Genomic DNA, 57,671 nt, shown 5'->3' with positions numbered 1-57,671 from the left:
CCCGCAGCACCTCTGCGCACGCATTGATCGTGCTTCCCGTCGTATAGATGTCGTCTATTAAAAGAATTTGCAGGGGCCGAGGGGCATCTTGAGCTGTTATTGCATGTCCATCACTATCATAACGATTCATCACGCTATTACTATGGCTTGCATTAGATGATATCCCATATGTACGCATATATAACGATAAGGCAGCTGCTAACCCCTCCTGATGCAAAGCAAATACATTCTTCATCGATTCAATCCGCTCCTGACGGGATTTATAGCTCTGTTTGGCGGTGTGCTCCCTGCGGACCAAAAGCGGCATGACCGGGATGCGATGCTTGCTTCCAAGCCCTCTCGCCAGCACCTCCGCCTGATTAAATCCCCGCTCCTTCAAACGGACTTCGCTTACAGGTACATAAGTAATCACATCGGGCTTCCATAACGCCTGTCCCGATGATTCTCTTAATCTATGGAAAAAGGGTACCTCTGGCAAAACGGAGCCGACCAGTGAAATAACATTGGAAATAACCGCTGAAAAGAATCCAATAGTGGCATCCGATTGAATACGCTGATTTTGGGGATGGAATGTGTGAAATGTATGGCCTGGTGCAGCGTCTGAACTACGCGTTGAAAATAAACTTGGCCAAGATGCTGAAATTCCAGTAGACGAAATTGAGTCCCAAGAAGACGACATGAGTTTTCCTTGTGCCAGTTCAGGGTTAAGGCCGAGCAACAGGCTACTTAGTTCCTCCTGCATCTGTAGGTAAGCCCGGCTCAGCATATGGACAATCAGATCAGCGTATTTCTCATGCCCGCGATACTTGTATTGGGCCAGCCATTCCCTCATCACTTCATTATATTGGACAGCGCTCCGGTTACAGACAAAAGACCGGCGCCTCATCTCATTCCGCAAACAGTCCGGACAGCCGATGGCACGGCCGCAGCAGAGGCAGCGGGGCTTATGAATCCAGGGGATCGCCTCCGCACAGGTTCGGCAAATGCCCGGCCATTCCCGGACAAGACGGCTAACACTGCCGCAGGTCAGGCATATTTCACCGGGCGGAGACAGTAAATACTGCATCATATGTAACAAGGAACTACTGGACTTCAACTCATTATTCCTCCCATCAGCTTATCGCTTAATTGGCTGCTCCTTCAAATACCCGTGCTTGCCGGCAATCCGGTTCATCGCCTTGATCTGGCTCACAGCCAGCTTTTGGGACAATGTCCACTGGGATGAGGCAAAAATGACCCTTCCTGCCGGGTCCTCGGAAGACCGCCCGGCCCGCCCGGCCATTTGGACGAGCGACGCGTCGTCGAACAGGCTGCTGTCCGCGTCCAGAATATATACGTCGCTGCGGGGAACGGTCACCCCCCGCTCCAGAATGGTCGTCGTGACGAGCAAACGGATGTCCTTCTTACGAAAGGCCATAACTTTCTCACTCCGCTCCGCATCTTCCGAGGATGTCCCTTCCACCGAAATATCATTGAATCGGCGACGAAGAATCTCCACCAGCGGTCCGATATGACGTATCCGGGAGACGAACAAAAAGATCTGCGCCCCCCGATCGATCGACCGGCGAAGCTCCGCGGCGAGCGGTCCCAGCACCTTCGGCTGCCGCAGGCAGGTTTCCACGCTGCGCATGGCGATCCGCTTTGGCACGGGCAGCGGGTGGCCGTGGTACCGGACGGGCACCTTGGCATGCGGCAGCGTGCCCCGGGACACCTCCCGCTGCAGCGGGCGCGGCGGCGTCGCCGACAGGTATACAAATTTCCCGTCCGGCTTGCAGGCATGCTGCGCCGCATAGGCCAGCATGGGGTCGTTGTGGTAGGGAAATGCGTCGAGCTCATCGATCACCACCAGGTCAAAGGCGTGGTAGAACCGCATCAGCTGGTGGGTGGTCGCAAGCGTCAAGGCGCCGCTCTCCCAGCGCTCGGCGCTGCCGCCGTACAGGGTGACGATCCGGACACCGCTGAATGCTTTGGCCAGGCGTGGGGCGAGCTCGAGCACCACGTCCCGGCGCGGCGTGGCCACAAGCACGCGCCCGCCCACCGCTAGCACGGAGTCGAGCAGCGGAAAGATCATTTCGGTTTTGCCCGCGCCCGTCACGGCCCACAGGAGGAAGCGGGAGGGCGCGATGCTGGTGCCGCTTCTACGCCCGGCACCCCATCTCGGCCGCATCCAGCCGGTGCGGCCGCCTGCCGCGGAGCCCCTTCTGGGCGGCTCCGCTAGGAACCCCAGCGCAGCCCAGGCGGCATCGCCCTGGGCTGCGCTAAGCCCCCACCGCCCCGCGACGGCGGCGGTGGATTCCCCGGCCGTGCCCCGCACGGCCGGATCCACTGCTGTGCGAAGCAGCAGCGAGCAGGCGCGGCTGCGCCCAAGCGCGAGGCATGCCTCGCAGTAGGCGCAGGCCGCGAGGCCGCACGCGGCGCATGCCGTGCGGCCCGTGGCTTCGCTGCCGCAACGGCGGCAGCGGGGGGCTTGGCCGCGGCCGGCGCGAAGCGTGCCGCGGGGTCCCTTGCGCGGGCCGGCGGCAGCCACGCCCGCGTCCAGCGCCAGCTGGCCCTGCAGGTAGGCCAGCTGCGCCGCACTGTGCCAGGCGCCGGCAAGCCCTGGCGCCCGGTCGGTCAGCAGCGAGTCGACCTCCGCTGCTAGCAGCGACCTGCCGCGCAGCCTGTCCACCAGCTGCGCGGCCTGCTCCGCAAGTACCCTAAGCACAGCCGGATCCCTTACGTCACCTGCCCACTGCCCTTCTTCCGGTTGACGCATCAGCTCCTGCCATACGGCAGGAGATAGCGGCTCGCCAAGCTCCCAGCGCCACATTCCTGGACAACCATCCCCGACCTTTCTGTCATTGCTCTTGAGGTTGAATCCATCCTGCACAGCTCTTTCATAGCCCTTGGCTTTGAGTCCATTCCATGTCGCCCTGTCATCGCCCTTGGATTGGACCCCATCCTTCGTCTCCCAGCCATAGCCCTTGGCTTTGAATCCACCCTGCGCCGTCCCGTCATGCCCCTTGGCCTTGAAGACATCCCGCTCCGCCCGTACATAGCCTTTGGGTTTGAGCCCACCCCACGCCGCTCCGTCATTGCCCTTAGGGTCTAGGCCATCCCGCTCCATCTCCTCCCTCAACTCCGCCTCCAACCACCCCTTCCACTGCTGCAACTTCCAGTGCGCCATCTCCGGCGTGCCCACAAAATTCTTAGCCACCTTGCAAGCCCAGCCTAGAGGCATCTCTCCCGACAGCAAAACCATCGTTCCATCCTTTTCGGCATTCCTGCTTACGCACTCCCACCATACGATGTCGATACGCAGGTCCAGCGAAATTTTTATCCTCCACCGCTGACCTTGCCGGATGGTATATACAGCGACACGCATGCGTCCTCCCCCTTTCTTCCTCCCCGTTTTGGTGAACGATACATTGGAATATCCGATCCTCTATATATGGAAACAATCAGAAAACCTCAATCTCTTCCAGAATTTTTTCCGCACGAATTATTTGTAAAATCTACCTAGAATGAACTAAAGAAATGAATAGGCCGCTATCGGGCCGTTATAACAAGAAGTTCAATGCATAACTTCAGTTCAATCTATACAAGTCATTAGAAATCACTGACCCTTTTCCGCCCAACGCAAAAAAGCACACCCCCGGCTTGTCGCCTCTGGAGTGTGCTTCACTCTGTATTCTGCATTATGCCGCCTCCCGGCATGAACGCAGTTCCCTGCGTATTAGACATAAGGAATGCGCTCCGCTTCATGCGGCTTTCTTAAATCAATCATTTCCGAAATCATGCCGTCATCCAGCACCAAGGTACCTGCGATATCTCCGTTCTCCACGGAGGACTGCATCGGGACGACGGACAGTTCCATACCTGCGGTTCCGTGCATCCGGCGGACAATTTCCACCGTCTGATCTGTGGACGCTGCATCCAGCACCGTTAGACGAAGCCTCTTACCTGAAACGAACGAATACCACCCGAATGCCCGGATGTACCATTCGATCTGTCCCTCATGGTTGGACGTTACCAGCGTATAGTGAACCCAGGGTGAACTTTTGCGCTTCTGCCAAGCATGAAATAAGTGAACCGCCGCAGCCGCCAGCACGTATACCGCCGTGATCCACAAAAGCGGAATCATCATGCAGACTCACCTCCTGTATACCCACACTATATGCGGGTACAAACCGGACGGTGAATGATAAAGGCCGGATCGCCCACACCTCTGACGAAAGGGGCATGAGCAAGCGTACAGTGGAATTTTTCACAAACTTTGGCAGGGACAAGCAGCCATCCCAAAATTATGGTATTAGAGCGTAACCCAACCGTATTTAATCGAGTTGATGACTGCTTGCGTACGATCGTCGACTTCCATCTTCTGCAGGATGCTGCTGACATGGTTCTTGACCGTTTTCTCGCTAATGAATAAAAACTCTCCGATCATCTTGTTGCTCTTGCCTTCCGCCATCAGGCGCAGCACTTCGGCTTCCCGCCGGGTCAGCGGATTGTTCTCGCCGGCCACGAATTTGACGCCTGCTTCGCGGACACCGCTCTCGGTCATGGCACCCGTTTCGTTCAGGAAGGTCATGCGCCGCAGCTGCTGAATCAGCTTGCCGGTCACTTTCGGATGAATGAATGCATAGCCTTCCTGAACCGAACGGATCGCATTGATCAGCGACTCGGCTTCCATATCCTTGAGCAGATATCCGTTCGCGCCCTTGCGGAGCGTCTCGAATACGTAACTCTCATCATCATGAATGGATAGAATAATGACCTTTACATCCGGAAACAGCTCGCGGAGCTTCTCCGTGGCCTCCACACCATTTTCCACAGGCATATTAATATCCATCAGGACAATGTCGGGTTTGATATCGTTGCAAAATTCGAGCACCTGAATACCATCGCCGCATTCCCCGATGACCTCAATGTCTTCCTCCATGTTCAAAATACGCTTCAGACCCTCGCGAAACAGTTGATGATCGTCAGCCAGGAGGACCTTAATGGTTGTTTTGCCGGAATCTCTCGTTTCCATCCAACTACTCCTTTCCCTTTTCCACGTTCGTTGGGATATGGATAATGATCTTCGTGCCCTGGTTCTCGGCCGATTCAATCTCCATTCTCCCTTCGAGAAGCTCTACCCTCTCTCGCATTCCGATTAAACCGAAATGATCCTTGCTCTTCTGTTCCAGAAGCTCGACTCGGAATCCAAGTCCGTTGTCTTGAACGACAATTTTAACCATCTGCGCTTGATATGTAATTTCAATTAACACATAGGTTGGGTGGGCATGCTTCGCCGCATTGCTCAATGCTTCCTGGACCAGACGGTAGATCGCCGCCTCCATTGCAGAAGAAAGACGATGCTCTTTCCCTCTCGTTTCGAACATGGTACGGATCTTGGTCTTCTCCTCATAATCGTGCGCGTATTTACGCAGCGTCGGGATCAGTCCCAAATCATCGAGTGCCATAGGACGCAGATTAAAAATGACCTTGCGCATTTCTTCAAGGCTGGAGCGTACCTGCCCCTTCAAATCTACTATTTCGTCCTGCACCATCTTAAATTCCTGCTTCAGCAGCATTCTTTCCACAATTTCGGTTCTCAGGACCAGGTTAGCGAGCAGCTGCGCCGGGCCATCATGGATTTCACGGGCGATGCGTTTGCGCTCTTCTTCCTGCGCCAAAATAATTTTCAGACCGATCACCTGGCGGTTCTTGGCCGTCTCGATGATCCGGGTCACTTGTCCCAGCTCTCCCGACAGGTATTCCATGACAACGCCCATCTGCGATCCGATGGATTCGGCACGTTCTATCGAATTTTCGACACTTCTCACCCGCTTCTGGAGTTCATCGCGTCTGGCTTTCAAATACATTTCCTTCTCGCGATAAATCATCACATCAAGCTGCAGCTGCGTCGCTTTCTCGTAGGCCTGCCTAATATCATCCTCTTTGTACCGGACGAAGTCCCGGCTGACCTCGGTCAGCCGGATCCGGGAGCGCCGGTAGTTCAGCTCCAGCTGATCCACCTTCTGCAGCGTATCCACGGTTTCCTTCATCACTAACTGCAGTTCCTGATTCAACGTGAGCAGCTCGTCCCGGGCCGTCTCGAGAATCTCGAACATCTGATATTTGCTGTTTTCAACCACCTGGATGGCATTCTTAATGACTCGGTCTATCGCATCGGCTTGAAAATCCACGAATTTCTACTCCATTTCTAACCATTACAGTTCTACATAGAATGAGCTGCAGTCACAATTCCTAAGTTCATTTCTATACATATCATACCATATCATGATTGGATGGTGATGGTCTTCGTGTTTTGTTCCCAATTTACTTGTAATCCTAATTGCTCGGAAACGAGCCGAAGTGGGACTAAAGTACGACCTTGGGTAATAAATGGAGCGACTTCCGCGCTTTTACGCTTGCCGTTTAGGATATATTCCTTTTTGCCGACCGTCAAGTCCATCAGCTTGCCGCCCCGGAGGACGCTGATCCGCTGATTGGCTGAATCCCAAGTGGCTTGTCCGCCAAATGTATCCAGTACGTATTTCACCGGAATGTAGGTCGTACCATTCTTTATGACCGGCGCAGCGTCCATAGATTTCTTCTGACCGTTCGACATATACGATTTCTGCCCGACCGCCATGATCACCTTGCCGGTTGGAAGGCCTGCCTCGCTGGACAGCGAAGGCATCGTGAATTTAATGTTGTCAAAAGCAACCGTACCCGTCTTCGCCCGCTCGTCCTGCCCATCTTCGACATTCACGACGTAGAGGCGCTTCAGCTGGGCCGGGAAGGCGATGCCCAGGCTGCTCAGGTCCACGTTGATCGTCTTCCAGCCCGTCCAGTCAATGGCTTTGGCCAGGTCGACGTAAACCGTCTGTCCTTTCGCGTCCGTCAGCTCGGCACGCATCCAGTTCAGGCTGCTGTCGCCCATTGCGTCGATCGACATCGACGTGGCCGCCGCATTGATGCCTTTGCCCGATGTTCCGTTCAATTGTGCATAAGCATACATTTTTCCGGTTCCAGCCGTCATGTCATACTGCAGCTGAAGCACCTTGGAATTGGCGTGGTCGCCGGTTCCCTGCGTCACCTGTGCCGATCCGGTCACCTGGCTGCCGCTGTTCGTCGTAAAATCGATCGGGTATGTGACGTTTTCGAAGTTCTCCCACATGTCTTCGCCTGCTACCGACAGTACGACAACCGTGCTGAAGCCATTATACCGGGCAATGGCGTAACCGACCTTCGTAATCGCATTTACCGAAGCGACGGTCAGCTTGTCATCCTGCACACTGCCTTTAAAACCGATGAATTCCCACTTCAGGGACCCGGCCGGAACCGTAATGCTCTGCCCGTCCTTCGTGACCGCCGTAACCGGCACCGATACCGTGCTGCCCGCCTTCAGCGGAGCTGTTGCCGTACCGACGTTCAGGGCGGACAGGTCGTCCCCGCCGATGACCTTCACCTGCATGCTGGCGCTGGCTTTGCCGTTGACCGCGGTGATCGTCGACGTTCCTGGCTTCACGCCCTTCAACGTTTGTCCGCTGACCACGATGTTGCCGTTGCTCGACTTCCAGGCCGGCGTCAGGCTGGACACATCGATCGGGTTGTAGTAGGTGTCATAGCCCTTTAGCTGGAACGACGCCTGCTGTCCAATCAGGATCGCGGAAGAACCGCTAATTTTCAGGCCGAGCAGGCTGCCCTGCGGCGCCTCGGTGTACACGCCGACAGCGTTGACGACGCTGCGCTGGGTCGTGCCGTATTCCGTATTAAACGTCAGCTGCGTATTCGTTTCGCCGAGCGGCCGGTCCACCATCGTCGTGGAGCCGCCTCCGTCCAGGTTCATGCCCTTCCAGACGCCGACCTTGACCATAAAGGTCTGCAGCTCGGACAGCGACATGCCGGAGCTGTTGTCGTTCTTCTCGACGGCTACGATGTACGCGTAACGCTGATCCTTCGAATATCCGAGCGCCGTACGGGCGCGGTAGCCGCCTATGCTGGACACGTCGCGCGAAAAGGCCGACGCCGCTCCGTTGTTCACGAGAATCGTATGCCCGCCGATCATCATCTGCAGGTTTGCCGGGTCAAGCGACTGGCCAGACGTTTTGGACAGCAGCTTGTAGTCGGTTGTGATCGTTTGGCCGACAGCCATATGGTTGGTTACGAATTGTGCCGCCGTTCCATGGGTCCGCAAGATGTACCCGTCCTCCGGCACCGCGAAATCGAAGCCGCCCGGCTCGGAAATCTGCGTGATCACATTGTTCTGTACCAGGACCTCAACCGGTGTCGTGGAGCTGTTCTTCGGACGAACCGGCGACTTCCAGGCGCTTGTATAAATATACATGGCATTCGCATGGCTGTAATTCGAAGTTCCGCTCTCCGGCGTGTAAGATGCCTTGTTGACGCCTGCCAGTGGGAACGTAAAGCCGTCTTGAGCTGTCACCGTTCCGTCAAACGAAAATTGGTCGATGACCGGCGTGCCGCCCTTGGTTACCGCAAAAGAATACATGCCCTTCAGATCCGAAGGCGTCGATACCAGTTCCCCGCTGGTGACCTGACCCCCGATCGGCGCCCCGTCTCCGGTCGTATTAAAATAGTCCCCGTTCACGCCCGCTACCGCACCGGTCTCTTTGACCATGCCGCCGGTGCTCTGTTTGGTGGTCAGCTGACCGTCCTGGCCGTTCATGACGTCCATCTTGACGTTCGGATTCTGCAAATCCACTTTGATGACATCCGCCAGCGCCGTCGCCTGTTTGCCAGAGCGTGTGGTTGTAAATTTGTACTTGGTCAGAATCGCTCCCGACGTGACCGGGCTCTCACTGAGCTTCGTGACGGTCGCCGCCGTGGCCGCGCTGGCCACTGAAGCGATGGAATGTCCGTTCAGCGGGATGCCGCTGCCGATAACCGGCGTAATAAACAGCAGGCCAGCCAGCGATACGACCATCCACTTCTTGCCTGCACCCTTCTTGTGCTCGTTCCCCATGCGATCATTATGCCATTTCATGTACTCTTAACTCTCCCATCTTCTTCATGCGCGATGCTATTCTATCGTTGTTTGTTCATAAACAGGACCAACCGACTATACATGTTAAGCATGAGCTCACAGACTCTATGATCTAGGTCCAGTATGAACTCCCTATTAAATAGACTGAAATTATCCAAAAAAGTTACGGAAAATTAATCTTTTTAGCAAAATCCACCGGAAAATCCCACAAAAAAGCCCTACCGAAGTAGGGCTGACGTACTGAAATGGAAACTCTATGATTTTGTGAGAGATTTAGCCTGTTTACTGCTTTGGTTACAAATACCCGATTTTCTCCAGCAGACGCTGCAGCATGACGGCCGCCTGGGCGCGGGTCGCATTTCCCCGGGGCTGGTACGTGTTCACCGTAACGCCCTGAATAATGCCTTCCTTCAGCACGCGTGCCGCGGAATCGGGATACTGGATTTGCTTGCTGTCCTTAAACACTTTCAGGTACGTGGACGCCGGATAGTTCAGCGTCGAGTTGTATCCCGCATAGTTCATGGCCCGGACCATCATGATCCCCATCTGCTCGCGCGTGATCGAGCTGTTCGGCTTGAAAGATCCGTCCGTATTGCCGGTGACGATGCCGGCTTTGGCCGCCGCCCCGATATAGGCGCTGGAGCCGATGTTGACCACGTCATAGAAACGGTCCGCGCTCTGCGCATCCCCTTCTAACCCGAGGGCTCGAGCCACATACTCAGCGAATTCAGCGCGGGTTATGCTCTGATCCGGGGCAAACAGCGTATTGGTGCGGCCCTCGATGACCTGCTTGGCGGACAGTGTGCTGATCGCGTCTTTCGCCCAGTGGTTGCCGAGATCGCTGTAATACTTGTAGAACGTCGCTCCGAAAACGGTGAAGTTCCCCTTCACCTTGGCATGGAACACCCTATGGCTGCCTGCCGTGTCGATCACGCCGGGAACGTAGGTCAGCTTGCTCGCTCCACTGTCGAAGCGGACCAGGCTGGACCGGCTGTCCTGCAGTGTGCTGTTCGTCCTGACGAGAACCTCCCCGCTGAGCTTCATCTCGCGCGGATTGTTCGGCGAGCTGTTGTTCACGGCGGATACATAGAAGTCTACGGGCTCGGTGATCTTTTGGCTGGAGCTGGTGTTCAGCTTCTTGCTCAAATCCGCGGCGGATTCCGCCGACAGCTTCTCTACCGTGATGTTGAGCGTGACGGAAGAGCTGCTGGCATTCAGGCTGCTGGCAATGTCCGGCAGGTTTATTTTGCTAAAAGGTACCATATACACGGCGTCCCCGGCTTTCACCGCCAGCACCGCGCTGCGATCGATATTATAGACTTGCTGGAGCGTGTCTAGTGGGAACGTAACCGATGCTGAGCTCAGCCCGACTGCGGCATCCACAACGAGCGTATGCAGCTTTTCACCGGAATTCAGCATATATTGGTAAGCCTGCTTCAGCTTCTCGCCATCGACCCGGTACTGCTTAATATATTGATTGTTGCGGGACTTTACGTCCGACACAGCCGTCGCCTGATTGCCAAGTGCAAACATGGCCTGTCCAAACTCTCCCGCCTCCATCAGTATCAGGTAAAACGGACGGTTGGGATCGGTCGATCCGCTGCCGGTCGTCGTGCCCGTGTTGCTGACCGGAATTTTGTTAAAATACTTCAGATAGGTGCCTGCGCTGTCCCTGAGCGGTGTTGCGCCTGGAATATAGGACAGTTCCACCTTTTGGCCGCTGATGACCGGACTGCTGAGCTTGATCGTCAGCGTGCTGCCATTGACCGAGGCGCTGGCCAGGGAGCTTGTCGTTCCGTCCACCAATACTTGGAACTGGGTTACCGTAACGGAGGACTGGGACACCAGCGTTTTATTGAACACGACCTGGATCGTATCTCCCTGCACCACCGCCGATTGGATGTCCCCCATATCGAGCAGCGTCGTAACGGTAACCGGCTCCAGGTTCAGGTATCCGGCCGAGTTCCCGTTCAGGTCCGTCAGGCGCGCGGTACCGGGTACGTACGAGATCGTTACCTTATTATCTTTGCTCAGTGTTGACGTCAGTGTCAGCGTTACCTGGCTGCCCTTGATCTCCACCGCAGTCACGTAATTCGGCACATTGTTGACCAGTACGGAAAACTGGCTTTTCATCGGTACATTGGTCGTGCTGAGCAGCTCGTTATACGTTAGGACCAGCTTGGTGCCGCCGCCTTCCGCCTTGTCCAGGACCGGAGGTTTCGTATCCCAATAGTTGCGGACGATGTAATCTGTGAATTCGGCGATATTTTGTCCACGGGAATCCTGAATCGGATACGCCCCCGGTTTGTAGCTGACCCGCACCACCTGCCCGTCGCCAACGGACGTGTTCAGCGACAGCGTCAAGGACTGGCCGCTTTGACTCACGCTTTTGACGCCCATGCTCGCTCCGTCCGCCGTTACCGTGAACTGCTCATAAGCATAGGCAGAAGGGCTTTTCAACGACTGGCTAAAATACAGCACCACCGTGCTTCCGGAAATCGTGCCGCTGGTTGGCTTTGGCAGCGCAGAATCCACGCCGTTCACAACCTCGCGGGCCCCAAAGGCCGCCGCCGCATTCCCCGCCGTATCGCGGATCGGGCTGGAACCGCCGCTGTAGCTGATTTTCACGTTTTGTCCGACGGCGACGCCGGTCTCCAGAATGACATAGACGCTGTCACCTGAGGTATACACATAACTGATCCGCCGCGCTTCATCGTTCACCGTCACGTTAAAATTGGCCGTCGATGGCCAGGAGTCCGAATACAAAGCTTCATTATATACGAGCCGGATGGTGGTGTTGCTGTACATCTCGCTGCTCTGCAGCACCGGAGCCTGCTTGTCCGATGTGTACGTCTGGAACGTCCAGCCCGTACTGCTTGTAATCCCGGCATAGTTCATGCCAGGGTTCTGTTTGTCGTAAAAAGCCCCCGAGTCAACGGTCACGTAATAGGACGCGTCCCTGTCGAGCGTGTAACCGGACTGCAGCTGGATTTTGGCCTGGGTCCCGCTCACCATGACCGTCACCGGAACACTGGCACCGTTGGAGGATTTGCGGAGCAGTACATTCCCCGAACCGCGAACCACTTCCCGGTTAAAATTCATATACAGCGTCGTGTCCACCGCCACGTTCGCGCTTCCATTAGTTGGAGAAAAGCTGGTCACGGTTAGCGGAGTCGTGCTGCCTGGCGCCGCTGCCGTGGTGAAGGTCCAACCTGTGGTCGAAGTAATCCCCGTCACGTTGCTGCCTCCCCGGTCCTGAAAAGCTCCTGTAGGCACAATCACATAATACGATGTCCCGTACGCCAAAACGCTCCCCGGATCGATCGTCACGACCGTAGACCCGCCGCCTGTCACCTGGGTGGATTGGACGTTAATCGAAGTCACCTTCGTACCGTTTGATTTTTTATACAAATCAATCGTACCTTGCCCCGGATATACCGGGTTGTTAAAGGTCAGCTGGAGCTTGCTGTTCGTGGCGATCCCGGTCGCTGCGCTTTGCGGCGATTTGGCCGTAATTGCGGTATCACCCTGCGTCGTAAAATACCACTGCCCACCTGTCGTCAACCCTCCGAACGCTTGTCCATCCAGCGTGGTGATCACACCTGCAGGGATATACACGTAATACGTTGTGTTTTTGTCCAACGAACGGGATAACGTAAAGCTTATCTTCTTCCCATCCACTTGAACCCGCGAATTCGTCTGTCCCTGCGTCAGCGTGATGGTATCCACCACTTGGTTGTCAGATGCCCGTTTGATCTGTACGCTGCCGCTGCCCGTTTGGATTTCTTCATTAAAAGACAGCTGCAGTGCATCAGTTGTACTGGCCCCGATGGAAGCCACCTGTGGCGCGTAGTCCACGACAGCCAGCTTGCTTAGCGTGGTGAACGTAAACGTCGACTCGCCTAACGGATCAATATCGTCCTGGAACACTCCTTCTTCAATTGTCACCTGATATTTCGTCTGGTAGGACAGCCATTTGCCTGCAGGCAGCTGGAAGGTGAATCTAGTGGAGAGTGCTGGATTCGTTGAATTCATAGTCTTCAAATCGTTCAGACTGAGCTTAATCTGGTTTGCTTCATCTGTATGAGCCAAATCGATGATCCGAACGATCGGGTCTTTCGTTGGATCGCCGGATGGATCGGCAATATGTACGTTTTGGTTAAAGGTCAGCTGAAAATCCGGACGTCTCCCGACTTCAATGGCCTCATCTGCCGGCAGCGTGGAGACAAGCGGTGCACTCGCTTGAGCCTGCACTGCCGCAGCTGCTGCAGAAACGGTACCTCCTCCCATTCCTCCTGTGATTCCTATGTCCAATGCCATGGCGAGTGCTAGAATGCATGCCGTTATTTTTTTCATAGAATGGCTTAAACCTACCTTTCCTTGTATTCCGCCCCTGTGAAACGAAACATACCGCACCTTTTTCACAGGCATACGCTTATACTTCTATGTCGGTTAAAATGGAAAGGAAGTTTAGCCTATGGCTGGAAACGCTGAGTGATAGGTATGCAAAAAAACCTCAGTCCGGCTGTTAGGCCAAACTGAGGTTTTAAAATTTCTTCTATATATAAGTAGCTGCTTCGATTACAGACCGGCTTGGGCACGCAGCTCTTCCGCTTTATCCACGCGCTCCCAAGGCAGATCTACATCGGTACGGCCAAAGTGACCGTAAGCTGCGGTTTGCTTGTAAATCGGACGGCGCAGATCCAGCATGCGGATGATGCCGGCTGGGCGCAGGTCAAAGTTGGCGCGAATCAGCTCAACGAGCTTCTCGTCGCTTACTTTACCTGTTCCGTACGTATCGACGTTGATCGATACCGGAGTTGCTACACCGATTGCGTAAGCCAATTGGATTTCGCATTTGTCAGCCAGTCCTGCAGCAACGAGGTTCTTTGCTACATAACGCGCTGCGTATGCTGCGGAACGGTCTACTTTCGTCGGATCCTTACCGGAGAAGGCACCGCCGCCATGACGGGCATATCCACCGTACGTATCCACGATAATTTTACGTCCTGTCAAACCAGCGTCCCCTTGAGGTCCGCCAATGACAAAACGACCCGTAGGATTGATATAATACTTTGTCTCGGCGTCAAGCAGTTCTGCAGGGACAACCGGCAGAATGACTTGCTCTTTCACGTCTTTCTGGATTTGCTCCAACGTCGCATCTTCCGAGTGCTGCGTCGAAACAACGATCGTATCCACACGGACAGGCTTGTCGTCCACATACTCGATCGTCACCTGCGTTTTACCGTCCGGACGCAGGTAGTCCAACGTACCGTTCTTGCGCACCTCAGCCAAGCGGCGGGCAATCCGGTGGGACAGCGCGATCGGAAGCGGCATCAGTTCAGGGGTTTCGTTAGTCGCAAAACCGAACATCAGACCTTGGTCGCCTGCACCGATGTTTTCAGTTTCCTTGTCCACCTGGGCAGGGTCACGGCTCTCCAGAGCGGCGTTAACGCCTTGAGCGATATCGGCCGATTGCTCGTTGAGTGATGTCAACACGGCCATCGTGTTGGAGTCAAAGCCATACTTCGCACGGGTGTACCCGATTTCTTTTACTGTATTACGAACAATTGCAGGAATATCTACATATTCAGATTTCGTACTGATTTCACCGATGACGAGCACCAGGCCGGTCGCAACCGACACTTCGCACGCCACGCGGGCATTCGGATCATTTTCCAGAAAAGCGTCAAGAACCGCATCGGAGATCTGGTCGCAAATCTTGTCCGGATGTCCTTCCGTAACGGACTCGGATGTGAACAGATGACGTCCTTTTACAGACATTGTATCAACCTCCTCTAAGGGTATTATAACAACGGCAGATAAGTTCTAAACAAAAAATGAACCTTTTCCGCAAAGGAAAAGGTTGTTCTACAATCCTCGTATGTCATATTAACGTATTTGTCAACCCATGTCAATGAAAGCAGATGCAACATGGGCTTCGGAAAATGCTGCATGAGTGCTTCTATGATCAGCGTTGAAATGGCTGGTTACAGCAGGTTTTGCTGTGCCAGACGAACGAGACGTTTCGTCATTTCGCCGCCCACTGAACCGTTCTCCCGGGATGTCAGATGAGCCCCGTTCACACGGCCAAATCCAATGCCTCCAGCTTCACCCAGGTCTGATGCAAACTCGGTGTCCGCACCGTTAAAACCTGCAGATCCGTACGCCGCACCCAGCCCAAACTCGGCAGCGATTTCGTACTTCATTTGATTCAGCATATTCCGGCTTTCCGGTACCACTTTACGATTACTTCTTGCCATGATGGATACACCTCCTGCAAATATGGTCTTGCAAGAGTAGTATTTGTCATCCGGCCGTCCCTAGACGTATAAATCATTGTTACTTCTGGCAAAAATAAGCTTATGTAGTGCGATTATTGGATCGAATAACCGCCACGAACCATAACAGTGAGGCTGGATTTAACGCCGTCTTGTACCATGATGCCGCGTCCGGCTCTTGGGAAGGACATGAGATGGTTATTTCCAACTGCTTGTCCATTAGTTACGTCTTTACCATCCGTAAGGTCCGCAACGCCATTGGAGTCCGCACTGTAGATAACGGCATGTCCGTTACGAACGATAAACTCAGCACCTGCAGCAGCGATCAGTTTCTCACCTGGTTTTACGGTGACGATTGTGACTTGGTCACTTGATGATGATGAATTATTATTTCCGGAATTGTTATTTCCATTATCCGTTGGTGTGGTTGGCGTCGTAGGCGTTGTTGTTCCTCCGCCCAACGCTTTTTGAATCTGTTGGTCAACGTAGCTCTTCGTCACGACCGGATCATCGGCTGTGCCGGCTTGGCCTGTCACACCTGCGCCTTGAGCGGTGATGTCAAAAATGGAGCCTAGGGCTACGCCTGCGGCGAGAACGATTACGGTAAGGGATAGTTTGGTGATGGATTTCATGGGGACCTCCATTATTCAGAATAGTTAGGATTCTAACAGTAGAAAAGCCCCTCATAAATTTATGAGGGGCTTGTTTCTGAAGCAAGTTTGATACTTATCTTACTTAACTTCTTTTACATCGCTTCCTTCAACAGCGTAAGAAGAGATAGTCAAAGCATTATTGTTATTATCAGTAATTGCTTTGGCAGAGCCATTCTTAGAGCTGTCAAACTTCAGTGTTACAGTATCGTTATCTCCAATAACATTGGAGTCAGCCGTTGCTGTTACAGTGATTGTATCACCTTTTACAACTACGTCGTTAATAGTTGCATTATCACCATTAACATTGAGTGTAAACAAGCCTTTAAGGAAGTTTACAGTCACATCTGCGGATTGTTTCAAAGATTCATTGGCAGTGATTTCAACCGTGTAAGTTTTATCGGTTTTTGTGAATACTGCTCCCTTAGAACTTGGCGCAATACCGTCTTTAACAGCTAGTTTCAGGTTAGCATCAATCTTGTTACCATAAGCATCTTGTGTCGATGGGGAAGCAACTGTTTTCAACACTACATCTCCAGGCACTTGTGCATTCAAAGTACCACTTGCAAAAGCCAAGGTAAGTGTTTTCTTATCATCGCTTTGAGTATACGAAGTAGGTCTTCCAGACTTACCAGATTCTAATGTTCCTTCCAGGAAGAAGTCACCAACGTTGACATTAGAAAGAGGAGCATCAAATTTAACCTTCACTTCGTTACTGCTTGTAGCGTAAACTTCACCCGAAACAGTAACAGCTGAAGTTTTAGCCAATACTTTAGATACAGTGAAGTTACCTTGGCTAAAGTAGTTGCCGTCAGCATCTGCAACATAGCTTGCTTTTACTGTTACATCGTTCCAACTTTCAGCTGGAAGTGCTGTATTTGTAGCTGCAATGCGAACTGTGTTAGTGCTGATCAAATCGATGTCATTGCTATCTTTAGTGAGCTGGAACTCACCTTTCCCTTTAATTTCAACAAAATACTTAGCGGCATCCAATGCACTACCCGCACCAGAAGTGCTCAATGTTTTGTTGAATTGGAGATATACATAATTTGGTTTGGAACCAGTGTTCACATCTGCCCATGCACGGGAGATTTCACCGTTTTGGACAGTGTTAGCAGCCAAGGTTACAGTGTAAGGAAGTAACACATTGCTTACATAAGCTGTATCTTTAACGCCAGCTGCAGTCAAAGTGTAAGTCTTAGATGCGTCAAGTCCAGTACCCAGGTTTACAGTTACTTTCTTAGTACCTTCATTGTAGCCTGGAGTGATTACTGGATGACCATTGGAATCCACGCCTGTTACGTCAGCGATCGTTCCGTCAGCGTTTTTGAGAACATAGTTGTCCTTGTTTGTTGCCGATGCAGAATCAAGCGATTTGCTGAACTGCAGTTCAACATAGTAGTTGTTTCCGTCTTTGTAAAAGTTGGAACCAATTACAGTTGGACGAACAGTATCTAATGTAGGAGTAACTGTTGTGTCCAAATTAGCAGTGTTATTACTGTAGTCAGTTACACCAGCAATATGCAAAGTGTTTTCTGTATAGTTCAGCGGATTGCTGAAATTCAAAGTCACTTTGTTGTCGCTAATTTTAGCGATTGTAGCTGTGTTGGAAGATACATTTGCATAAGCGCTTGTTACGCTCTTGATTGTTTCGTCGAATTCAACTACCACTTGTTTCAGGTCGTTGGATTTTACGGAAACAACCGTTGGAGCTGCAGTATCTTCAGCTACAGTGAATTTGTTTTCAGTAGGAACGATTTGCAGTCCGGAGTAGTCTTGCACACCACTTACACGAAGAGTGTGGTCTCCAGTTGTCAAATCAGTTGTTACGATTGCAGTATCTGGGTAAACGTATTTTACAGAAGCTGCAATTACGTTTCCGTCAATACGGAAAGAGCTAGCATTTACTGTATTTCCATTTACCGGTTCGCTAAACTTAACTTTGAACGCTTTAGTTCCCAGACCTTTAACTTCGGTAACTTCAGGAACAGCTACGTCAATTGGTGTAAAGTTAACGCTTTGAGAGATCGTTTTAGTTCCGTCTCCAGTTTTAACGTTGTTAACTTTCAGCGTTGTTTGCTTTTGGTTAGACAGTGCAGAAGAAGTTTCAGCAACCAACAATGTTACGGAAGTTTTGTCAGCAGACAAAGTTGCACTTTCGAAAGCCACGTTGCTGATCGAATAGTTGTTAACATTCTCAGCTGTAGTTTGATCTACAGTTCCGTCAAATTTAACAACCAGCTGCTTCAGGCTTCCAGCAGTCACGGAGTCAACTTTAGTAGCTGCAGTGGATACCCAAGTTACTTTAGCTGTGTATTCGTTACCAGCTGCGTCCTTGAATTTCACTTCAGTTTCTTTGTTGGCTTCAAGCGGCTTGTCGAGTTTAACCTTTACTACTTCGCCAGTAGAAAGTGTGAACTCAACGTTGCTTGGGTCAACTACTTTGTAAGTAAAAGTGATATTAGTCGCTTGGTCGATTGCGTATGCAGCTTCAACCAATTGGGAACGGCTAGCGTTTGCTTTGAAGTTAGCATCTTTAGAGATGAGGCCTTTGTCGATGGCTGCTTGAACATATCCTTTAGCCCAGTCAGCTGCGTTGTTGTCTGGGTTTGCAGGAACTTCAAGTTTCAGCGCACGAGTCAGAACAGTCGCCATTTCTTGGATGGTTACTTTTCCGTTATAGTTGAAGATTTTCTTCACGCTGTCTTGACCTTGCATGATACCAGCAGCAGTTACTGCTTCAATGTAAGGTACTGCCCAGTTCTTGGCGTCGTAACCTTTGTCTTTGTAAGAAAGAGTTCCAGTTACTTCTTTCAGTCCAAGAAGCTTCGTGATGACTTTCGCGAACTCAGCGCGAGTCATTTCTTTTTCAAGATGAGCAGATCCGTCTGGGTAGCCGTTGAAGATACCTTTAGCTGCCAGAGCGTCGAATTTTTGTTGCGGAGTTACTGCAGTATCACCAAATGCTACAGATGCAAACATGGAGAATGCCATTGCTGTAGACAGAGCGACTGTCAAAATTTTCTTCATAACCTTTTTTTCTCCTCCTTGAACATTCATCACATTAGAGTTTTCTTTAAATAGGTAGCTCTTGTTACTCATTAGCCAGTGCACCCCCTTTCCCGAGTTGAGCATGGTTCATATAAATGATGTCTGTGACGATATCACAGAAACTGGTAAACTTGTTAACGAAAGCGGCAAAAAATAGAGTAGATTCCTAATCCTACCTAAGTATTATACAATGGGCCCCACACAGCGTAAAGATAATTTTTCTAAAAAATAGACATCTTTCTTGCTGAGGTGAATGTTGGTTGAATACCCATCGTAATTGACTCTACATCTTAGACGCGTGTGTTTCTAAAAAGTTGCACCTTTTTTAAAAAAATTTCAAAATTGTTACCGTACATGAATAAAAGACGTCAGAAGACCTGTTTGTCCAAGAAATATCTGGAAGACATTAACCTTTTCTTGCTTGCTTGAAACAAGGAAAACAAAAAAACAAGGCACCGATTGGCACCTTGTTGGTCGCTGTAAATGAGTCAAAAGTTACAAAATATTAACGAATTTTCATGGCAAGCTGAATGATCTGAGCGCGCATTTCCGGGCTAGTATTGAGGTTATCGTACATTTGCTCAATCGGCTGCTTGTTCTCACGGTAAGTCTTTTCGTGTTTGATTGTCGAATGAGACCATTCAATGAGTTCGTTTTCGGAAATGACCAGCTCGTTATATGCATCATGGAATCCGGTCTCCATTACGAGACCCTCCATTACTTCTTGCGTAACTTCTCTCGTTTTCCGAGTGATTTCGATTTTCTTCTCCAAAATGCTAGCTTTATTCTCAAAATTGGTCTTTGCTTTCAGATAATCCAGCTGCGCCTTCGAATAGATCGGTTTCATAAGATTGCCTTCACCCTCTAAGATAAAATATCGTTCTACGCCATTGTATCCTAATTTCCGACAAATTACAAAGAGTTGAAATTGGAAAAAGATAGCCTCTTCCCATAAATTAAGGGTAAGAGGCTTCTCCGTACTAGCTTAGATTTTTAGGGAAGATGCTGGTGCTCTTCTTGAGCAGCTCAACGGCAATCTTACCGGCTTCCGCACGCGTCATGCTGCTCTGCGGGTTTAAATTATAAGAAGGTTTCTTCTGCCCGGTAATCGTAATCGGTTGGCCAGCCATGATTTTAGCGCTCACAACAGCTGAAATACCAGGACGCGCGTAAATATCAATTTTCCCTGAATCCTGGAACTGCTTATCCAACGAAGCTTTAAGCTTATCATCATTCGTTGGCATTTTCAGTTTCAGTGCACGTGCAACCATCACAGCAGCCTGTTCACGTGTAATCGGTTCTTCGACACCAAAGTACCCTTCGCCAATACCTGTGACGATGCCGGCTCTTGAAGCTGTCTCAATGTATTTGAAATCCCATGTATCCGTCTTGGCTCCAGGTACGATATCGAAATAAGTCTGCACATTGTTATCATAATTCAATGGAATATCGAGACCTTTAACCAACAATGTGGCAAATTCTCCCCGTGTCGTCAGGTCATCCGCACCGAAGGCGTCAGCTTGAACGTTGGACATAATGCCTTTGGCATAAAGAGCATTCAGAATGTCTCTCGCCCATGGATGCTTCGTAATATCACTAAATCCGCGGCTTTGCTTCATGACGACATAATAGCCCGAGTCATCAAAAGGAACCGTAATCGTATGAGCTTTAGTGTTTACGGCACCCCCGACGTTTTCCCATTCCGCTTTGTCCGTAAAACGGAATACGGTCACGGTTGTACCCGCTGCATCCACTACGTCCGGGTTAAACGCGATGGTCAATGTACCCCGCTGGGAAGGTACGATTTTTCTTTCCGGCTCGAGGATCGACAGATCTCTGAAGTTACCCTCAATAGAGTATGGCGCCAATCCATTTGTTGATGGCTTATAACCAGGCGTATCCGGAGATCCTGATTCCCCTAATCCGGCGCTAATCCAATATACGTTAGATACTCGTGTGAAGTTGTAAGTCTTGGCCGTGGAATTGAAGAACTCCAACAGATCAACCGGCAGCTTGATCGTTTCCTGACCATTCGGCGTTCTTTGGTCCTTGTTCAGGCCGATCACGTCACCGTAATCGTTCTTTCTTTCCAGGACTCCGTCTTTCGGATCGGCAATGCCGAACAGATACTTGTTATCAGGATAAAACTTAGCGACTTCCCCTACACCGACGTTCGCCGATTTCAGCACGGTACCTTTCGGGAAGGCAAGCTCCAACGCTTTATTGAATGCACTGTACTTGGTTGCCGGTTTTTCCGTCATGTATTGAGAGTCCACGGTCACAGCGCTGGTGTAATACACATTTACCGTTTGAGTAATAGTCTGTGTGTCTCTCACAATATCAATTTTGATACTCGTAGACTTATCCGGTTTGAGTCCTACAAAATCATAGAAGAAGCGGTCATTCATATCCGTTCTCTTGGTAGCCAGGTTTTTGTTAATCAGAACCTGAGTGGCTCCCTCAGCCTCGATATCGAAACGGACAAAGTTTTTATTCACCACGATCTGATCCCCTACTGTTGCTTTCGGGGACAAAATACGGAACGGTGCCACGACACGCGTAATCTCTAGACGCTGGCTGGAGCGCGCTCCTGTACTGTTGATCAGCTCCAGATTGTAGACATGACTTCCCAGTGCTTCAAACGGAATGTTTCGAATCCGCAGCAGGAACTTCCCATCGATCATGGCCAGATCATAGTCATAATCCTTGCCATTGTACTGGAACTTGTCTGTTTTGATCTCTGTTGTTCCTGATGTCACTTTCGATAGATCAATATTTTGATCCAAAGACGAGAAGAATTTTTGCGATCCGAGGTTCAGGTTGATGATTTTCGCGCCGCCGCCTTGAATCACCAAGTCGTATTTCAATTGGCTCGTCTCATAAATATTGTCCTTATATTCGAACAGCGGCGAACGTTCCAGAATTTTATCCAGCTTCGGATTGCTTGTCGTCTGTCCCAAGTTCAATTGGCTGAACGATTCGCGGTTTGCATCATCCGCAATGGAAGGCTGGAACGTTGTAATATTCGAAACATTCGTATCTACGATATAAATCCGGAGTTCCTTGCGGACGCTGCGAGTGTTACCTTTGCCGTCCATCGAAGAGCCAGTCAGAACAATCCGGTTCTCTCCATAATAAAGAGGACCCGATACATCAACCGTAAGATTTAAATCAAAGGTCTTGGTTGTATTGTCAATTTTAAAAGGTGTACTGAGCTTCAAGTCAGCTCCCGTAAGTCCGTTGACGAACAATTCGGCATTTGAGATGTTTTCAAAATCTCGGTATTCACCCTTCAGCCGAATCGACGAAGTTCCCTTGCTGGAGTCAATTTCAAACGTCTGTCCGTCGTAAAGATTTTCTACATAAATATAGTTCTTCGTGGCATATGTGATATTGACCGTATAATAAGCGCTGGAGTCATTGAATTGGAATCTCACCTGCTGCTTGCCGTTGGAGAATCCGGTTACTTTGTATACGACTTCGTTCTTGGCCAAATCAGATGGTTGCGAGCCAGCCTTAGTTACATTTACGCTGCCCGTAGGAAGGTACTCGGCCTTCAACACCGGCTGCGGGGTGATGCCATCTAAATTCTGGTCTGCTTGGACGAGCACGTAGAAGGAGTCGGACTCAAGTTCCGTTCCATCCAACGGCAGTACACTTGTATCGGCCAGTGTATTGCCTTCCTGATAGCCCTTCAGGTATTTCATATTCGTAATGCCGACCTCACCAGGCAGGTATTTGAATATCAAATCGGTAGCGGCATCAATCTTGTTGTCGTAGGAAACACCGAGCTTAATTTTCTGTGCTACAACACCAGCAGCAAAGGCTAGCGAGTTCACTTTAAATGTAACAAGACGATAAGCTGGTGTTACTCCGTCTGGTGCTGGAATTGCAACTTCATCTAATACAGAGTAGTCCGTATTTGGAGTTAAAATATTGTTATCGATCAATACAGTACCCGCATCTTTAAACGGCTTTCCTGTGTCATCAAGGAGAACTCTTGCGGTTAACGTACCCGAAGGCGTTCCATTTTGGCCGTTATCAGTAACGGTTGGCGTGTTATTCAACAGGTTGTAATCCTTACCGTTATAGTTCATGTCCAACGTTACGAACGGACTGTTCTTGTCATAGTAGTATACTTCACGCGTTACAGATACCGAGTCTGAGCCATTTTTGATCGTAATCGTCAGCGTGTTAAGACCCGTTTTCAGTTTCAACGCAGGGGAAAAGAACTTACCCGTTTGCGTTAACGTCGATACCAGTGGCGTATCGCTGTTCACGGCTACAGTAACATCCGTTGCATTTTTGACATCCCCTTGAAGGGTTACGGACTGCTTGTCCGAGACAACCTGAGTCCCTTCATTGAGATAAATCTCCCCAAGGCTGGATCCCAGCAGCTTCAGGTTTTGGACATAAGGTACTTGGTCAAACAAAACGTAGAACACGTCAGAGCGGGTAATTCCGTTTTGCGAGCCTGACAAGGTAATCTTGTTGAACCCAGGGAACAGGGATAAGTTTGTCGCTTTAAATTTTTGGGCCGAAGACGAAGTATCCTTCGTAATATTCCCGTCTTTAAAATGGGCCGAATCCGTTACCCACTCAATACCGCCGCCCTGCAGAGTTTTAGAGCTCAACTGCTCCACTTTTGCTTTCAGCGAATCTTCAGTAACATACGCATATGTACCGGTGATTGTAAGGGTAGGGCTGCTGGATACATATACATTTTCTCTGCTGATTTGCGTACCGGAAGTATCAGTCGTTAATAAAGAAGTTTTTCGCAGATCCAAGTCATCCGGTATAAAATATGTGGCCGGCTGCGCGGGCGCTGCATGCACAGGCTGAGCTAAACCTGCAGGAAACAATGAAACGATCAATGCCATAAGCATGATCCAGACATACGTCTTCTTAATGCGGTGCATAAATGTTTGATCTCTCCTTTTCGCCTAACTTTTGTGAGATTTCCGGTAATCATGACTGGAAATTCCAATTGATTCTCTACTCTTTGTATCGGATACTTTCTACCTATTTTTTAGGTAAAATTAGAAAAAAAGTCCCCCCTTTATGAATTGAAGGGCACAAAAAAACGCCGCACCCTCAGGTGCGACGTTCGCTTACTTTATATATAATTGCATAACGCTCTTATCTTACCCTAATTATGACGGTTCTCACTAACCTTCATCCGCAGCCTTGCGATCAGATTCAGGATCGGCCGCTTCGTCTTGCCGACGAGGCCGATGATCTCTGCGCCGATTTGCAGGAAGAACATCATGACACAGATCACGACGAACGTGACCCAGTTCGCTTCATACATCGCCGCCGACGACTGGATGACCGCCAGGACGCCGAAGAACGCGGCGATACCGTACACGATCAGCACCGACTGGCGGTGGCTGAAGCCGATTTCGCGAAGGCAGTGATGCAGGTGGCCCTTGTCCGGTGCGAAGATCGGTTTCTTCTGCATCCAGCGGCGGATGATCGCAAAGAACGTATCCGACAGCGGCACGCCGATGATGATCAGTGGGGTGATAAACGAGATGATCGCAATCTGCTTGAATCCAAGCAGGGAGAGCATCGCCAGACAGAAGCCCAGGAACAGCGACCCCGTGTCCCCCATGAAAATCTTGGCCGGATGGAAATTGAAATACAGAAATCCGACGATGGCGCCGAGAAGCAAGAGACACAGCATGGCAACCATCATGTTGCCCATCAGCAGGGACATCACGAGGATGGTGCCGATCGCGATGCCGGATACGCCGGCTGCCAAGCCGTCGAGACCGTCGATGAGGTTAATGGCGTTCGTTACGCCGATAATCCAGATGATGGTCAGCGGAATGGAAATCCAGTTTTCCAGCGAAGAATAGTTATCAGCAAACGGAATATTTACAAAGTCCACTTTGATATCGAATCCAAACACGACTACGCAAGCAGCAATGATCTGCCCGAGCAGCTTCACCTTGGCCGACAGTTCGAAGCGGTCGTCGAGCGCGCCGATCAGCACGATCAGCGTTCCGCCCAGCAGGAATGCCTTAATAAAGTTGGAATCCCGCATCGTGAAATGATCGGCGACAAACGGAAGGACTGCGAACATGGCTAATATAAAAGCAAGATATATGGCTAAACCGCCAAGCCTAGGCATAATTCGCGTATGCACTTTTCGGGCATTCGGTACGTCCACGGCTCCGATCTTCACCGCCAGCTTCTTGACGAGCGGCGTCAGGACCAGTGCCAGGATGAGTGACACGATACATCCGATGATGGCTAGCATTAACATGTGATTGTTCAACCCCCAATTGTTCTACCGGATTGAATTATACTCTGATCGAAAAATAAAACCAATCCCGTTTTTTCGCAAAATATTGGGTTATTCAAGACGATTTCATCTTTTTATCTGGGTTTTGTCAGGTTTTCTTTATCCCGCAGCACTTTCACTACGAATTTCGGCAGCGCAAGCATTCTTTTGGCTCGCGTCGGCTCCTTCAGCAGGCGGTATAACCACTCCGCCCGCAGCTGCTGGAACAGCTTGGGAGCCCGCTTGGACTTGCCGGAAATGACGTCGAAGCTTCCGCCGACGCCCATCATGACCGGTACGCCGAGCTGCTCCTTGTAACGCGAGATCCACGGCTCCTGCGTATCCACGGCACGTGCCACGAACAGGATGTCCGGCTCTGCTTCACGGATCGCCGCGATCACATCGGCGTCCTGCTCTTGGGAAAAGTAGCCATCACGAAATCCCGAGATTTGAACCCCCGGATACTGCAAATGTAACCGCTCCGCGGTCGCCTGAATCACTTCGGACGTCGAGCCGAGCAAATACACTTTCCAGTGATAGTCTTCTCCGACCCTCATCAATTCATGTAGGAGGTCAAAACCTGCAACGCGTTCCTTCACGGGCGATCCGGCTTTATCCGCCGCCCATACCACTCCCGTCCCGTCCGGGACGAGCAGATCGGCTCCCTTCATGACGTCCATGTAAGCAGGGTCCTGAAGGGCCGTCATCACCATAATAGGATTGGCGGTAATGATCTGATGCGGCCGGCGCTCACCCGACTGGATGAGTCCGGTTAAATATTGAACGGTATCGGTCATGCCCCATCGGCTCACCGGTATGCCGAAAATCGGCACCGTGGGCACTTGGCTTGGTTGGTTCACGCTATAATCACCTTATCCTTTATTGCTGCTGCAAAAAATCAATAATATGCTGCGCCGGAGCCTGCGCCTCTTCCTTCAGCACCGCGATGCGCTCGCGGTTTGCCTCCTGCCAGAGGCCGCTCTCGCTCAGCAGGCGAGACACCTCGCTCTTCAGCGCCTCAGGCGCCAGCGAAGCGCTTGTCCCTACAGGCTCCAGATCCAGCCGCTTCAAAAAGTTATCGATCTTCGGATCATAGGACACCCCGATCATCGGCACCAGCTGATTCGCGGCATAGATGAGGCTGTGCAGCCTCATGCCGATGACGACGTCGCAGCGGCCAACCTCGGCCAGCATCTCCTGCGGATGTACCGCATCGCGGCACATCGACACGACGCTGCCGTTCGCGGATACATCGCCCATCCGGTCGATAATCTCCTGCGACGCTTTCACGTCGTCCGGCAGATGGAACGGCAGGAAGCGCAGATGCACGGCCTGCTCCTGGCACAGCTTGCCCAGCCCGTCGGCCATCGCCTGCAGCTCCCGGCGTTCCGGATCCCAATACCGGACCGAGATGCCGATCACCGGCAGCGGACGTTCGGCGTCCTGCTGCAGCCGTTCCGGCTCCTGGCCGCCGGTCGTCAATCCCATGACCGGGTCAGGCACGACCTGAACCCGGTTCCAGCCCAGGCCCATGCGTTCCAGCAGGTGCGCCGATTCCTGATCCCGAACCGATATATATTCACATTGGTTAAACACGCTTTTGATGAATGGATGAAACAGCTTCCGATTGACGGGTCCAATCCCTTGCGAGTAGATAAAGACCGGCTTCTTCAGCCACTGGGCCAGCTTGATCACCCCGAGATAATAAGGGATCGTCTTGGAGCTGGTGGCATCCTGCAGCAGACTGCCGCCGCCGCTGATCAGGCCTGAGCTTACCTTCAGCGCCTGTCTCACCTCGCCCAGCTTCATCCGGTGTACCGCGTCCACGCCGTAGGTGGCCTTGGTCCACTCGGGATCGATGGAGAGGACCACCGGCCGAATCGGAATACCGGCTGCCTTCCCCCGCTCCTCCAGAGCGGTTAAGATCGATTGGAGCACCGCCTCATCCCCGCTGTTCCGGAACCCGTAGTATCCGGAGATGACTACGGTCTTCTGAGACGTGGTACCCATCGTTTCCAACACCCTTCCAGTACTTGCCATACGCCAATGGCGATCAGGCCAAAGATAAATCCGAGACCCAAGCCGAGCAGGTCACGAACGAACGAAATTTTCATCGGCGAGTGGATATGCGCGAACGTATCCACCATCGACAGCTGGCCGATGACCGTAAAAATCATCAAGTAAACGACGTTGCGGTATCTAAGCGACAAGAAGATACCCAGCAGGAACAGCGGATGCGCGACCAGTTCCTTGCTCCGTGGACGGACGTGGAATGTGTTCTCCAAGAACGTACGGAATGTCATTTCAATCGAGCTGACGCTTCCCCCGTTACCGGTGCGGCTCAGATAATATAAGCCTAACACACCTAGGACGGCCGCTGCCACTACCCAGACCAGCGTAATCGGGGTACGGAATAATTTACCGATTTGCTGCAGCGGTTTGCCGCCGCGGTACAGAACGACGTAAATGGCGATGAGACCGATTGGTGCCGCATGCAGCAAGCTGACGCCGCGGAACTGATTCAGCACGAGGCTGTACGTAATGTTGTTCAGCAGCCCGATGACAAAAGGAATCGCACTGAGCGAAATAATGGCCGTCTTAATATAAGTCACAACCGCATGAGCCAACCGGCGTCCAGGCGAAAGCCCCGCGTTGGCGGCGTTCATTTCGTTCAGCTTTCGGACCGCCAGCAACACGGCAATCGTCGGTGCGCTGATGGCCACGAGCAGAGCCAGTGCTTGCTCAAACAGCGTCGGCTTGAGGACATACAGTCCTGCACTGCCGATTAACCCAAGCACAAACGCAATCAGGGTCAGTGCCGGGATAAAGTAAGAAATGAGGAGTGCAACGAAGGCAACCCCGCCGAGCACGACCACCATTTTGAAATAACGCTGTCCGGCCGAATCATAAATATGGAATGCTCCCGCTTGTCCCATCTTGAAACCGTTGTTCTCCATCTGCTTGATGGCATTTCCCGGCTCCTGCAAGGTTTTCACGATGTTCTCCACGGAATCGGTAATGGTAGCCTTGGTCGTATTGCGGGATGGAGCGACGTTGATATACAGCATCCGGATGTTCCGGTCCTTCGTCGCCAGCGCAAACCGGTCGGCGATCGTCTCCGGACTCAGCGCCGCAGCATCACGGTCGCTCAGGGAGTAAATACGGGCTACGTTGTAATCCGTATCGTAGGCCAGCTTGGACAGCCCCTTCTGCGGCTGTTTCAGGTTCTCGATGGCCGCAATGCCGATCCCGTATTGGTTCAGCAGGTTGGCGAAGCCCTGCAAGCTGTTCATATCCTCATTGTCATTGAAGCCTTTAACGGAATCGCCCTCAAACAAGACGCGTTTGACGCCGTTCGCCTGATAGTAGGCCAGCAGCTTGTCCATCGCTTCCTGGTTGTAAGGAAGGCTGTCGGACATCCGCGGAACAATGTTGAATCCTTTGCTGCGCAGCATTTCGAATGCAATCGGATCTGGCTGCATTGGCTTGAGCACGGCATCCTCCGGGGAAGTTTCGAGAATCAGGCCCTTCTGCCCGTTGAATTCCCATGGCTTGACGCCGATGCCGATCCCCGTAAAGGTGTCTTCGATCAGGGGAGACAAGCGGCCCGCATTCTCTTCGTTCGTAAACAGAATATAGGTATAGTTATCGTTGGTCGGGATGACGCTCTTCGTCATCGAGGCGACGTCCCCCGCATTAAACATCATGATGCGGCGGGATTTTTTAAAATCGTCCAGCGTACTCTCGAACATCGCCATGCTCGTCACGCCCGCCGCCTTCAGCTGATCCAGCTGCTGCTGAAGGTATTCCTCCGGGTGGGCTTGATATGAAGCCGTCTCCACCAGCCCGCGATAATTATACACCAACTCTACGTTATTGGAAGATGACTCCGTCCGGTAGCGGTCATAAATCACCGGAATTGCGGCGATAATGCCCAGCACGACGAGAATCCACAGCCATTTGCGGGATGCCGTGTTCCAACGCTGCCATTTCTGATGCACCAAAAGTACCTCCTCATAATAACTCCGGGAATCCGCAGCGTTCTTCCTCGAACACGCGGCCTCCCGGAATATCCATTTCTTAAATGTTAGGCGTCTACCCTTGCCATCACTTCATCCGACAATTTCTGAATACGCGCATTCGCATCCTCCAGAGAATCGCCTCTCACGGCAAAGTATACCTTGATCTTCGGCTCCGTCCCCGATGGTCGCAGGCAGAACCAGGAACCGTCTTCCAGCATATATTTCAGCACGTTTTCCTTCGGCAGGCCGTCAAGTCCTTTTGAATAATCCAGCACCTGCGTGACGGCTTGTCCCGCCACTGTCTGCGGCGGGTTGCTGCGCCAATCGGACATTTTCGCCTGGATTTGGGCCAGGCCGTCCTTGCCTTTCAGCGTGCGGGACTCCAGTTTCTCCTGGAAGTAGCCGAACTGCTCATACAGCTCTTGCAGCACCTCGTACAGCGTCTTGCCTTGAGCTTTGTAATAGGCACCCGCTTCACAGATGAGCAGCGAGGCCAGCACGGCGTCTTTGTCGCGGGCATAGTTGCCGGCGAGGTATCCGTAGCTCTCCTCGTACCCGAACAGATACGTATGGGAGCCGGTCTCCTCGAACTGGGTCATTTTCTCCCCGATGTATTTAAAGCCGGTCAGCGTATTGAATACTTCCGCCCCAAAATGCTCGGCGATCGTCGCACCCATCTCGCTGGTCACGATCGTTTTGATGACCGCCCCGTTACTTGGCAGTTTGCCGGCTTCTTGTAACTGGCTGAGCAAATAATAAATCATAAGTGCCCCGGACTGGTTACCGGACAATACGACGAATTCCCCTGCCTGGTTCTTCACCACCGCACCCATACGGTCGGCATCCGGGTCGGTTCCGATCAGCAAATCAGCACCGATCTCCTGACCTACCTTCATGGCCAGCGTGAACGCTTCGCGTTCTTCCGGGTTCGGAGACTTTACGGTGGAAAATTCGGCGTCCGGCTGCTCCTGCTCCGCTACGATATGCACGTTCGTAAAGCCGACTTCCTCCAGCACGCGGCGGACCGGAATATTCCCCGTCCCGTGGAGCGGTGTGAAGACGATTTTAAAATCTTTGCCGAGCGTCGACGCAATCGCCTCTCGGTTAACGCTGACATCGGCTACGGTGCGGATAAACGCATCGTCATCCTCTTGTCCGAGCCAAACAAGCAGCCCTTTCGCTTCAGCTTCCTGCTGATCCAGGCGCTTCACCGCAGCGAAGGAATCGACCTGCTGGATGTAGGAAATGACCTTCTCCGCTTCGTCCGGCACGAGCTGACCGCCCTCGGCGTTGTACACCTTGTACCCGTTATACTCCGGCGGGTTATGGCTCGCCGTAATGACGATGCCGCCGGTCGCTCCCAGATGGCGCACGCTGAACGACAGCTGCGGGGTCGGGCGCAGGGATGGGAATAGCTTGGCTGTAATGCCGTTGCCTGCAAGCACCAGAGCGGCCTCCAGCGCAAACTCCGGCGAGAAGTGGCGGGAATCATGGGCGATCACAACCGAAGGCGTGCCCTCGGCCGAACCGTGCTGCTCCAGTATGTAGCGTGCAAATCCTTGCGTCGCCTTGCCGACGGTATACCGGTTGATGCGGTTGCTTCCTGCACCGATCACGCCGCGGAGGCCGCCTGTGCCGAACTCCAAATCTTTATAAAAACGGTCTTCCAGCTCCAGTGGCTGCTCGGACAGCCCTTCGAGCTCCCGTTTCGTTTCTTCATCTATAGAAGGATCTTGAAGCCATTGCTTGACATTGTCACTTGCTTGCGTGCTGAGCTCTTGTGTCATTACTGCTTCTCCTTTCCATAATAAGAATGATGGGTACTTAAGATTGTGCGGGGTCGGACAGAGCGAACATGATGTCGCCTTCCGCGACCACTTTATCGTCGACCTTGGCTACGGCGTGTCCCTTCCCAATGCTTCCCTTAAGGCGGGTAATCTCCACCTCAAGGCGAAGCGTATCGCCGGGTACCACTTGTCCACGGTAGCGGAAGTTGTCGAGACCCGCCAGAAAGCCGATTTTACCCTGGTTGCTCTCTTCCTTCAAAATAGCGGCTGCTCCAACCTGCGCCAGCGCTTCGGTGATCAGCACGCCCGGCATGACCGGATACTCCGGAAAGTGGCCGATGAAGAAAGGCTCGTTAATCGTAACGTTCTTGATCCCGACCGCACGCTTGCCGACTTCCATCTCGATAATGCGGTCCACCAGCAAAAACGGAGGCCGGTGTGGAATGATCTCCTGAATTTCTTTCACGTTAAGCACGTCTCTCAAACTCCTTTCAAAATAGGCGAATCACCGCAACTTTTAAGGGTTATACTGCATAAAATCCATAGATTTCGGATAAAACTAAACTATCCTTCACCCTCTGCAGAAGTGAAGGTTCAGATAAGGGGCCTTTCTCCGGTATGCCGATCCTGATGAACGGCACGGGGGAGGCCCTTTTGTACGGGCTTCGCAAGTCCCCCATCATTATACATTTTCCGAGCAAAAAAAGAAAACTCCCGAATGGAAGGAGTTTTCTGTCAAAAGTCAGCGGTTAGACGCCCCGTCAGGGCGCAAATACCAAATCGATCACATGCTGCCAAGTCTTCCATTGAAACACGTCGGACAGGCTCTGTTTGCCGATAAAGACATAACCGAAGGTCATCCCGCCAACCAGAGCGAGCAGCAAAAACAGCGGAATCATCCAGCGGATGACAATTCTCCATCTTGCCGTCTTCCGCACGGCCGGTTTCGCTTTGCCAGCTGCTTGGGTTTTCTCACTCATTGCAGAACTCCTATCCACGGATATTGTTCGCCAGATTCATCATCGTGTCGCTGGATGTCAGTGCCCGGGCGGATAGCTGATAAGCGCGCTGCGCCTGCATCATATCCGTTATTTCTAGCGCATAATCGACATTCGACTGTTCCAGATATCCCGAACGGATGGTTGTCCCGGAGACGGCTGCGGTATAAGGGGCGTTGCCGAACACCTGAGCTTTCGTCAGGTTGCCTGGAATGACAAACAGGTTGCCGTCCATCTGCACCAGCGCATCCGGGCGTACCCGCGATGCCAGCTGAATGGTAGCCACGGCGTTTGTCCCAGTCGCATTCGAAACAATGACCTGTCCGTCCTGATCGACGGCCACCTTGGCATTGTTTGCGACGGAGATCTGCCTGCCGTTCGTGTCCAGAACGAAGTACCCCTGATTGTTCACCAGCACCATGCTATCCGGCTTCGCAGGGTCGGGATCGGGTACAAAATGGAAGGCGCCTTCCCGGGTGTAGGCCGTGCGTCCGTTCGCTTCAACCGCAAACAAGCCCGTGCCTTCAATGGCGAGATCCAGCGGATTACCCGTCTGATTCAGCGGCCCCTGCTGCATATCCCGGGTGATTTCCGTCATCCGCATGCCGAAACCGTTCGCGTATCCAAGCGGGGAAACCCGTCCGTTCTGCTTGAAGCCGTCCGGCTGCTGCGTGACCGTCGTCAGCACGTCCTCGAAGGAACTGTCCTTCCGTTTGTAACCGTCCGTATCGATGTTGGCGATGTTATCCGCGATCACGTCCAGCTTCCGCTGCAACGCATTCATGGATACCATCGCGCTGATCATGGAGTTATTCATTTACGTCCACCCTCCCTAGTGCGTAGCATCCTCTATACCTTGCCGACCTCGTTGACAGCCTTGTCCAAACTTTTATCATAAAATTGCACGACCTTCTGATTGGCCTCATAGGCCCGAAGCGCCGTGTTCATGTCTACGACCGCCGCAGAGGAATCCACGTTGGACTGCTCCAAATAATGCTGCCGCACTTCTACGCGGTCGGCGTTACCCAACGCGCGGACACCGGCAGCTGCGGGTTCATCCACCTTGAACAATCCGTCACCCGTACGCACCATCTGGCCGGGCTGCCCCACGACGGCAATGCCAAGCCGCGTTCCGGGCGCACCCGTTGCGGGATTCAAAATAAACCCCTGCTCGTTCACTTTAAGGCTGTCCACCGAGCCTGTCAACCGAATGGGCTGATTATTGGCATCCAATACCTGGTACCCGGCCGAAGTCAGCAGCAAACCGTCCGGTGTCACCTGGAAGCTGCCGTCTTTCGTATATCCGATTTCCCCATCCGCGTTGCGGACGGTAAAGTACGCTTCCGGCTTGTACGTTACACTGCCGTCCGCATCGACATACTTGCCGGATTGGTCGAACGGAATGTTCTGACCCGTTGCCGGATCGGTGACTTCGAGATCGGACACCAGCGCAAAGTCGGTCGGCTTCTCGCTCTCCGTGATGACGCCCTGCTGGTACATGGACAAGCTCTCTTCAGCAAAAACGCCCGTGATCAGCTTGCCGAGCTGCGGGTTCGGGTTCTCCGCTCCCCCGCCGATCATCGAAATCAGCACCTCGGGAAAAGAACGGGCCACGCTGTTCACCTGCTTGTACCCGGGGGTGTTGATATTGGCAATATTTTGGACGGCGGTGTCGTGGCGGCTCTGCTGCGTCATCATGCCGGCAGCGGCGGTGTAAAGTCCTCTCAGCATTGAGATGGGGTCCCTCCCTGTTTCATGTGCTTGTTCATTGGGTAATTCATAATTTATCTTCATCTATATAGATAAAATTATAGCAAATATGGCTCTGACTTTAATTCTCTCTATTTATATACATTGCTGATCTATATGAACGGGCTCCTCAAAGCCCGCGATCCATAGTACATATATCGGACATTAGCCCGGGTTTTTTTAGGGTTTTGCCACAGCCGGCCCAGGGCCGGCCATACATCATTAGAATGCTTTCTTGGACACCTTGTCCAAGTGATCGAGCATGAGTCCCGTGCCTTTAACGACACAGTGCATCGGGTCCTCCGCGATCAGCACCGGCACGTGCAGCTCTTCGGCGAGCAGCTCGTCCAATCCGTCAAGCAAAGCGCCACCGCCGGTCAGAATCACGCCGCGGTCGATAATGTCGGCGGACAGCTCGGGAGGCGTCCGTTCCAGCACCGACTTGGCAGCGGCCACGATCATCGAGACCGGTTCCCACAGCGCTTCCTGAACTTCGTTGGAAGAGACCGTCACGGTAAGCGGCAGTCCGCTGACCATATCGCGCCCGCGGATATCGATCTCATCCTGGCGTCCGCCCGGACGGACGGTGCCTACTTTGATCTTGATATCCTCCGAGGTGCGTTCACCGATGAGAAGCTTGTACTTATTTTTAATATATTTCACGATGGCTTCGTCGAACTTGTCCCCCGCCATTTTAATAGAAGAGGCGGTAACGACGTCGCCCATAGACAGGACGGCTACATCCGTCGTTCCGCCGCCGATATCGACGACCATATTGCCGCTTGGCTGATAAATATCCATACCCGCGCCAATGGCTGCGGCTTTCGGTTCTTCTTCCAGGAACACATCCTTGGCTCCGCTTCGCTCGGCGGCTTCCCGGATGGCCTTCTGTTCAACGGAGGTAATATTCGTAGGCGCGCAGATCAGAATCCGCGGCCGGCTGCTCCAGCTGCGTCCTCCCACACTGCTGATGAAGTACTTCAGCATCGCTTCCGTAATCGCAAAATCCGCAATGACCCCGTCACGCAGTGGACGAATCGCCACGATATTGCCGGGCGTGCGGCCAACCATTCTCCGGGCTTCTTCCCCGACGGCAAGGACTCTTTTGGTATCGCTTTCGATCGTCACGACGGAAGGCTCGTTGAGTACAACCCCCCTCCCTTTGACATGAATCAGCACGTTGGCTGTGCCAAGATCAATTCCAATATCCTTGCTAAACATCATGAAAAGAGCCCCCAAAGTATTATTTTATGGTAAAAGAGTCCCTGTTACCGCTTATCGAAGTCCCATTTCGACAGGATGTGGCAGGAAGTTATGTATTTTTGGGAAAAAGGGATCACATTTGTCGACCTTATACCATCTTTTAACATATCATACTTCAGGGGAGGGATACAATGGGCACAGGTGTGCCCTGCCGCTTGATCATATGAACCGGGCCTGGAAGCCCAGATGGTCAGGCTTTGGCGGAAGCGACGGCTTCCCGTTTCTTCCCGCTGGTCTTTTTATACTTAATCTTGGTCGCTTCGCCTCCCCGGAGATGACGGATCGATTTGTGGTATTCAAGAATGTGCTTAACCTGATCAGCCAGATCGGGATTGATTTCCGGCAAACGTTCGGTCAAATCCTTATGCACTGTGCTCTTCGATACGCCAAATTCCTTGGCAATGGTTCGGACCGTGTGTCTCGTTTCCACGATACAACGACCAATTTTAATGGTCCGTTCTTTGATGTAATCGTGCACGCTCCCGCCTCCCTACTGTGGATAGTTTGGTACATTATATGAGGGGCGTGCCTATATATTCGCGCTTTCCAAGCCTGACAAGCTCCTCAAGGCCCATTTATTTTACGGGCAGCGCAAAATAACCCCGCATATCGAGGGGGCTGACCAGAGCTCTTTCCCGCCATTCGCAAGGGTTTTGCACACAAAAAGGCAGGGATTGTCCCTGCCTTTAGGCTTATTTTTCTTTACTTGTATAGATTGAACTAAAGTTTTGCCTTGAACTTTGTTTAGTTCATTCTATATGGCGAAAAGCTTTCGGTTACTGCTTCGGAAGAACGGTTTCCGGATTGACCGGAGTTCCATTGTCGAACACTTCGAAGTGTACGTGGTTGCCCAGTTCCTTCTCGATTTCGCTGCGTCCGGCTGTACCGATCGTATCCCCCTGCTTCACGGTGTCGCCCAGTTTGACTTTGGCGTCCGAGAGGCTTTGGTAAACCGTCTTGAGATTGTTGTCATGGGTAATCTCGATCACGGTTCCAGTCAGCGGCGGGTTCAGATCGACGCGAGTTACTTTTCCACCGAGAGCAGCTTTGACGTCAAACGCTTGGTCATCTGCGCGGGCCAGGTCGACGCCGACGTTCGGAGTGAACGTGTCATCGTACTGAACCATCGCGGCTTGATGATTTTCTTCGGTACCATTTTCATCATAGAACGGCTTCACGACTTTTACGTCTTTGGCATTCGCCACCGGCCAAGCCATACCTTCGGCATTGGCGGTCACTTCAACAGCATTGTCCTTAGCGTCTGTGGCAGTGTCTTTGCCGGCTGCAGCATCCGAAGCGGTAGTAGATTGCTCCGTTACTTTAGCGGGGTCTTGGGTAAGGTTCTTCTGGCTGGTATCCTGGTAGACCCACACTAAAGTTAGTATAATTGCTGCTGCGGCCACGTAAGCTGCCGGGTATACCCACCGTTTGGACAACAGCTTTTTCCACGAAGAAGGCTGATTTACAGGCTCTCCTTGCACTTTTTTAGGAGCTTCGCCGTGGTTTTGACTACTTTTGTTTTGTTCATTCATATGTTTATCACCTCAGTAACATTGTTACCGGGGTGGAATCTTTTATACGTATCTCTTTATATTATTTTTTCAGTCTTTAGAGAGAAGTTTTGAAGCTTGCGTAAAGTCGATGCCCGTATAGTAGTGTTTGAGAATTTGCGTGGCGGTCGACCCTTCCTTGGCCATCCCGTTCGCACCCCACTGGCTCATCCCGACGCCATGCCCGTATCCGTACGTGGTGATCTGGATGTCGGCGCCCGACGTCTCCCAAGTAAACTCGCTGGACCGCAGGTTCAGCTTCTCTCTCACTTCCCGGCCGCTGAACACATGTCCGCCGATGGAAATCTCTTGAATCCGGTGCCCTTCCGTCGTAGACAAGACTTGAATGAAAGGCTGACCCGTTGATACCGTGATGGCCTGTCCGGCTAGACCAAGCTTGTTGATAAAATCTTTGCGGCTGATCGTGACCGTTTCCTTGTACCCCGGCGCCAGCTCCTTGTCCCATGGACTCGCTACGCTGCGAAGGTACGGGATATCTTCTGTCCAATAATCCTCCGAATTTTCGGTATACCCGTTGCTGGTAGAAAAAAAGGATGCCGTAATCGGCTTGCCTTTATAGGTCATGATCGTGTTGCGGGTTTCCTGCACCGCCCGCTGCAGCTTGGCCAGCTCCGCGGATTTTCCCTGCGCCTTCCATTCCTTCTCCAATACTTCCTTGGAGATATACGCCTGGTGGCTGACGGTATCGGTTACCATGGCCTTGCGGTCCGGCACGCCGCTCATGTCGCCGTCGACGAGGCGGCGGACAATAAAGGTGCGGGCCGCGATCGCCTGCGCTTTGAGCGCCTCCAGCTCAAAGTCCGCCGGCATCTCGGCCGCCAGCACGCCGGTGACGTAGTCCTCCATCGGCAGCACTTCCACTTGTCCCGTCTTCGTCAGATAGACGGACACGTTCGGCAGCTGCGCCTCCGCTTGCGGCGCAGCGGGCTTGGCCGGTGCGGGCGCCGGAATGGGCGCAGGCACCGGTGCGGGGTGGTGGTGCGTCGTCACCACCACCAGCGTGGGCAGCAGCAGCGCCAGTGCGAGTACCCCGCCCGCCCCCCACAGGGCGGCTGGGGGCACCTTGCGGGCGCTGCCCGGGCGGTGCGGCCCTTTGGCCGGGCCGCGGCTTGGCGGCGGCGTCCATGGGCGCCGCCCTGGGCTGTACCGGGCGCCGCCAGGCGCGCCCGGGGCTTCGGGCCGGAGCGTGCCTTGGCGCTCCGGCCTGTCCGGCGCTGCAGCCTCTGGCGGCTGCGCAGCAGTGCCGGGCAGCAGCGTCAGCCGCGGCCTGCCTGGCTGGGGGGCCGTGCTTCTCGGATCATCCGGCGTGAGCGCTTCGCTTCTGGGAGCGACGGGAATTTTTAATTGTGTGCGTGGATCCTTCATATTCTCTCAAACCTCCGTCCATGCTTCGTCCTTCGTTACTAGACCTTCCGGATACCGGCTGCGCGGCGGGCAGAAATCGATGGGACGCGGCTTTATAGTCCGCTCCCGTCTTCACCGTTCACATCCGATATTCATACATATGAGAGGCTTGAGAGTGATAGAACCCTTTTTGAGAGAAACAGAGATTGTGCCTTCCAATCCGGGGGAGCCTTCCATTCCTTAAAAGATAAAATAGGCTGGGTCAGAACCCATGCCCTGCATCGTATAAAAAGAAGTTCCTCATTATAATAAGAAAGACTTTGATTGAGGTGACGAAATCGAAGGGAATGGTGGATCGCAGACAAGTGGACGATAGAAAAGACCAGGCCGCAACGGGCCTGGTCTTTTCTTAGCTGCTTATGGGTGGATGGCCGCGTGCTTCCGGCCATTTGTTTGTTTACAGTACAATGAATCGTTTCCAGTAAAATGTTCCGCCTATCACAAGATCAAATAAGGACTTACACCCAGGTCGGCTGCACGTTCACCAGCTTGACTTCCTCTTCCTTGCTGTCCGCCTCTTTCTTGGCCGCTGCCGGCTGTGTCAAGGTCGGCTCATCGACGGAGATGCGCCAAATGTCGGCTCCCAGTCCTTGCAGCTTCTCAGCCAGGTGAACATAGCCCCGGTCGATATGATGCGTACCGCTGACCTCTGTCGTCCCTTCCGACACGAGGCCCGCCAGAATCAAGGCTGCTCCGGCCCGAAGGTCGGTAGCGCATACCTTGGCGCCTGTAAGCTTGGCACCGCCGGTTACGATGGCCGTGCGGCCCTCCACCTTGATCTCCGCGTTCATCAGATGGAACTGATCCACATGCATAAAGCGGTTCTCAAACACGGTCTCGGTCACGACACTTGTTCCCTCCGACTTGAGCAGCAGCGCCATCATTTGCGACTGCATGTCGGTCGGGAAGCCCGGATACGGCAGTGTCTTGATATCCACCGCTTTGAGCGGATGGTTCGCCTTCACGCGTACGCCGTTTTCGCCTGGTTCGATTTCAACGCCCATCTCCTCCAGCTTGGCAATGACCGGACCCAAATGATCCGGAATCGCGCCTTCAACGTACACATCTCCGCCCGTAATCGCAGCCGCCACCATGTAGGTGCCTGCTTCGATTCGATCCGGAATGACCGTATGTTCGGTACCGTGCAGCTTCTCCACGCCTTCGATCCGGATGACACCGGTACCGGCGCCGCGCACTTTCGCACCCATGCCGTTCAGGTAGTTCGCCAAATCGACAATTTCCGGCTCTTTCGCCGCATTTTCGATTACTGTCACGCCTTCAGCCAGCGTGGCGGCCATCATAATATTTTCAGTAGCGCCCACGCTGGCCACGTCCAAATAGATCTTGGCTCCGCGCAGTCTGCCATTACTTTTCGCTTCAATATATCCTTGTCCCAGGCTGATTTCGGCTCCCAGCGCTTCAAAACCCTTCAGATGCTGATCGATAGGTCTTGTACCGATGGCGCACCCGCCCGGCAGTGAAATCCGCGTATGGCCCATTCTCGTAAGCAGAGGACCCATGACCAGAAAAGACGCCCGCATCTTCCGCACCCACTCATAAGGCGCTTCACACGAGGTAATCGTTTGGGCATTGACCCTCATTACATCCTTTTCATATGTAATGACTGCACCTATGGATTCCAATACTTTACTGATTGTAATTACATCGTCAAGAGGAGGCGCATCGATAATGATGCTTTCTCCTTCTTCCCCAAGAAGAGAGGCAGCGATGATCGGAAGAACAGAATTTTTTGCCCCGCTGACTTTCACGCTTCCGGTCAGTTTATTGCCACCGCGGACGATAAATTTGCTCATCATGATTCCCTCCGCGTCCATTTTTTCCTTTATTTCTGGATATCAAGAAATTACATTGCTAATTCCCTAACTTCCATCATAACATTGACCTTTTGACGGATACAAGCGTTTTTTGGCGAATATGCTCCGGAGGAACTATCGCTTCAAGCCGGCCGGCACCCAGGGCACGCTAAGCGGGATGAGTTACGAAATCAGACTTTTTCGGTTCCATGTCCACATCTTTTTAAACGTGTAAGGCTTTCCTGCCACCTTCGGCAAGTGGAACCGCCAGCCTTACCTAAACTGTTCTTTTTCATTGTTGACATAAAAAAATGTTATTATTCGACATCTTTCAACCGTGTTCAGTTGCTGAAGTCCTACAAGCAGCCTATCAGTGATATAACCAAACGTTGACCGGTTAAAACATATACCGGATCATGTTGCTCCAGCCGATATAATCGATCAGAAACTTAGCGACGAAATGCCCCAGTACCACCGCCAGAAGCAGCTGCAGCAGCTTCCCTTGGGCTCCCTTCGGATGCCTGATAAACAGGTCCAGCTTCAAGTTCTGAAGCGCCCACCAAGACAAACCGATGCAGAACAAAGACACCACGATGGACATCAGACCGCTGACTCCGATGGTGCTTGATATGTTCTGTGATACGTCCGAATCCATGCCCTTACCTCCATCATCACTTGATTTAAAAAAAGAAGAACGATGAACGCTGGGTGTCCCTTCCAGCAACCAAGCTCATCAAGGGACTATTATATAATACTTGCCTTGCCCTCAAGAATCCAGTTCCAATTCCTTTATTTTTCAATAATTTATCGTAAAGCGCTTTCTGTCTAATTTCCTCGGAAATAAATAGGTCATTTGGACTAGTCGGCACCGATATTCTATATGGAATATGGGGATGTATGACTGAAGAATCCCCTGGTTTCATAGGAACTATGCCTTCGGTTTCTATCCGTTTCAATAAAAAAGCCTGTCTCTTTAACGAGACAGGCTCTCTGTACTATTATTTACGACCGGCCACATTGATCCGGTTAATCGCTTTTTGCAGGGCCATTTCCGCACGGCGGAAATCGATCTCATCCTGCTTGCCCGCTGCCAAACGGCGCTCGGCGCGCTCTTTGGCGGCACGTGCGCGTTCAACATCGATCTCTTCAGGAAGCTCTGCGCTCTCAGCCAGAACGACAACCTTGTCTTTGCGTACTTCAACAAAGCCGCCGTTAACCGCGATCTCGGTGGTTTTCTTGCCGCTCGTCACGGCAATCGGAGCAACCCGCAGCGGGGTGACCAACGGAATGTGGTTCGGCAAAATGCCGAGCTCACCCTCCACACCGCGTACAACCAGGCTGTCCACCTCTCCGGAATAAGCCACGTGGTCCGGTGTGACGATTTCCAATAAAAAGGTGCTCACTTACATCCCTCCCTGAATGCTCACTTCGGAAGCGGCTAGCTCCCGGCAGGACACTATTCCAACGTCTTCGCTTTTTCTACGGCTTGTTCAATCGTTCCAACGAAGAGGAAGGCTGCTTCAGGAAGGTCGTCGTGCTTGCCTTCGAGAATTTCCTTGAAACTGCGGATCGTTTCTTTAACCGGTACATAGATACCCGGCATGCCGTTAAACGCTTCGGCAACGTGGAATGGCTGAGACAAGAAACGCTGCACCCTGCGGGCACGGCCTACGATCAGCTTATCGTCCTCGCTAAGCTCATCCATACCGAGGATGGCGATGATATCCTGAAGCTCGTTGTAACGGGCCAGGAGACGCTTAACGCCTTGAGCGACGTTGTAATGCTCTTCGCCCACGATTTCAGGCGACAGGATACGGGAGCTCGATGCCAGCGGATCCACCGCCGGATAGATACCCATCTCGGAAATTTTACGCTCCAGGTTGGTCGTTGCGTCCAAGTGGGCGAACGTTGTGGCTGGAGCCGGGTCTGTATAGTCATCCGCAGGCACGTAGATCGCCTGGATCGACGTAACGGAACCTTTTTTCGTGGATGTGATCCGTTCTTGAAGCTGACCCATTTCGGTTGCCAGCGTTGGCTGGTAACCTACCGCGGAAGGCATCCGGCCCAGGAGGGCGGATACTTCGGAACCGGCCTGGGTAAAGCGGAAGATGTTGTCGATAAACAGCAGCACGTCTTTGCCTTCTTGATCACGGAAATATTCCGCCATCGTCAGACCTGTCAGTGCTACGCGAAGACGGGCGCCCGGCGGTTCGTTCATTTGTCCGAACACCATCGCCGTCTTGCTGATAACGCCGGAATCGCTCATCTCGTGGTACAGGTCGTTACCTTCACGGGTACGTTCACCTACACCCGCGAATACGGAGATACCGCCGTGTTCCTGAGCGATGTTGTTGATCAATTCCTGGATCGCAACGGTTTTACCTACGCCGGCACCACCGAAGAGACCGATTTTACCGCCCTTTTGGTAAGGAGCGAGAAGGTCGATAACCTTGATCCCTGTCTCCAGCATTTCCGCTTGGGTCGACAGTTCGTCGTATTTTGGCGCTTCACGGTGAATCGGGCTGGAAACCTCGGTAGTCACTTCGCCCGCTTCGTCGATCGGCTGTCCCAGTACGTTAAATACGCGTCCGAGGGTAGCGGATCCTACAGGAACAGTGATTGGACCGCCCAAATCCACTGCTTCCATACCACGAACCAGTCCATCGGTAGAGGACATGGCAATGCAGCGCACCATGTTATCGCCCAGATGGTTTGAAGCTTCCAGAGTCAAGTCGATCTGGCGTCCGCCAGCGACTGTGCCCTCAACTTTAATTGCATTGTAGATTTCCGGTAGTTGACCTCTTTCGAATTCGATGTCGACAACCGCACCCATAATGCTGACAACGCGTCCTTTGTTCATCTTTTTTGTTCCCTCCTACAAGTCTGCTGTATTCGCAAACCTAAATCGTAAGCCATGCGGCTTAACGGTATGCTCCGTGCAAGGTTCTATTATGAAATATAGATCATGTCTATCGCAGGTAACCGAAGCCGACAGACCGATTAAGGATGAGTTTGCTGCTGAAAACCAGGTGGGGCTTCTCCACACGCGGACAAGCACCCCCGGGTTATGAAAACAGAGATTCGAAAATAAGACACCGTCTAAAAATCTTATACCTGAGCGTTCGCACCAGACACGATTTCCGTAATTTCCTGCGTGATCGCAGCCTGACGCGCACGGTTGTAAGACAGTGTCAATTCGTTGATCAGCTTGGTCGCGTTCTTCGTCGCCGCACCCATCGCCGTCATCTTGGCACCCAGCTCACTGGCTTTGGCGTCCAGCAGTGCGCTGAAGATCAAGGTTTCGGCATATTTAGGAAGCAGCGCTTCCAGAACGGCTTCCGGAGACGGCTCGTATTCGTAGCTGGCCACCGGGGAAGCTGCGGATTCCATGCTGTCCATTGGCAGGAGCAGATTGGCTTCCGGAATTTGCGTCAACGCGTTCACGAAGCGGTTGTAGATGACGTACAGCTCATCGATTTTACCTTCCTCAAACTCGCGGACCGCTGCGGAAGCGATCGACTTGATGTCGGCAAACGATGGCGTATCGGACAAGTCCGTAACCTCTTTCACAATCGGAAGCTCTCTGCGGCGCATGTAGTCGCGGCCTTTCCGTCCAATCACGAACAATTCGTATTCATCGCTGGACTTATGGCGTTCCTTAATCATCGTCGAGACAAGCTTCAACACGTTGGCGTTCGAACCGCCCGCAAGACCGCGGTCGGAGGTGATGACCAGGTATCCGGTTTTCTTCACGGGACGTTTCTCAAACATCGGATGCTTGATGCCTTTGGTACCGGACGCGATGCTGGAGACCACTTCCTTCAGCTTCTCGGAGTAAGGACGGGAATGCTGCGCCATCTCCTGGGCTCTTCTCAGCTTGGAGGCGGCGACCATTTCCATCGCCTTCGTGATCTGCTTCGTGCCTTGAATACTTTTGATCTGACGTTTAATTTCGCGTAATCCTCTTGCCATGTTTTCACCACCTCAAAACTTTAGCAGAGCTAAAGTTACTTCGAAAGCAATAACTAAGCTTTGACAAAGTCAAAGCTAACTTCGTAAGCGAAACTTAACTTTAGCAGAGCTAAAGTTACTTCGAAAGCATTAACTGAGCTCTGACATCGTCAAAGCTGACTTCGTTGCGCATATCTTAAAAAGATGAACCCGAGCCTTGCGGCCCGGTTCACGTCCAGGCTTACGCCATCACAGCAAAGCCTCTTTTAAATTTATCAATAGCCGCTTTCAGAGCCGTTTCGTTGTCGGCAACCAGATCTTTGGTATCGCGGATGGACGCCATGATCTCAGGATGGTTGCTTTCAAGGAACGCCAGGAATTCGCTCTCGAAACGACGGATGTCGCCGACAGGAATGTCGTCCAGGTGTCCTCTGACTGCCGTGTACAAGCTGGCTACCTGCTGCTCAACGCTGAGCGGCTGGTTAACCCCCTGCTTGAGGATTTCCATCAGTCTCGCACCACGGTTCAAACGGGCCAGCGTGGATTTGTCAAGGTCGGAACCGAATTGGGAGAACGCTTGAAGCTCGCGGTATTGGGCCAGATCCAGCTTCAAACCGCCGGCGACTTTCTTCATCGCCTTGAGCTGTGCGGAGCTACCAACCCGGGATACGGAAATACCTACGTTGATCGCCGGACGCTGTCCAGCATAGAACAGTTCGGACTCAAGGAAGATCTGTCCGTCCGTGATCGAAATCACGTTGGTTGGGATATATGCGGATACGTCGGACGCCTGTGTTTCAATGAAAGGCAGAGCGGTTAATGAACCACCGCCGAGTTCATCGGACAGCTTCGCCGCGCGTTCCAGCAAACGGGAATGCAGATAGAATACGTCACCAGGATAAGCTTCGCGGCCTGGAGGACGTCTAAGGAGCAGGGACAATTCGCGGTATGCCGCTGCCTGCTTCGACAAGTCATCATAGATGATCAAGGCATGTTCGCCTTTGTACATGAAGTACTCACCCATTGCACAGCCCGCATAAGGAGCGATGTACAAGAGCGGAGAAGGCTCGGAAGCCGATGCGGTAACGACGATCGTGTAGTCCAGAGCGCCATGACGGCGAAGGTTTTCCACGACGTGCGCAACCGTCGATTGCTTTTGGCCGATGGCGACATAGATACATTTCACGCCATTGCCTTTTTGGTTAATGATCGTATCGATCGCGATTTGGGTTTTACCCGTTTGACGGTCACCGATGATCAGCTCGCGCTGTCCGCGGCCGATTGGCACGAGAGCGTCAATCGCTTTGATACCGGTTTGCATCGGCTCATGAACCGATTTACGGTCGATAACGCCTGGTGCGCTGCTCTCAACCGGACGGTAAGCAGAAGCTTCGATGGGTCCTTTGCCGTCCACCGGCTGACCAAGCGGGTTGACAACGCGTCCGAGCAGGGCTTCCCCAACAGGAACCTGCATGATGCGTCCGGTACGTTTCACTTGGTCGCCTTCTTTGATTTCCGTGTAAGGCCCGAGGATAACGACACCTACGTTGCTTTCTTCCAAGTTCAGCGCAAGGCCTACGACACCGTTGGCAAACTCGACGAGCTCACCGGCCATAACATTGTCGATCCCGTGAATACGGGCGATACCGTCGCTTACTTGAATAACGGTGCCGACTTCGGCCACTTCGATGTCAGATTTATATTGTTCAATTTGACTTTTAATCAGCGTACTGATTTCTTCAGGTCTGATACTCAAGTGTCTTCACCCCTATCTACTGTGCTAGTCTGTTAAAAGACTTTTCAAGCCGTTCCAGCTTCCCTGCCAAACTGCCGTCGTACAGCATATCGCCGATGACGACTTTTACACCGCCGAGCAGATTTTTATCAATCACGTTGGTTACGCGAATTTTCTTCTTAGCCAATGCTCCAAACTCCGCGGCAACCGTTTCGATTTCCTGGTCGCTGAGCGGATAAGTGGAGTACACCGTGGCGTCCGCAAGTCCAAGGCTTTCGCCTTCGATCCGGACGTAGCTGTCCAGCAGGTCGGCGAACAGATCCGCTCTGCCCCGTTCGATCAGCATGTCAACGGTGTTCATGACCGGCTGGGATACTTTGTCTTGAAGGGCCTTTTTCAGCACATCCAGTTTCACCGATACGGCAATGTTGGGCGTGGAGATAAAACGGCGGATCTCGTCATCCTGGGTAATGGCCCCAACGACGGCCTTGAGCTCCTGCTCCACTTCCAGCGTTCTCTGCTGCTGCGCAGCCACTTCAAACAGCGCCTTCGCATAACGCTTGGCTGCTATTGTCTCCCGGCTCATGGTCTGCCCCCTACCTCTTTAAGGTACTGGTCCACGAGCTCTTCCTGCGCTTTGTCGCTGCTGACTTCCTTCTCAAGCAGCTTGGATGCGATCTTCACGGATACGGCGCCCAGCTCGCTGCGCAGCTCCTGAACCGCCTTGTTCTTTTCGCTTGCGATATCGCGGACAGCGTCCTCTTTAATACGAGAAGCTTCCACCTTGGCTTGTTCCATAATTTGGTCAGCCTGCTTGCTGCTCGTTTGTCTGGATTGCTCGATAATGTCGTAAGCCTCTTTGCGCGCATTTTCCAGAGCTTTTTTCTGTTCTTCTACGTAAGCAATGGCTTGTTCGCGGGTTTGTGCCGCTTCGTTCATTTGACTCGTCACAAGCTCACGGCGCTTCTCCATAATGGAGAACAACGGACCGAAAGCATATTTGCTCAGAAGCCAATACAGAATCACAAACGCAATCAATGCCACAATGAAAGACGAAGGGATAATAGTCAATCTAGTCACTCCTTTCCGGTGCACGTTCAGTCTTGTTCATCAGACAATCAGATAAGGAAGGATCCAAGAGCCTTCCTTATCTGACGGCTAAAAAGAAGGCGCGGATGGCCGTGGCCTTCCCCGCCAAACCTTACTGCTTAAATTAAGCTCCTGCGTAGAACAAGAACGCGAGTACGACACCGATGATTGGAAGGGCTTCGACCAGACCTACACCGATAAACATTGTCGTTTGAAGCGTAGATTTTGCTTCTGGCTGACGAGCGATACCTTCAACCGTTTTACTTACGATCAGACCGTTACCAATACCTGCGCCAAGTGCGCCCAAACCTACTGCAATCGCAGCTGCAAGAAATGCCCAAACTCCCATTTGTAAAATCCTCCTTAGAGATGTGTATTTTATTATTATTTATGTTTAGTTAAGTGTGAAGGAAGAAAACTCCAAGCTTAACTTTGAAGCTAATGTTCGTGCTCGTCGTGGCTCTCGATCATCTGAGAGATATAAACCATCGTCAAGATCGTGAAGACAAATGCCTGGATGGCGCCGACGAAAATACTGAAGCCCTGCCAAACGATGAGACCGAGCGCAGAAGCGATATATCCGCCTACGCCGAGTGCGGTCAGTTTCAACAGAACCGAGATCAGCACTTCACCCGCAAAAATGTTACCGAATAGACGCATGCCCTGCGTCAGCAGTTTCGCAAACTGCTCGATAACGTTGATCGGGAAGAAGAACCAGTAAGGTTGGAAATAGTGCTTGAAATAACTCTTTGTATTTCTGGTCATTCCCAGGAAGTGCGAAAGGAAGAATACGATAAACGCGAGCCCCATGGTAACCGAAGCATCTGCCGTAGGTGATTTCCACCAAGCCAGCTCGACTTCTTCTACATCCGGATGCTTCGCAAACTCTTCGGTGACTGATACGATTTCTTTGCCAAAGACGTGCGCATGTTCCGGATCGTGGACTCCTGTAACGATACCAAAAGGAAGACCCAATAGGTTGCCGACGAAGATAAACATAATAAACGTCAATCCAAGGGACAGAAAGTGCTTCCCCTTCTTCCAATCCATCGTGCTGGAAATCAGGTTCTGGACGAATTCCACCGTCCATTCCATGAAATTCTGCAATTTCCCCGGGTTTTCGACTGACAATTTACGGGTTGCCAGCTTCGCGATCACAAACACGATTACGGAGGTTACGATGAGCATCAGGATTGTGGAAAGGTCGAATTTTATGCCGCCCAATTCAATAATCGGTGATGTATGCATGTTTTTCTCACCCCTTTCTCAGTTGAAGGTCTACTCCTGTTTACGAGACAATCGAATCCCTATGAATAAGAGAAGAAACTGTGCCAATACCAGTGTTGCCGCAACGGCATACAGGTTAAACGTCTCCGGCCTTTGATAGGCCACAACGACGGCCAGCACACTGAGGGCTGCACGGGTCAGAAAACCCATATTTACTCTCTTGCCGCCCCCGCCTTCGACTGAATCCAACACTTTTTGCACCTTATAGCCCAAATAAAAGCTATTGGCAAGGCTGACACTGGAGCCAAGCACCATACCCAGCGCTATACTCCGGTATTGCGGGAAGACAGCAGCACCCAAGAAGCAAAGAGCCAGGAAATAAAGTGTTGCTCTAGTCAATACCCTGCGGTATTTCCATAGTTCACTCATCACTTTCCCCCATGACTGCCTTGGTGATCATAAAAACGCTTACGCCGCCAATCGCCAGACCCAGCAAAACTCCGAATGCAATCCAGAGTCCGGGTCCTCCCCAAATCTTGTCCAGCCAAGAGCCGAGATAAAAGCCCCCTAAAGTACATGCGGCCAGATCGATTCCGATGGCGCTTACAAGGCCCGCATACTTCAGAGGGCTTGCAGCATTTTTATTGGATTTTTGCGGCTTATCAGGTTGATTCATCTCTGTCCACCCTCTAATCCCAGTTCATTTTACTGAATGACCCGAGAGTTTGTCAATTGAACAAATCCGTGTCGAAACTGGCTGGAAATGTGACTTAGATCACTGCAAAAAGCCCGCAAATCCGTGTCAACCGTACAGTTTAACTGTATGCTGTACTCTTTGCCCTCAGAATATGGCTTAACTTTCCTTTGTGAACATTCTGTGAAATTGTTCCGGACGTTCATTTTTGATGCCAAAATGATGCAAAATCGCGTCGACAATCCGCTGGGATGCCTTGCCATCTCCGTATGGATTTGCGGCGCCGCTCATCGCATGATAGGCTTCCTGATCGGTCAGCAAATGCTTCGTCCGTCCGTACACTTGTTCCTCATTCGTTCCGACCAGCTCGAGCGTTCCCGCCTCGATGCCTTCCGGACGCTCGGTCGTGTCACGGAGCACCAGCACCGGCACACCGAAGGATGGAGCTTCTTCCTGAAGACCGCCGGAGTCCGTCAAAATCAGATGCGTATGCGGGTAAAAATTGTGCAAGTCTACAACATCCAGCGGTTCAATCAGCTTAATTCTTGGATGATTGCCCAAAATTTGATGCGCCGGTTCTTTGACCGCCGGGCTTGGATGGACCGGATACACGATGGCGATATCGTCGAATTCGTCGGCGATCCGCTTCACGGCACGGAAGATGTTCAGATGAGGCTCGCCCTGCGATTCGCGGCGGTGCGCCGTCATCAGAATCAGCCGTTTGCCCTGCGCCCAGTCGAGCACAGGATGGTGATAATCCGGCTTGACGGTGTACTGGAATACGTCGGTAACGGTATTGCCCGTCACGTAAATGTGGGATTCGTTCTTGTTCTCCTTCTTCAGGTTGCCTGCAGACCAGTCCGTCGGGGCAAAATGAAGATCGGCAAGCACGCCGGTCAACTGCCGGTTCATCTCCTCCGGATAAGGGGAGAGCTTGTTCCACGTTCTCAGCCCCGCTTCGACATGTCCTACCTGGATCTTCTGCAGGAAGGCCGCATAGCTGGCCAGAAAGGTCGTCAGCGTGTCTCCGTGCACCAGAACGATATCAGGCTTGGCCTCTTTCAAAACCGGCTCCAGGCCCTGCAGAACGCGGATGGTCACCTCGTTCAGCGTCTGGTTCTCTTTCATGACGTCCAGATCGAAATCCGGCGTAATCTTGAATACCTCGAGCACCTGATCCAGCATCTGACGGTGCTGGGCCGTTACGCAGACGACGGATTTGATATGTTCCGGATGCTTCTGCAGCTCCAGAATGAGCGGAGCCATCTTGATGGCTTCCGGACGCACGCCGAAGATCGTCATCACTTTAATTTTTGACATATGGTTTCCCTCTCCTTACTTGGTTCCGTACAGCCGGTCTCCGGCGTCTCCCAGTCCCGGAATGATATAACCGTGATCGTCCAGCTTCTCGTCCAGGGCTGCCACATAAATGTCCACGTCAGGATGGGCTTCCTGTACAGCCTTGACCCCTTCCGGCGCGGCGATCAGGTTCATCAGCTTGATCTGGGTGCAGCCCCGCTTCTTCAGGACGTCGATCGCGGCAATAGCCGATCCACCGGTCGCCAGCATCGGATCGATGACGATCAGCTCGCGCTCGGTCACGTCCGTCGGCAGCTTCGTGTAATACTCGACAGGCTGCAGCGTTTCCGGATCGCGGAACAGGCCGACATGTCCTACCTTGGCGGCGGGAATCAGCTTCAGCATGCCGTCGAGCATGCCGAGCCCGGCGCGCAGGATCGGAATCAGGCCGAGCATGCGGCCCGCCAGCACCTTGCCCTCCATCTCGGCGACGGGTGTCTGCACCTTGACCGACTCGAGCGGAACCTCGCGTGTAATTTCGTAAGCCATTAAGGAAGCAACCTCATCGACCAGTTCGCGAAAATCTTTCGTGTTCGTCCGCACATCGCGGATAAATGTTAGTTTGTGTTGAATCAAAGGGTGATCACAAATCACCAGTTTTCCCATGTTAGTCCCTCCGGTTAAATCGTAAGTCTAAGTGCTGTCATTGCCGGTTAGTTTGATGCCCATTCGCATACGTTACATGCAAGTACACAAATCTTATTTATTATATCATTCCTGGAAATGATTTTGCACCCAAGAAAGATATGTTTATTCTGGCCCAAAGATCAGCCGGCTTAAACGTTAACCGAGAGACCATACAAGGGAAACGGTATCCCTGTAAGCAGCCTGTAAAAACCCGCCTATCTAACATCAGACCCTCGTATCTATCAGTCTTAAATCTAGCGGTTCTCCCCCTCTGAACTACTATATAAAAGTCATTCTAAGAGTGTGTAGGCACACAACCGCTACAATGGCAGAAAGGTTGATTGACCCATCCGGCTTCTGAGGCGAGAAAAACGTTTATCGACGACTTTACAGAAGATAGATCGAATTCCGCAGAATTTTCTATTGCGAAATAAGGATATTTAGCCCCGGAACTTCGGAAGTTTATACTTTCTTATCTCCAAAAAAAGGGACCGGAGAACATTCCCCAGTCCCTTACTTTCTCACAGACTTTCACTTCTCAAGATCTATGTCCTATTAGTAGTTAAGTTCAGGATACAGCGGATATTGATCCGTCAGTTCCTTCACCATCGCTGCTGCTTTGGACAGCACCGCTTCGTCCTTAGGCGATTTCAGCGTCATGGCGATGATTTTGCCGATCGCCACCATCGCCGCTTCGTCCATGCCGCGGGAAGTCGCAGCCGGCGTACCGATCCGGATTCCGCTCGTGACGAACGGGCTGGTCGGATCGAACGGAATGGCGTTTTTGTTGACGGTGATGCCCACGGAGTCCAGCACCTTCTCGGCGTCTTTCCCCGTAATGTTCACGCTGCGCGTGTCCACCAGCATCAGGTGGTTATCCGTGCCGCCGGATACGATGTTCAGCCCTTCGCTGATCAGCGTTTCAGCCAATACTTTGGCGTTCTTCACCACGTTTTCAGCATACGTTTTGAACGATGGGTCAAGCGCTTCGCCCAAGGCTACGGCTTTGGACGCGATGACGTGCATCAGCGGACCGCCTTGCGTGCCCGGGAAGACGGCCTTGTCGATGGCCGCAGCCCAAGGCTGCTTGCACAGAATCATGCCGCCGCGCGGACCGCGGAGCGTTTTGTGCGTTGTCGTTGTGACAAAATGGGCGTGAGGCACCGGGCTCGGATGAAGACCGGCTGCAACCAGGCCTGCGATATGAGCCATGTCGACCATGAACAGCGCGCCCACGTCATTGGCGATCGAAGCGAGAGCTTCGAAATCAATCGTACGCGGATAGGCGCTCGCACCGGCGACGATCAGGCGCGGACGGTGCTTGAACGCAAGCTTGCGGACTTCGTCATAATCGATGAGGAACGTATCTTCCTGGACCCCGTAAGCGACGAAGTTGTACAGCAGACCGGAAGCGTTCACCGGGCTTCCGTGCGTCAGGTGTCCGCCATGGGCAAGGTTCATCCCGAGTACGGTATCCCCTGGCTTCAGCGCTGCCAGATACACGGCCATGTTGGCTTGGGCGCCGGAGTGTGGCTGCACGTTGGCATGCTCGGCTCCGAACAGTTCTTTCGCACGGTCACGCGCAATATCCTCCACGATATCGACGCGCTCGCAGCCGCCGTAGTACCGCTTGCCCGGATATCCTTCGGCGTATTTGTTCGTGAGGACGGAGCCCATGGCTTCCATTACCGCTTCGCTGACAATATTCTCCGATGCGATCAGCTCGATGTTCGCACGCTGACGCTTCAATTCCAAATTCATGGCCTCGAGTACAGCCGGGTCCTTCTTACGCAATTGATCCATGTTAATAGTTCCTCCCTTATTGGAATTCAAAATTCAATGTTCGTTTCAATCATCCGCTCATGTTAATCGCAAAGATCTGAACTGCCGCCGTCACGATCGGCATCGCCGGCTTCTTCATCCAGACGATATACCGCCCGTTCGCCGCCGATCAGTTTGGGCCGCGTATAGGCCGCATTCACGCGCGCATGACCCACATAGCGCAGGGTCGGGCGGAACGGCACCGCCACGCGCCGCAGATGCATGCCGATCATCGTCTCGCCGATGTCGATGCCCGCGTGCGCCTCAATTGCTTCGGCCAGGCAAGGCTCCTTCATGGAACGGTAAGCAGCGGCAGCCATGGAGCCGCCCGCTTTCGGAACAGGAACGGCGGCGACCTCGGTTAAACGAAGGCGCTCCAGCACGGACCGCTCCATAACGAGCGCCCGGTTCAAATGCTCGCAGCACTGAAACACCGTGTCGAAGCCGAATTGGGCCCGGACCTCGCCGATGGCCTGCAGCAGCTCTTCGGCTACCCCGAGTGCCCCGGAAGTGCCGATGCGCTTCCCGGCCACCTCGCTGGTGCTCGTACCGACGACCAGCACTTTACCGGGGCCAAGCCCTGCGGCTTCCACCAGCTCATGAAGGATTCGTGATACCTGTTCTCCCAGCGAAACTTCCAATGGACTGCTTCCTGACATGCTTTCCATGAGAAAACCTCCCTAATTGTGCAGATACCGCTCTTCAATCGCTTTAATCTTGTTCACGCGCCCGACATGACGCTCACCGCCGCTGAACTCCGTGCCCAGCCAAGCTTTGACGATTTCCTGGGCCAGCCCCGGACCAATGACGCGTTCGCCCATCGCCAGCACGTTGGAGTCGTTATGCTCCCGGGTGGCCATCGCCGAGAACACATCGTGAACCAAGGCGCAACGGATGCCCGGAACCTTGTTCGCCGCGATGCTCATGCCGATGCCTGTTCCACAGATCAGGATTCCCCGGTCCGCCTCGCCTTGGGTAACCAGCTCGCACACAGGGAGAGCATAGTCCGGATAGTCCACGGAATCCGTGCATCCGCATCCTACATCCGCAACTTGATGCCCCATTCCTTCGATCACGGCAATGATGTCTTCTTTCAAACGTATACCCGCATGATCTGTTCCAACAGCAATTTTCATCTTTCGAAAAACCTCCCAAAATTTCGCGCAATACAGAGAAACGAGTCTAACGCTTCCCGGTATTCCCGTGACTTCTTGTACCATTATAACGCATTTGCAGCCACTAGACGAAAAAAAGAGCAGTCCGCGGATCATTCCGCAGAATTGCTCTTTTGCCCAGGCGACCGGCCGTATATCCCGGTGCTCCATCGTGGTTGGATCCACATTGTCGCCAGTTACACCGGAACCGATGTTTTTCACCTTCATCATAAAGCATGACGCGATGAAAATCAATCTGCAAATTTACTCCATTTTTTTCAACTTAGGCTCCGGCCCAAGTGGCAATTTAAGCGTCTTTCTTAAAATGTACGGAACGCCTCCAGCTTATCCAGCAGGCGCTCGATGGCGGCACGGATTTCTGCGGCGGTTACATCGTAATCGTCGCGGGACCCGCCGAACGGGTCCGAAATATCAAAGCTCGGAATGCGCTGCTGGATCTCGATCAGCCGCTCCCGTTCCTCGTCCTCCAGCTGCTGTCCGAGCGCCCGCTTCATTTCCCAGGTGGCGTACAGACTGTCGAGCTCCTGCAGATCCTTGATCACGTTCTCGTCATCTTCGGTGTATTCCTTCAGGGTATAAATTTTGTCAGCCGCGAGCGGAAAGCTCCGGATCACATGCTGCTTATGCCCCTGGGTCAGTGTCAATATCAAATCCGCCCATTTCACCGTTTCGGCCCTGAGCGGCTTGGCGGTCAAATGCTCATCGATCTCGTGGTCCCGCAGCACCGCTTCCGCATGACGCGAGATGGGCGTCCCTTCAAGGGCGGCCACGCCGGCCGAACGGACTTCGAGCGGAACGCTGCGCTCCTTGGCCAGCTTGCGAAGCAGAGCTTCGGCCATCGGGCTGCGGCACGTGTTACCCGTACAGACAAACAAAATATGCTTCACGTCTCTAGCACCTCCCGAAGTGTCTTTGCCGATATTGTATCAGAAGATAAAGGCGAGGCCAAATGCCAGCAAAATCGCGCCGCCAAGGGCCTCCCCGTATTCGCCGAGATTCCGGCTTACCCTCCTGCCGAGCAGGAGTCCAAGCACGGCCATCACGCCCCCGCAGATCCCGAAAGCCAGCACGGTCAGAATCCGGTTGCTCTCAAACATTCCCAGGGATACGCCTACCGAAAAAGAGTCAATGCTGACGCTGAGCGAAAACAGCAGCATCCCCAGCAGGGAGCGGTGATCCACCATTCGCGTTTCACTTGTCTTGAAGGAATTCAGGACCATATGTCCGCCCAGCAGCACCAGCAGCCCACCGGCAACCAGGGCGGCAACTTGTCCGAGCAGCGAACTGACGTAATATCCCATAAACATTCCCAGCAGCGGCATCAACACATGGAAAAGGCCGATCAACAGGCTGATCTTGAGAATATGCAGCAGCCGGATTCCTTTCATGCCGATTCCTACGCCCAGAGAGAACGCATCCAGTCCTAATGCGACGGCCATTATCATGATTGTCATTAGCTGCCCTAAACCGGCAGAAGTCTCTAACATCCCTATTCCCCCATGTCCGTTAGGTTCTTGTACAACCATATGCGGACAAGAGGTAAATGATGTCTCTCAAAAGGTTCAGCGAGCGGTTACAAGCGGACAATCCGCTGTCCGGCAGCCTTACGGAGCCGGTTCATAATGGCGGCGCCCAGACCCTCTTCCGGGCAGGCTTCCGACAAAATAAACGTCACGCCTTCTTCATCCATGCGGCGGAGGGCGGCGTACAGCCGGTGGGCGGCCGTTTCCAGTCCGGCAAGGCTGCCGAGGGACTGCACGCAATCCGCGGCGTAACGACCGATATGCTCCTCGAATGCCATCACACCGGTCCTCTCCCCGCGTGCCGCCGCCGCCTTCAGCTGCTCATCGATCCAGCCGGATACCTGCTCCGGCTTATCGCCCTGCACAATGGTGAGCGTACCCTTGGGGGCGTAGTGCGTATATTTCATGCCGGGCGATTTCGGAGCGACGATCTCCCTTTCACCCGGAGAGCGTTCAATTCCCGGATCGGTCGTTACCGCCGTCCCGGAAGCGGCGGCTAGCTGCTCGCTAGTAATGCCGCCGGGCCGGAGAACGGTGACGCTGCCGTCTTCTTGGACCTGCACGACGGTGGATTCAAGGCCGACTCCGGTCGGCCCTCCGTCCAGTATACCGTCGATCAGCCCGCTCAAATCCTCCCAGACGTGGCCCGCAAGCGTCGGGCTCGGCCGCCCGGAGCGGTTGGCGCTCGGCGCTGCCACCGGACAGCCGGACTCCCGAATCAGCTTCAGCGCGATCGGATGGTCCGGCATCCGGATGCCGACTGTCGTCAGTCCCGCCGTCACCCGCGGGGACAGCACGCCCGGCAGAAGCGGCAGCACCAGCGTCAGCGGGCCGGGCCAAAAGGCCGCCATCAGCCGCCGCGCCGTATCGCTGACCTCCGTCACGAGCCCGTCCATTTGGCCTGTATCCGCAATATGGACAATGAGCGGATTATCCGACGGCCTGCCCTTGGCCCTGAAAATGGCCTCAACGGCCTCCGTATTCCGGGCATCCGCCCCAAGGCCATAGACGGTTTCGGTCGGAAAAGCAACGGTACCGCCATCCCGAAGAATGGCGGCTGCCTGACGGATCGACTGCTCCGCACGGGACACCGCTTCCGTCTCTGCTTCTCCGGCATCGGCGCTGCGTCCCATCAATACGGTAACATCCCATGCCGGTGTGGCATGGCTCTTATTTGCATCATGGGTGAAAGGAGCGCTTCCACCATCCTGCTCTTGGTTCAAACCTTTCATCGCTGTTCATTCCTGTCATCGAAATTGTATGTTTTATTATAGCACATCAGCAAATCTCCATGATGCATGCCCCCTGAACAGGATTACTGCGAGCTCCTAAGCGAACAGCCCCGTCAGCCAGGACCACATCCCGGAAATCATGTCCACCAGGAAAAAGCGAACCTCCGGCTGGGAAGCATCGGCCGCTGCCTTCCCGGAAGCTTGAGCGGCTGCAGTATCCGTCACCTTCGCCGAGGCGGTGGTCACAGCGCCTTTAGCATCAGCCTTGGCATCCGCAGACTGAGCCTTGGCATCGGCGGGCTGAGCCGCCGCATCTCCGCTGGCCGCATCGATGAAGCAGAGCGGAGGGAACAGCACGCACCACCAATTTTGCCCGCTTCCTGCCCCCAGCGTGATCCGGAGCGCTTCATAGTTCCCGGCCGGATACACCGTGCCCCCATACAGTTTGGTCGGAAACGGCACGATGCCCAGCTCAACCTTGTAATCGTAATAAATGCCTCTTTTCTCCAGCTCGCGTCCCACCAGCTCGTTCAGTTCCGGCAGATGCTCCCGGATTGTCGTTCTCGCCTGATCCAGGCTTTGCGGGTCCTCAAGCTCCTGTACCCAGCCGTTCATCTCCGCCACCACGGCATCGCGGATCTCGCGTTTGACCAGCTGGTCATCCGGATTATCGGAATTGGCCAGGATGCGCAGGCGGATGGATTCCTGTGGAATCGGCCCGCCGGCCACGGCCGCGTCCGTTTTTTGACTCTCCCACATCATGGCGATCATAAACAAAATACAAAAAATAATGGCGGTATCCTTCACCAAGTCGCGCAGCCAATCTTGCCCTCTATATTTCCCCTGTTTCATCGTCTTCTCCATTTTCCCCGGGCCCCTCTCTATCAGAACAATCTATGATAGTTCTCAGTATGTCCGGGAATGCTAGAGTCTAAACCTAGCAATCTATTCAATCGAATGAAAGAGTCACCTTTGACACGGATATCCCCTGAATCAAGAAACAAAAGTGAAAACTTTAATTCGTTCTATCCAGTATTTTTATCCGTTTTGAACCCGCAAAAAAAGACCGTCTTCCCAAGCCCAAAGGCTTGTCGAAAACGGTCGTTTCTTGTAAATCATCAGCTTCACATGCCCGCTTTGGCCTGCCCGGTTTGAGCGGCAGCCCCTTTGGCCGGGGTCAGCATCTCGTCGTCCACTTCCTCCCCATGAACGCGCACGCTCATGATGATACCGATGCTCGCCATATTGATCAGCAGTGAGGTTCCCCCGTAACTGATAAACGGCAGCGTAATCCCGGTCAGCGGCATCAGGCCGATAAAGGCGCCGATATTTTCGAAGATCTGATAGAGCATCATCGCAATAATGCCCACGATCAGAAT

Annotated in this window: 48 protein-coding genes and 1 riboswitch (2 of these 49 running past the window's edge); all 48 genes read right to left on the bottom strand. The window is 52.8% G+C overall.

Annotation, left to right across the window (positions count from 1 at the left end):
• Positions 1-832 carry the 5' portion of a ComF family protein gene (locus FHS19_RS27480; RefSeq protein WP_183585093.1) on the bottom strand. It extends 65 nt beyond the left edge of the window, so the window shows 832 of its 897 coding nt (coding positions 1-832); the start codon lies at positions 830-832; the stop codon falls past the left edge of the window.
• 285 nt (positions 833-1,117) lie between these two features.
• The gene (locus FHS19_RS27475) at positions 1,118-3,364 is read right to left on the bottom strand and encodes a helicase-related protein (protein ID WP_183585092.1); all 2,247 of its coding nucleotides are present in this window, start codon (positions 3,362-3,364) and stop codon (positions 1,118-1,120) included.
• A 351-nt stretch (positions 3,365-3,715) separates the two neighbouring features.
• A complete protein-coding gene (locus FHS19_RS27470) occupies positions 3,716-4,126 on the bottom strand; it encodes a hypothetical protein (protein WP_183585090.1) in 411 nt (136 codons plus the stop codon).
• 165 nt (positions 4,127-4,291) lie between these two features.
• Entirely contained in the window at positions 4,292-5,014 is a 723-nt protein-coding gene (locus FHS19_RS27465) for a response regulator transcription factor (RefSeq protein ID WP_076174607.1), read from the bottom strand.
• 4 nt (positions 5,015-5,018) lie between these two features.
• Positions 5,019-6,173, bottom strand: a complete 1,155-nt coding sequence (locus FHS19_RS27460; RefSeq protein WP_089549739.1) for a sensor histidine kinase — start codon at positions 6,171-6,173, stop codon at positions 5,019-5,021.
• A gap of 92 nt (positions 6,174-6,265) precedes the next feature.
• The gene (locus tag FHS19_RS27455; RefSeq protein ID WP_183585087.1) at positions 6,266-8,980 is read right to left on the bottom strand and encodes a stalk domain-containing protein; all 2,715 of its coding nucleotides are present in this window, start codon (positions 8,978-8,980) and stop codon (positions 6,266-6,268) included.
• Positions 8,981-9,274: 294 nt separating this feature from the next.
• Positions 9,275-13,270: an Ig-like domain-containing protein gene (locus tag FHS19_RS27450; RefSeq protein WP_183585085.1), complete on the bottom strand. Its 3,996-nt coding sequence runs from the start codon at positions 13,268-13,270 to the stop codon at positions 9,275-9,277.
• Between the two features lie 291 nt (positions 13,271-13,561).
• Positions 13,562-14,764: a methionine adenosyltransferase gene (metK, locus tag FHS19_RS27445; RefSeq protein ID WP_183585083.1), complete on the bottom strand. Its 1,203-nt coding sequence runs from the start codon at positions 14,762-14,764 to the stop codon at positions 13,562-13,564.
• 206 nt (positions 14,765-14,970) lie between these two features.
• A complete protein-coding gene (locus tag FHS19_RS27440; RefSeq protein ID WP_183585082.1) occupies positions 14,971-15,243 on the bottom strand; it encodes an alpha/beta-type small acid-soluble spore protein in 273 nt (90 codons plus the stop codon).
• Positions 15,244-15,356: 113 nt separating this feature from the next.
• Positions 15,357-15,893 carry a hypothetical protein gene (locus FHS19_RS27435; protein ID WP_183585080.1) on the bottom strand — a complete coding sequence of 179 codons (537 nt, stop codon included), beginning with the start codon at positions 15,891-15,893 and terminating at the stop codon, positions 15,357-15,359.
• Between the two features lie 99 nt (positions 15,894-15,992).
• The gene (locus FHS19_RS27430) at positions 15,993-19,013 is read right to left on the bottom strand and encodes an S-layer homology domain-containing protein (RefSeq protein WP_183585078.1); all 3,021 of its coding nucleotides are present in this window, start codon (positions 19,011-19,013) and stop codon (positions 15,993-15,995) included.
• Between the two features lie 454 nt (positions 19,014-19,467).
• A complete protein-coding gene (locus FHS19_RS27425) occupies positions 19,468-19,809 on the bottom strand; it encodes a hypothetical protein (RefSeq protein ID WP_183585076.1) in 342 nt (113 codons plus the stop codon).
• Between the two features lie 133 nt (positions 19,810-19,942).
• Positions 19,943-23,881, bottom strand: a complete 3,939-nt coding sequence (locus FHS19_RS27420) for an S-layer homology domain-containing protein (protein WP_183585074.1) — start codon at positions 23,879-23,881, stop codon at positions 19,943-19,945.
• Positions 23,882-24,111: 230 nt separating this feature from the next.
• Positions 24,112-25,233, bottom strand: a complete 1,122-nt coding sequence (locus FHS19_RS27415; protein WP_145028081.1) for a glycosyltransferase family 4 protein — start codon at positions 25,231-25,233, stop codon at positions 24,112-24,114.
• Between the two features lie 113 nt (positions 25,234-25,346).
• On the bottom strand, positions 25,347-26,111 hold the full coding sequence (locus tag FHS19_RS27410) for a WecB/TagA/CpsF family glycosyltransferase (RefSeq protein WP_312887346.1): 765 nt from the start codon (positions 26,109-26,111) through the stop codon (positions 25,347-25,349).
• Positions 26,112-26,130: 19 nt separating this feature from the next.
• Positions 26,131-27,261 carry a polysaccharide pyruvyl transferase CsaB gene (csaB, locus tag FHS19_RS27405; protein WP_183585072.1) on the bottom strand — a complete coding sequence of 377 codons (1,131 nt, stop codon included), beginning with the start codon at positions 27,259-27,261 and terminating at the stop codon, positions 26,131-26,133.
• A complete protein-coding gene (locus FHS19_RS27400; protein WP_183585069.1) occupies positions 27,234-29,252 on the bottom strand; it encodes a DUF5693 family protein in 2,019 nt (672 codons plus the stop codon). Before FHS19_RS27400 ends, csaB begins: the two co-directional genes overlap by 28 nt.
• Before the next feature lie 86 nt (positions 29,253-29,338).
• Entirely contained in the window at positions 29,339-31,060 is a 1,722-nt protein-coding gene (locus tag FHS19_RS27395; RefSeq protein WP_183585067.1) for a phospho-sugar mutase, read from the bottom strand.
• Positions 31,061-31,097: 37 nt separating this feature from the next.
• Positions 31,098-31,535: a 3-hydroxyacyl-ACP dehydratase FabZ gene (fabZ, locus tag FHS19_RS27390; RefSeq protein ID WP_183585065.1), complete on the bottom strand. Its 438-nt coding sequence runs from the start codon at positions 31,533-31,535 to the stop codon at positions 31,098-31,100.
• Between the two features lie 286 nt (positions 31,536-31,821).
• Complete coding sequence (locus FHS19_RS27385) at positions 31,822-32,040, bottom strand: DNA-directed RNA polymerase subunit beta (RefSeq protein WP_076174647.1); 219 nt, start codon at positions 32,038-32,040, stop codon at positions 31,822-31,824.
• A gap of 10 nt (positions 32,041-32,050) precedes the next feature.
• Positions 32,051-32,875, bottom strand: coding sequence for a flagellar hook-basal body protein (locus FHS19_RS27380; protein ID WP_183585063.1), 825 nt, complete (start codon positions 32,873-32,875; stop codon positions 32,051-32,053).
• A 32-nt stretch (positions 32,876-32,907) separates the two neighbouring features.
• Positions 32,908-33,789 (bottom strand): flagellar hook-basal body protein, encoded by an 882-nt coding sequence (locus FHS19_RS27375; protein WP_183585061.1) that lies wholly within the window; start codon positions 33,787-33,789, stop codon positions 32,908-32,910.
• A 240-nt stretch (positions 33,790-34,029) separates the two neighbouring features.
• Positions 34,030-35,028: a rod shape-determining protein gene (locus FHS19_RS27370; RefSeq protein ID WP_163882780.1), complete on the bottom strand. Its 999-nt coding sequence runs from the start codon at positions 35,026-35,028 to the stop codon at positions 34,030-34,032.
• 232 nt (positions 35,029-35,260) lie between these two features.
• Positions 35,261-35,548 carry a sporulation transcriptional regulator SpoIIID gene (spoIIID, locus tag FHS19_RS27365; RefSeq protein WP_089549722.1) on the bottom strand — a complete coding sequence of 96 codons (288 nt, stop codon included), beginning with the start codon at positions 35,546-35,548 and terminating at the stop codon, positions 35,261-35,263.
• A 298-nt stretch (positions 35,549-35,846) separates the two neighbouring features.
• Positions 35,847-36,602, bottom strand: coding sequence for a M23 family metallopeptidase (locus tag FHS19_RS27360; protein ID WP_183585058.1), 756 nt, complete (start codon positions 36,600-36,602; stop codon positions 35,847-35,849).
• A 69-nt stretch (positions 36,603-36,671) separates the two neighbouring features.
• Entirely contained in the window at positions 36,672-38,006 is a 1,335-nt protein-coding gene (gene spoIID / locus FHS19_RS27355) for a stage II sporulation protein D (RefSeq protein WP_183585056.1), read from the bottom strand.
• A gap of 497 nt (positions 38,007-38,503) precedes the next feature.
• On the bottom strand, positions 38,504-39,859 hold the full coding sequence (gene murA / locus FHS19_RS27350; RefSeq protein WP_183585293.1) for a UDP-N-acetylglucosamine 1-carboxyvinyltransferase: 1,356 nt from the start codon (positions 39,857-39,859) through the stop codon (positions 38,504-38,506).
• A 397-nt stretch (positions 39,860-40,256) separates the two neighbouring features.
• Entirely contained in the window at positions 40,257-40,514 is a 258-nt protein-coding gene (locus FHS19_RS27345) for a DUF1146 family protein (RefSeq protein WP_183585054.1), read from the bottom strand.
• A gap of 343 nt (positions 40,515-40,857) precedes the next feature.
• Entirely contained in the window at positions 40,858-41,262 is a 405-nt protein-coding gene (locus FHS19_RS27340) for a F0F1 ATP synthase subunit epsilon (RefSeq protein WP_076174668.1), read from the bottom strand.
• A 53-nt stretch (positions 41,263-41,315) separates the two neighbouring features.
• Positions 41,316-42,719 carry a F0F1 ATP synthase subunit beta gene (atpD, locus tag FHS19_RS27335; RefSeq protein WP_183585052.1) on the bottom strand — a complete coding sequence of 468 codons (1,404 nt, stop codon included), beginning with the start codon at positions 42,717-42,719 and terminating at the stop codon, positions 41,316-41,318.
• A 248-nt stretch (positions 42,720-42,967) separates the two neighbouring features.
• The gene (gene atpG / locus FHS19_RS27330) at positions 42,968-43,831 is read right to left on the bottom strand and encodes an ATP synthase F1 subunit gamma (RefSeq protein WP_183585050.1); all 864 of its coding nucleotides are present in this window, start codon (positions 43,829-43,831) and stop codon (positions 42,968-42,970) included.
• Between the two features lie 220 nt (positions 43,832-44,051).
• The gene (gene atpA / locus FHS19_RS27325; RefSeq protein ID WP_076174674.1) at positions 44,052-45,566 is read right to left on the bottom strand and encodes a F0F1 ATP synthase subunit alpha; all 1,515 of its coding nucleotides are present in this window, start codon (positions 45,564-45,566) and stop codon (positions 44,052-44,054) included.
• A 16-nt stretch (positions 45,567-45,582) separates the two neighbouring features.
• On the bottom strand, positions 45,583-46,131 hold the full coding sequence (locus FHS19_RS27320; RefSeq protein WP_183585048.1) for a F0F1 ATP synthase subunit delta: 549 nt from the start codon (positions 46,129-46,131) through the stop codon (positions 45,583-45,585).
• A complete protein-coding gene (atpF, locus tag FHS19_RS27315; protein ID WP_105444861.1) occupies positions 46,128-46,616 on the bottom strand; it encodes a F0F1 ATP synthase subunit B in 489 nt (162 codons plus the stop codon). Before atpF ends, FHS19_RS27320 begins: the two co-directional genes overlap by 4 nt.
• A gap of 142 nt (positions 46,617-46,758) precedes the next feature.
• Positions 46,759-46,983: a F0F1 ATP synthase subunit C gene (atpE, locus tag FHS19_RS27310; protein WP_036706394.1), complete on the bottom strand. Its 225-nt coding sequence runs from the start codon at positions 46,981-46,983 to the stop codon at positions 46,759-46,761.
• An 89-nt stretch (positions 46,984-47,072) separates the two neighbouring features.
• A complete protein-coding gene (gene atpB, locus FHS19_RS27305; protein ID WP_183585046.1) occupies positions 47,073-47,882 on the bottom strand; it encodes a F0F1 ATP synthase subunit A in 810 nt (269 codons plus the stop codon).
• Positions 47,883-47,912: 30 nt separating this feature from the next.
• Positions 47,913-48,290, bottom strand: coding sequence for an ATP synthase subunit I (locus FHS19_RS27300; protein ID WP_076174683.1), 378 nt, complete (start codon positions 48,288-48,290; stop codon positions 47,913-47,915).
• On the bottom strand, positions 48,283-48,537 hold the full coding sequence (locus tag FHS19_RS27295; protein WP_076174685.1) for an AtpZ/AtpI family protein: 255 nt from the start codon (positions 48,535-48,537) through the stop codon (positions 48,283-48,285). Before FHS19_RS27295 ends, FHS19_RS27300 begins: the two co-directional genes overlap by 8 nt.
• A gap of 177 nt (positions 48,538-48,714) precedes the next feature.
• Entirely contained in the window at positions 48,715-49,875 is a 1,161-nt protein-coding gene (gene wecB / locus FHS19_RS27290) for a non-hydrolyzing UDP-N-acetylglucosamine 2-epimerase (protein ID WP_183585044.1), read from the bottom strand.
• A 15-nt stretch (positions 49,876-49,890) separates the two neighbouring features.
• Entirely contained in the window at positions 49,891-50,520 is a 630-nt protein-coding gene (gene upp, locus FHS19_RS27285) for a uracil phosphoribosyltransferase (RefSeq protein WP_183585042.1), read from the bottom strand.
• A gap of 576 nt (positions 50,521-51,096) precedes the next feature.
• A complete protein-coding gene (gene glyA / locus FHS19_RS27280) occupies positions 51,097-52,344 on the bottom strand; it encodes a serine hydroxymethyltransferase (RefSeq protein ID WP_183585040.1) in 1,248 nt (415 codons plus the stop codon).
• 62 nt (positions 52,345-52,406) lie between these two features.
• Positions 52,407-53,021 carry a TIGR01440 family protein gene (locus FHS19_RS27275; RefSeq protein WP_183585291.1) on the bottom strand — a complete coding sequence of 205 codons (615 nt, stop codon included), beginning with the start codon at positions 53,019-53,021 and terminating at the stop codon, positions 52,407-52,409.
• A 21-nt stretch (positions 53,022-53,042) separates the two neighbouring features.
• Positions 53,043-53,498, bottom strand: a complete 456-nt coding sequence (gene rpiB / locus FHS19_RS27270; protein ID WP_183585038.1) for a ribose 5-phosphate isomerase B — start codon at positions 53,496-53,498, stop codon at positions 53,043-53,045.
• A 147-nt stretch (positions 53,499-53,645) separates the two neighbouring features.
• Positions 53,646-53,727: riboswitch (ZMP/ZTP riboswitch) on the bottom strand.
• A 109-nt stretch (positions 53,728-53,836) separates the two neighbouring features.
• Positions 53,837-54,424, bottom strand: coding sequence for a low molecular weight protein arginine phosphatase (locus tag FHS19_RS27265; RefSeq protein ID WP_183585036.1), 588 nt, complete (start codon positions 54,422-54,424; stop codon positions 53,837-53,839).
• Positions 54,425-54,463: 39 nt separating this feature from the next.
• A complete protein-coding gene (locus FHS19_RS27260; protein ID WP_183585034.1) occupies positions 54,464-55,024 on the bottom strand; it encodes a manganese efflux pump MntP in 561 nt (186 codons plus the stop codon).
• An 86-nt stretch (positions 55,025-55,110) separates the two neighbouring features.
• Positions 55,111-56,193, bottom strand: a complete 1,083-nt coding sequence (locus tag FHS19_RS27255; protein ID WP_246426861.1) for an L-threonylcarbamoyladenylate synthase — start codon at positions 56,191-56,193, stop codon at positions 55,111-55,113.
• A gap of 195 nt (positions 56,194-56,388) precedes the next feature.
• On the bottom strand, positions 56,389-57,111 hold the full coding sequence (gene spoIIR / locus FHS19_RS27250) for a stage II sporulation protein R (protein WP_183585288.1): 723 nt from the start codon (positions 57,109-57,111) through the stop codon (positions 56,389-56,391).
• Between the two features lie 305 nt (positions 57,112-57,416).
• On the bottom strand, positions 57,417-57,671 hold the 3' end of the coding sequence (locus FHS19_RS27245) for an FtsW/RodA/SpoVE family cell cycle protein (RefSeq protein ID WP_183585030.1). Its footprint extends 942 nt past the window's final position; 255 of the gene's 1,197 nt are visible here — the last part of the coding sequence; its start codon lies beyond the right edge, outside the window; it ends in the stop codon at positions 57,417-57,419.

It is taken from the genome of Paenibacillus rhizosphaerae (genome assembly GCF_014192015.1).
Taxonomy (GTDB): Bacteria; Bacillota; Bacilli; order Paenibacillales; family Paenibacillaceae; genus Paenibacillus_AQ; species Paenibacillus_AQ rhizosphaerae.
Note: the sequence above shows the minus strand (reverse complement) of the source record. Positions and strands in the feature narration are given on the sequence as shown.

Coding starts and splice junctions, on each gene's coding strand:
- FHS19_RS27475 (WP_183585092.1), bottom strand. CDS start 3,364: ATGCGTGTCGCTGTATATACCATCCGGCAAGGTCAGCGGTGGAGGATA.
- FHS19_RS27470 (WP_183585090.1), bottom strand. CDS start 4,126: ATGATGATTCCGCTTTTGTGGATCACGGCGGTATACGTGCTGGCGGCT.
- FHS19_RS27465 (WP_076174607.1), bottom strand. CDS start 5,014: ATGGAAACGAGAGATTCCGGCAAAACAACCATTAAGGTCCTCCTGGCT.
- FHS19_RS27455 (WP_183585087.1), bottom strand. CDS start 8,980: ATGAAATGGCATAATGATCGCATGGGGAACGAGCACAAGAAGGGTGCA.
- FHS19_RS27450 (WP_183585085.1), bottom strand. CDS start 13,270: ATGGGAGGAGGTACCGTTTCTGCAGCAGCTGCGGCAGTGCAGGCTCAA.
- metK (WP_183585083.1), bottom strand. CDS start 14,764: ATGTCTGTAAAAGGACGTCATCTGTTCACATCCGAGTCCGTTACGGAA.
- FHS19_RS27440 (WP_183585082.1), bottom strand. CDS start 15,243: ATGGCAAGAAGTAATCGTAAAGTGGTACCGGAAAGCCGGAATATGCTG.
- FHS19_RS27435 (WP_183585080.1), bottom strand. CDS start 15,893: ATGAAATCCATCACCAAACTATCCCTTACCGTAATCGTTCTCGCCGCA.
- FHS19_RS27430 (WP_183585078.1), bottom strand. CDS start 19,013: ATGAGTAACAAGAGCTACCTATTTAAAGAAAACTCTAATGTGATGAAT.
- FHS19_RS27425 (WP_183585076.1), bottom strand. CDS start 19,809: ATGAAACCGATCTATTCGAAGGCGCAGCTGGATTATCTGAAAGCAAAG.
- FHS19_RS27420 (WP_183585074.1), bottom strand. CDS start 23,881: ATGCACCGCATTAAGAAGACGTATGTCTGGATCATGCTTATGGCATTG.
- FHS19_RS27415 (WP_145028081.1), bottom strand. CDS start 25,233: ATGTTAATGCTAGCCATCATCGGATGTATCGTGTCACTCATCCTGGCA.
- csaB (WP_183585072.1), bottom strand. CDS start 27,261: ATGGGTACCACGTCTCAGAAGACCGTAGTCATCTCCGGATACTACGGG.
- FHS19_RS27395 (WP_183585067.1), bottom strand. CDS start 31,060: ATGACACAAGAGCTCAGCACGCAAGCAAGTGACAATGTCAAGCAATGG.
- FHS19_RS27385 (WP_076174647.1), bottom strand. CDS start 32,040: ATGAGTGAGAAAACCCAAGCAGCTGGCAAAGCGAAACCGGCCGTGCGG.
- FHS19_RS27380 (WP_183585063.1), bottom strand. CDS start 32,875: ATGAATAACTCCATGATCAGCGCGATGGTATCCATGAATGCGTTGCAG.
- FHS19_RS27375 (WP_183585061.1), bottom strand. CDS start 33,789: ATGCTGAGAGGACTTTACACCGCCGCTGCCGGCATGATGACGCAGCAG.
- FHS19_RS27370 (WP_163882780.1), bottom strand. CDS start 35,028: ATGTTTAGCAAGGATATTGGAATTGATCTTGGCACAGCCAACGTGCTG.
- FHS19_RS27360 (WP_183585058.1), bottom strand. CDS start 36,602: ATGAATGAACAAAACAAAAGTAGTCAAAACCACGGCGAAGCTCCTAAA.
- spoIID (WP_183585056.1), bottom strand. CDS start 38,006: ATGAAGGATCCACGCACACAATTAAAAATTCCCGTCGCTCCCAGAAGC.
- murA (WP_183585293.1), bottom strand. CDS start 39,859: ATGAGCAAATTTATCGTCCGCGGTGGCAATAAACTGACCGGAAGCGTG.
- FHS19_RS27345 (WP_183585054.1), bottom strand. CDS start 40,514: ATGGATTCGGACGTATCACAGAACATATCAAGCACCATCGGAGTCAGC.
- atpD (WP_183585052.1), bottom strand. CDS start 42,719: ATGAACAAAGGACGCGTTGTCAGCATTATGGGTGCGGTTGTCGACATC.
- atpG (WP_183585050.1), bottom strand. CDS start 43,831: ATGGCAAGAGGATTACGCGAAATTAAACGTCAGATCAAAAGTATTCAA.
- FHS19_RS27320 (WP_183585048.1), bottom strand. CDS start 46,131: ATGAGCCGGGAGACAATAGCAGCCAAGCGTTATGCGAAGGCGCTGTTT.
- atpE (WP_036706394.1), bottom strand. CDS start 46,983: ATGGGAGTTTGGGCATTTCTTGCAGCTGCGATTGCAGTAGGTTTGGGC.
- atpB (WP_183585046.1), bottom strand. CDS start 47,882: ATGCATACATCACCGATTATTGAATTGGGCGGCATAAAATTCGACCTT.
- FHS19_RS27300 (WP_076174683.1), bottom strand. CDS start 48,290: ATGAGTGAACTATGGAAATACCGCAGGGTATTGACTAGAGCAACACTT.
- FHS19_RS27295 (WP_076174685.1), bottom strand. CDS start 48,537: ATGAATCAACCTGATAAGCCGCAAAAATCCAATAAAAATGCTGCAAGC.
- wecB (WP_183585044.1), bottom strand. CDS start 49,875: ATGTCAAAAATTAAAGTGATGACGATCTTCGGCGTGCGTCCGGAAGCC.
- upp (WP_183585042.1), bottom strand. CDS start 50,520: ATGGGAAAACTGGTGATTTGTGATCACCCTTTGATTCAACACAAACTA.
- glyA (WP_183585040.1), bottom strand. CDS start 52,344: ATGGATCAATTGCGTAAGAAGGACCCGGCTGTACTCGAGGCCATGAAT.
- FHS19_RS27275 (WP_183585291.1), bottom strand. CDS start 53,021: ATGTCAGGAAGCAGTCCATTGGAAGTTTCGCTGGGAGAACAGGTATCA.
- rpiB (WP_183585038.1), bottom strand. CDS start 53,498: ATGAAAATTGCTGTTGGAACAGATCATGCGGGTATACGTTTGAAAGAA.
- FHS19_RS27260 (WP_183585034.1), bottom strand. CDS start 55,024: ATGTTAGAGACTTCTGCCGGTTTAGGGCAGCTAATGACAATCATGATA.
- FHS19_RS27255 (WP_246426861.1), bottom strand. CDS start 56,193: ATGGGACGCAGCGCCGATGCCGGAGAAGCAGAGACGGAAGCGGTGTCC.